General features: G+C 68.5%; 53 protein-coding genes and 2 pseudogenes (1 of these 55 running past the window's edge). 22 read left to right on the top strand and 33 right to left on the bottom strand.

Going from position 1 to position 56,120, the window contains the following annotated elements:
* From GVY39_RS24945 to GVY39_RS24930, 4 genes are all read right to left on the bottom strand, one after another.
* Positions 1-407, bottom strand: partial view of a hypothetical protein gene (locus GVY39_RS24945; RefSeq protein WP_159928684.1) — the 5' portion only. 352 nt of this gene lie to the left of the window's left edge; only the first 407 of its 759 coding nucleotides appear in the window; the start codon lies at positions 405-407; its stop codon lies off the left edge, out of view.
* 563 nt (positions 408-970) lie between these two features.
* A complete protein-coding gene (gene prcB, locus GVY39_RS24940) occupies positions 971-1,798 on the bottom strand; it encodes a proteasome subunit beta (RefSeq protein WP_159928682.1) in 828 nt (275 codons plus the stop codon).
* 107 nt (positions 1,799-1,905) lie between these two features.
* Entirely contained in the window at positions 1,906-3,225 is a 1,320-nt protein-coding gene (locus GVY39_RS24935) for a family 1 glycosylhydrolase (RefSeq protein WP_159928680.1), read from the bottom strand.
* A gap of 76 nt (positions 3,226-3,301) precedes the next feature.
* Complete coding sequence (locus tag GVY39_RS24930) at positions 3,302-4,099, bottom strand: HugZ family protein (RefSeq protein WP_159928678.1); 798 nt, start codon at positions 4,097-4,099, stop codon at positions 3,302-3,304.
* Between the two features lie 102 nt (positions 4,100-4,201).
* On the opposite strand from GVY39_RS24930, the gene GVY39_RS24925 reads away from it, so the two are divergent.
* On the top strand, positions 4,202-5,293 hold the full coding sequence (locus tag GVY39_RS24925; protein ID WP_159928676.1) for a hypothetical protein: 1,092 nt from the start codon (positions 4,202-4,204) through the stop codon (positions 5,291-5,293).
* A 43-nt stretch (positions 5,294-5,336) separates the two neighbouring features.
* Here GVY39_RS24925 and GVY39_RS24920 read toward each other — a convergent pair whose 3' ends face one another.
* The 4 genes from GVY39_RS24920 to GVY39_RS24905 all read right to left on the bottom strand — a co-directional run bounded on the left by GVY39_RS24920 (position 5,337) and on the right by GVY39_RS24905 (position 9,702).
* On the bottom strand, positions 5,337-6,587 hold the full coding sequence (locus GVY39_RS24920; RefSeq protein ID WP_159928674.1) for a triacylglycerol lipase: 1,251 nt from the start codon (positions 6,585-6,587) through the stop codon (positions 5,337-5,339).
* Positions 6,588-6,626: 39 nt separating this feature from the next.
* A complete protein-coding gene (locus GVY39_RS24915; RefSeq protein WP_236565650.1) occupies positions 6,627-7,625 on the bottom strand; it encodes an SMP-30/gluconolactonase/LRE family protein in 999 nt (332 codons plus the stop codon).
* Between the two features lie 330 nt (positions 7,626-7,955).
* The gene (locus GVY39_RS24910) at positions 7,956-8,672 is read right to left on the bottom strand and encodes a metal-dependent hydrolase (protein WP_159928672.1); all 717 of its coding nucleotides are present in this window, start codon (positions 8,670-8,672) and stop codon (positions 7,956-7,958) included.
* Between the two features lie 502 nt (positions 8,673-9,174).
* Positions 9,175-9,702: an AAA family ATPase gene (locus GVY39_RS24905; RefSeq protein WP_223522084.1), complete on the bottom strand. Its 528-nt coding sequence runs from the start codon at positions 9,700-9,702 to the stop codon at positions 9,175-9,177.
* Positions 9,703-10,238: 536 nt separating this feature from the next.
* Here GVY39_RS24905 and GVY39_RS24900 point away from each other — a divergent pair.
* Together GVY39_RS24900 and GVY39_RS24895 are read left to right on the top strand one after the other, a co-directional pair.
* Positions 10,239-11,189, top strand: coding sequence for a hypothetical protein (locus GVY39_RS24900; protein ID WP_201295335.1), 951 nt, complete (start codon positions 10,239-10,241; stop codon positions 11,187-11,189).
* A 137-nt stretch (positions 11,190-11,326) separates the two neighbouring features.
* Positions 11,327-11,935 (top strand): histidine phosphatase family protein, encoded by a 609-nt coding sequence (locus tag GVY39_RS24895; protein ID WP_223516168.1) that lies wholly within the window; start codon positions 11,327-11,329, stop codon positions 11,933-11,935.
* A gap of 71 nt (positions 11,936-12,006) precedes the next feature.
* Here GVY39_RS24895 and GVY39_RS24890 read toward each other — a convergent pair whose 3' ends face one another.
* Positions 12,007-12,456 (bottom strand): alpha/beta fold hydrolase, encoded by a 450-nt coding sequence (locus GVY39_RS24890; protein WP_159928666.1) that lies wholly within the window; start codon positions 12,454-12,456, stop codon positions 12,007-12,009.
* Positions 12,457-12,903: 447 nt separating this feature from the next.
* Between GVY39_RS24890 and GVY39_RS24885 the strand changes: the two genes are divergently transcribed.
* The 3 genes from GVY39_RS24885 (at position 12,904) to GVY39_RS24875 (ending at position 16,572) form a co-directional block, all read left to right on the top strand.
* Positions 12,904-13,485 carry a YitT family protein gene (locus tag GVY39_RS24885; protein WP_236565656.1) on the top strand — a complete coding sequence of 194 codons (582 nt, stop codon included), beginning with the start codon at positions 12,904-12,906 and terminating at the stop codon, positions 13,483-13,485.
* A gap of 238 nt (positions 13,486-13,723) precedes the next feature.
* The gene (locus tag GVY39_RS24880; RefSeq protein WP_236565648.1) at positions 13,724-14,293 is read left to right on the top strand and encodes a GNAT family N-acetyltransferase; all 570 of its coding nucleotides are present in this window, start codon (positions 13,724-13,726) and stop codon (positions 14,291-14,293) included.
* A gap of 65 nt (positions 14,294-14,358) precedes the next feature.
* Positions 14,359-16,572, top strand: a complete 2,214-nt coding sequence (locus GVY39_RS24875) for a molybdopterin oxidoreductase family protein (protein WP_159928660.1) — start codon at positions 14,359-14,361, stop codon at positions 16,570-16,572.
* Positions 16,573-16,827: 255 nt separating this feature from the next.
* Here the strand turns inward: GVY39_RS24875 and GVY39_RS24870 are convergent, their stop codons facing one another.
* Both GVY39_RS24870 and GVY39_RS24865 read right to left on the bottom strand, forming a co-directional pair.
* On the bottom strand, positions 16,828-17,226 hold the full coding sequence (locus GVY39_RS24870; RefSeq protein WP_159928658.1) for a PPOX class F420-dependent oxidoreductase: 399 nt from the start codon (positions 17,224-17,226) through the stop codon (positions 16,828-16,830).
* Between the two features lie 30 nt (positions 17,227-17,256).
* The gene (locus GVY39_RS24865; protein ID WP_159928656.1) at positions 17,257-17,733 is read right to left on the bottom strand and encodes a DUF1772 domain-containing protein; all 477 of its coding nucleotides are present in this window, start codon (positions 17,731-17,733) and stop codon (positions 17,257-17,259) included.
* A gap of 237 nt (positions 17,734-17,970) precedes the next feature.
* Between GVY39_RS24865 and GVY39_RS35035 the strand changes: the two genes are divergently transcribed.
* Positions 17,971-18,099: a hypothetical protein gene (locus GVY39_RS35035; RefSeq protein ID WP_255466260.1), complete on the top strand. Its 129-nt coding sequence runs from the start codon at positions 17,971-17,973 to the stop codon at positions 18,097-18,099.
* 55 nt (positions 18,100-18,154) lie between these two features.
* On the opposite strand, the gene GVY39_RS24860 is transcribed toward GVY39_RS35035, so the two are convergent.
* The 3 genes from GVY39_RS24860 to GVY39_RS24850 all read right to left on the bottom strand — a co-directional run bounded on the left by GVY39_RS24860 (position 18,155) and on the right by GVY39_RS24850 (position 20,766).
* On the bottom strand, positions 18,155-18,727 hold the full coding sequence (locus GVY39_RS24860) for a TetR/AcrR family transcriptional regulator (protein ID WP_159928654.1): 573 nt from the start codon (positions 18,725-18,727) through the stop codon (positions 18,155-18,157).
* Positions 18,728-18,807: 80 nt separating this feature from the next.
* Positions 18,808-19,779 carry an enoyl-CoA hydratase/isomerase family protein gene (locus GVY39_RS24855; protein ID WP_159928652.1) on the bottom strand — a complete coding sequence of 324 codons (972 nt, stop codon included), beginning with the start codon at positions 19,777-19,779 and terminating at the stop codon, positions 18,808-18,810.
* An 84-nt stretch (positions 19,780-19,863) separates the two neighbouring features.
* Complete coding sequence (locus GVY39_RS24850) at positions 19,864-20,766, bottom strand: alpha/beta fold hydrolase (protein WP_159928650.1); 903 nt, start codon at positions 20,764-20,766, stop codon at positions 19,864-19,866.
* Positions 20,767-20,893: 127 nt separating this feature from the next.
* Between GVY39_RS24850 and GVY39_RS24845 the strand changes: the two genes are divergently transcribed.
* Complete coding sequence (locus GVY39_RS24845; RefSeq protein WP_159928648.1) at positions 20,894-22,750, top strand: Na+/H+ antiporter; 1,857 nt, start codon at positions 20,894-20,896, stop codon at positions 22,748-22,750.
* Between the two features lie 9 nt (positions 22,751-22,759).
* Here the strand turns inward: GVY39_RS24845 and GVY39_RS24840 are convergent, their stop codons facing one another.
* Positions 22,760-23,308 (bottom strand): TetR/AcrR family transcriptional regulator, encoded by a 549-nt coding sequence (locus tag GVY39_RS24840; RefSeq protein ID WP_159928646.1) that lies wholly within the window; start codon positions 23,306-23,308, stop codon positions 22,760-22,762.
* Between the two features lie 202 nt (positions 23,309-23,510).
* Between GVY39_RS24840 and GVY39_RS34595 the strand changes: the two are divergent.
* Both GVY39_RS34595 and GVY39_RS24830 read left to right on the top strand, forming a co-directional pair.
* Positions 23,511-23,897: pseudogene (locus GVY39_RS34595) on the top strand (TetR family transcriptional regulator); the annotation flags it as partial.
* A 10-nt stretch (positions 23,898-23,907) separates the two neighbouring features.
* Positions 23,908-25,023 (top strand): annotated as a pseudogene (locus GVY39_RS24830) (AMP-binding protein); the annotation flags it as partial.
* On the opposite strand, the gene GVY39_RS24825 reads toward GVY39_RS24830, so the two are convergent.
* The 7 genes from GVY39_RS24825 to GVY39_RS24795 form a co-directional block, all read right to left on the bottom strand.
* Complete coding sequence (locus tag GVY39_RS24825) at positions 25,007-26,086, bottom strand: MBL fold metallo-hydrolase (protein WP_159928640.1); 1,080 nt, start codon at positions 26,084-26,086, stop codon at positions 25,007-25,009. The pseudogene GVY39_RS24830 and the gene GVY39_RS24825 overlap by 17 nt on opposite strands.
* Before the next feature lie 43 nt (positions 26,087-26,129).
* A complete protein-coding gene (mshC, locus tag GVY39_RS24820) occupies positions 26,130-27,368 on the bottom strand; it encodes a cysteine--1-D-myo-inosityl 2-amino-2-deoxy-alpha-D-glucopyranoside ligase (RefSeq protein ID WP_159928638.1) in 1,239 nt (412 codons plus the stop codon).
* A gap of 137 nt (positions 27,369-27,505) precedes the next feature.
* A complete protein-coding gene (locus tag GVY39_RS24815; protein WP_159928636.1) occupies positions 27,506-27,928 on the bottom strand; it encodes a hypothetical protein in 423 nt (140 codons plus the stop codon).
* Positions 27,929-28,012: 84 nt separating this feature from the next.
* On the bottom strand, positions 28,013-28,819 hold the full coding sequence (locus tag GVY39_RS24810) for an SCO1664 family protein (RefSeq protein WP_159928634.1): 807 nt from the start codon (positions 28,817-28,819) through the stop codon (positions 28,013-28,015).
* 4 nt (positions 28,820-28,823) lie between these two features.
* Positions 28,824-29,408 (bottom strand): DUF3090 domain-containing protein, encoded by a 585-nt coding sequence (locus tag GVY39_RS24805; protein WP_039798216.1) that lies wholly within the window; start codon positions 29,406-29,408, stop codon positions 28,824-28,826.
* Positions 29,409-29,481: 73 nt separating this feature from the next.
* Entirely contained in the window at positions 29,482-30,240 is a 759-nt protein-coding gene (locus GVY39_RS24800; protein WP_159928632.1) for a histidine phosphatase family protein, read from the bottom strand.
* Between the two features lie 16 nt (positions 30,241-30,256).
* Positions 30,257-31,186, bottom strand: a complete 930-nt coding sequence (locus tag GVY39_RS24795; protein WP_159928779.1) for an undecaprenyl-diphosphate phosphatase — start codon at positions 31,184-31,186, stop codon at positions 30,257-30,259.
* A 291-nt stretch (positions 31,187-31,477) separates the two neighbouring features.
* On the opposite strand from GVY39_RS24795, the gene GVY39_RS24790 reads away from it, so the two are divergent.
* The 4 genes from GVY39_RS24790 to GVY39_RS24775 all read left to right on the top strand — a co-directional run bounded on the left by GVY39_RS24790 (position 31,478) and on the right by GVY39_RS24775 (position 35,526).
* On the top strand, positions 31,478-32,443 hold the full coding sequence (locus GVY39_RS24790) for an aldo/keto reductase (protein ID WP_159928630.1): 966 nt from the start codon (positions 31,478-31,480) through the stop codon (positions 32,441-32,443).
* A 20-nt stretch (positions 32,444-32,463) separates the two neighbouring features.
* Entirely contained in the window at positions 32,464-33,519 is a 1,056-nt protein-coding gene (locus tag GVY39_RS24785; protein WP_159928628.1) for a hemin ABC transporter substrate-binding protein, read from the top strand.
* Entirely contained in the window at positions 33,516-34,610 is a 1,095-nt protein-coding gene (locus GVY39_RS24780; protein WP_159928626.1) for an iron ABC transporter permease, read from the top strand. Before GVY39_RS24785 ends, GVY39_RS24780 begins: the two co-directional genes overlap by 4 nt.
* An 82-nt stretch (positions 34,611-34,692) precedes the next feature.
* Positions 34,693-35,526 (top strand): heme ABC transporter ATP-binding protein, encoded by an 834-nt coding sequence (locus GVY39_RS24775; RefSeq protein ID WP_159928624.1) that lies wholly within the window; start codon positions 34,693-34,695, stop codon positions 35,524-35,526.
* A 202-nt stretch (positions 35,527-35,728) separates the two neighbouring features.
* Here the strand turns inward: GVY39_RS24775 and GVY39_RS24770 are convergent, their stop codons facing one another.
* Genes GVY39_RS24770 through GVY39_RS24760 form a run of 3 tightly spaced genes read right to left on the bottom strand, consistent with a single transcriptional unit; the run spans position 35,729 to position 38,725 of the window.
* Positions 35,729-37,822, bottom strand: a complete 2,094-nt coding sequence (locus GVY39_RS24770) for an MMPL family transporter (protein WP_159928622.1) — start codon at positions 37,820-37,822, stop codon at positions 35,729-35,731.
* Positions 37,823-37,837: 15 nt separating this feature from the next.
* Positions 37,838-38,365 (bottom strand): hypothetical protein, encoded by a 528-nt coding sequence (locus tag GVY39_RS24765; protein ID WP_159928620.1) that lies wholly within the window; start codon positions 38,363-38,365, stop codon positions 37,838-37,840.
* A 6-nt stretch (positions 38,366-38,371) separates the two neighbouring features.
* Positions 38,372-38,725 (bottom strand): hypothetical protein, encoded by a 354-nt coding sequence (locus tag GVY39_RS24760; protein ID WP_159928618.1) that lies wholly within the window; start codon positions 38,723-38,725, stop codon positions 38,372-38,374.
* A 153-nt stretch (positions 38,726-38,878) separates the two neighbouring features.
* Here GVY39_RS24760 and GVY39_RS24755 point away from each other — a divergent pair, with 153 nt between their 5' ends.
* The 3 genes from GVY39_RS24755 to GVY39_RS24745 are packed head-to-tail and all read left to right on the top strand — an operon-like array spanning position 38,879 to position 41,269.
* The gene (locus tag GVY39_RS24755; protein ID WP_159928616.1) at positions 38,879-39,889 is read left to right on the top strand and encodes a YncE family protein; all 1,011 of its coding nucleotides are present in this window, start codon (positions 38,879-38,881) and stop codon (positions 39,887-39,889) included.
* Positions 39,889-40,188, top strand: a complete 300-nt coding sequence (locus GVY39_RS24750; RefSeq protein WP_236565646.1) for a DUF5703 family protein — start codon at positions 39,889-39,891, stop codon at positions 40,186-40,188. The genes GVY39_RS24755 and GVY39_RS24750 overlap by 1 nt, the downstream gene beginning before the upstream one ends.
* A gap of 4 nt (positions 40,189-40,192) precedes the next feature.
* A complete protein-coding gene (locus GVY39_RS24745) occupies positions 40,193-41,269 on the top strand; it encodes a quinone-dependent dihydroorotate dehydrogenase (protein ID WP_159928614.1) in 1,077 nt (358 codons plus the stop codon).
* Between the two features lie 15 nt (positions 41,270-41,284).
* Here the strand turns inward: GVY39_RS24745 and GVY39_RS24740 are convergent, their stop codons facing one another.
* On the bottom strand, positions 41,285-41,668 hold the full coding sequence (locus GVY39_RS24740) for a hypothetical protein (protein WP_195071053.1): 384 nt from the start codon (positions 41,666-41,668) through the stop codon (positions 41,285-41,287).
* Between the two features lie 770 nt (positions 41,669-42,438).
* Between GVY39_RS24740 and GVY39_RS24735 the strand changes: the two genes are divergently transcribed.
* The gene (locus GVY39_RS24735) at positions 42,439-43,941 is read left to right on the top strand and encodes a PfkB family carbohydrate kinase (protein WP_159928612.1); all 1,503 of its coding nucleotides are present in this window, start codon (positions 42,439-42,441) and stop codon (positions 43,939-43,941) included.
* A 279-nt stretch (positions 43,942-44,220) separates the two neighbouring features.
* A complete protein-coding gene (locus tag GVY39_RS24730) occupies positions 44,221-46,053 on the top strand; it encodes a long-chain fatty acid--CoA ligase (RefSeq protein ID WP_159928610.1) in 1,833 nt (610 codons plus the stop codon).
* A 56-nt stretch (positions 46,054-46,109) separates the two neighbouring features.
* On the opposite strand, the gene GVY39_RS24725 is transcribed toward GVY39_RS24730, so the two are convergent.
* Positions 46,110-46,256, bottom strand: a complete 147-nt coding sequence (locus GVY39_RS24725) for a hypothetical protein (RefSeq protein ID WP_159928608.1) — start codon at positions 46,254-46,256, stop codon at positions 46,110-46,112.
* 430 nt (positions 46,257-46,686) lie between these two features.
* Here GVY39_RS24725 and GVY39_RS24720 point away from each other — a divergent pair, with 430 nt between their 5' ends.
* Positions 46,687-46,839, top strand: a complete 153-nt coding sequence (locus tag GVY39_RS24720; protein WP_159928606.1) for a hypothetical protein — start codon at positions 46,687-46,689, stop codon at positions 46,837-46,839.
* Between the two features lie 172 nt (positions 46,840-47,011).
* Here the strand turns inward: GVY39_RS24720 and GVY39_RS24715 are convergent, their stop codons facing one another.
* The 3 genes from GVY39_RS24715 to GVY39_RS24705 form a co-directional block, all read right to left on the bottom strand.
* Positions 47,012-48,205, bottom strand: coding sequence for a glycosyltransferase (locus GVY39_RS24715; protein ID WP_159928604.1), 1,194 nt, complete (start codon positions 48,203-48,205; stop codon positions 47,012-47,014).
* 158 nt (positions 48,206-48,363) lie between these two features.
* Positions 48,364-48,783, bottom strand: a complete 420-nt coding sequence (locus GVY39_RS24710) for a hypothetical protein (RefSeq protein ID WP_201295337.1) — start codon at positions 48,781-48,783, stop codon at positions 48,364-48,366.
* Positions 48,784-48,900: 117 nt separating this feature from the next.
* Positions 48,901-49,851 carry a MerR family transcriptional regulator gene (locus GVY39_RS24705; protein WP_159928602.1) on the bottom strand — a complete coding sequence of 317 codons (951 nt, stop codon included), beginning with the start codon at positions 49,849-49,851 and terminating at the stop codon, positions 48,901-48,903.
* A 72-nt stretch (positions 49,852-49,923) separates the two neighbouring features.
* Here GVY39_RS24705 and GVY39_RS24700 point away from each other — a divergent pair, with 72 nt between their 5' ends.
* Positions 49,924-50,580 (top strand): maleylpyruvate isomerase family mycothiol-dependent enzyme, encoded by a 657-nt coding sequence (locus tag GVY39_RS24700; RefSeq protein ID WP_159928600.1) that lies wholly within the window; start codon positions 49,924-49,926, stop codon positions 50,578-50,580.
* A gap of 60 nt (positions 50,581-50,640) precedes the next feature.
* On the opposite strand, the gene GVY39_RS24695 is transcribed toward GVY39_RS24700, so the two are convergent.
* The 3 genes from GVY39_RS24695 to GVY39_RS24685 form a co-directional block, all read right to left on the bottom strand.
* Positions 50,641-51,174: a YbhB/YbcL family Raf kinase inhibitor-like protein gene (locus GVY39_RS24695; RefSeq protein ID WP_159928598.1), complete on the bottom strand. Its 534-nt coding sequence runs from the start codon at positions 51,172-51,174 to the stop codon at positions 50,641-50,643.
* Between the two features lie 22 nt (positions 51,175-51,196).
* The gene (locus tag GVY39_RS24690; protein WP_195071057.1) at positions 51,197-52,558 is read right to left on the bottom strand and encodes a M20/M25/M40 family metallo-hydrolase; all 1,362 of its coding nucleotides are present in this window, start codon (positions 52,556-52,558) and stop codon (positions 51,197-51,199) included.
* 128 nt (positions 52,559-52,686) lie between these two features.
* The gene (locus GVY39_RS24685; protein ID WP_223516114.1) at positions 52,687-53,190 is read right to left on the bottom strand and encodes a GtrA family protein; all 504 of its coding nucleotides are present in this window, start codon (positions 53,188-53,190) and stop codon (positions 52,687-52,689) included.
* Positions 53,191-53,288: 98 nt separating this feature from the next.
* Here GVY39_RS24685 and GVY39_RS24680 point away from each other — a divergent pair, with 98 nt between their 5' ends.
* A complete protein-coding gene (locus GVY39_RS24680; RefSeq protein ID WP_159989348.1) occupies positions 53,289-55,703 on the top strand; it encodes a beta-ketoacyl synthase N-terminal-like domain-containing protein in 2,415 nt (804 codons plus the stop codon).
* The last annotated feature ends 417 nt before the right edge of the window (positions 55,704-56,120 follow it).

Below are 56,120 nucleotides of genomic sequence, written 5' to 3'. Positions count from 1 at the left end.
ATGCGCCGCGCACCGGTCCCCGAAGCGCCCGTGGAACCTTCGTCGAAAACCCGCAGAATCGCCGCGCCGAAACCTTCCCCTTGATCGACCAGGGTCCGCAATTCCGGCCCGCGAGCATCCAGATACAGCAGCATGGCGAGCACCAGAACGGCCGCGGCCACACTGGAACCCATCACCAGGTGAGCGAACATGCGGGTGCGCGAGCGCAGGTGCGCCACCACCGCGAACACGGTGACGACCATCGCGGCGGCGGCCAGCAGACCCCAGCCGCCACTGATGTTCACATCACGGAATTTCGACACCGACCACTCGTCGACGCCGTCGGTGAAACCGGAAACCCGGCCGAACGCGTTGGAGCGAGCCTCGCCACCGGAGCCGGACGCCGAAAGCCACGGCTGGAACAGCAAAGCGAACGTGGCGAGACTCGTGACCGCGGCGAAGAGAAAACCCCAATCAAGCCTCCGTGGTGGCGTCGCGCCCTGTGCCGGGCGGCCGGAGCCGCGGCTCCGACGGTGTCGCGCTTCGGTTACTTGCCAAGGGGTTGGTTGTACCATTGCTCCAGTTTCGCCGGTACCGCGTGAATTATGCCGCCACCCAGCGCAATAACAGTGGAATTGCCCGGGAGGGTCAGAATTCGCGGCACATCAATGAGATGTAATTCGATCGGGCGTCATCGGCCATCGACGGAAATAACCGTAAGCAGCTCGGTCGCAGCAGGCAAGCGTGATCCATCTCCCAAGCATCGTCCCAGCTCCGCACGTATCGAGCCGAGAGTGACCCAACCGGTGAGTAACATTTCCGGCCATGGCGTTGAACTCGATATTCGCGTTTCCGCCGCAACGCGTCCGCGCGTCCGCGCGCGAATTGCTGTGACACGCTTAACACGTGCGAAATGGGACTTCGGTCACAAACTCGCACACCAGGTGTCCGCAACGACCGACCGGCCCGACGACCGAGCGAACGCCGCCGCTCAGTGAGCCTCCGCCGCCGCACGCGCGTCGACGACCGCACGAGCGATCTCCGCCAGACGCTCATCCGGCACCTCCACCGCGCCGTCGGCATCGACCAGCACCGCCGTCGGATAGATGTCACGCAGCAGATCCGGCCCGCCCGTCGCGGTATCGTCGTCGGCCGCGTCGAACAACGCCTCCACCGCCAGGCGCAGCGCCCCCTCTTCATCGATATCGCGGCGGTAGGTCTTCTTCAACGACGACTTGGCGAACACCGACCCCGAACCGACCGCCGCGTAACCGAAACGCTCCTCATGCCTGCCGCCCACCGCGTCATAGGACACGATCCGCCCCGCCCGCTCCGGCTCGGCGGCATCCAGGTCATAGCCGACCAACAGCGGAATCACGGCCATATCCTGCAGTGCCGCAGGCAAATTGGCGCGCACCATCGCCGACAACTTCGAGGCCTTGCCATCGAAGGTCAGCGAAGCCCCCTCGATCTTCTCGTAATGCTCCAACTCCACCGCGAACAAGCGAATCATCTCCAACGCCATCCCCACCGTGCCCGCGAAACCCGCCGCCGAATAGGTGTCGGTGACGAAAACCTTCTGCATATCGCGCGTCGCCACCAGATGCGCCATCGTGCCCCGCCGGTCACCGGCCACCAGCACACCACCGCGATAAACGACCGCCACGATCGTCGTCCCATGCGGCGCGGCACCATCTCCGCCGCCGCTGATGGCGAACCCTCCCTCCGGCAACAACTGCGGCGCGTACCTGCGCAAGAACTCCGAGAACGACGCCTCCGGGTACCGCAAACCGAGAGGCAGGTAGCTGTCGGTCGTCATGAATCACCTTTCCGGGCCGAGCCTGCACCACCCGCGAACGCGATACGTGCTCTCCCGCCGACGTTACCGGAACGAAAACGCCCCGGCTGACAACCAGCAGCGCCCCGCTACGCCGCGTCGCCCCCGACGCAGGTCTGCGGCGCGTCGATCCGCACGCACGGCACCGGAGCGCGGGTCGGCTGATAACCCGCAGCCACACCACCCGCCCGGATCAGCCGGACATAGGCATCGACCGCATCGGTCGCGCGACGCGCCAACGCCGGATCGGTCAGCACATCCACCGTGTAGAGCCCGAACCGCGGCGCGTACGAACCCCACTCATAGTTGTCGGTGAGACTCCAGTAGTTGTAACCGATGACGTTCATCCCATCAGCCTTCGCCCGCTGCAGCCAATACACCGTGTCCCGCAGATGATCGGCACGCGTATAGCCATCCGGGCGAACCTGCCCGTTCTCGGTCGGAAGACCGTTCTCCACGACATACAGCGGACGATCCGGAAACTGACGCGCGTAATGCCGCAACGCGTAGTAGATGCCCTCCGGATGCACCGGCAACTCCCACATCGCAGGACCCTCCGCCGCACCCCCCTGCGCCGCCTCCCCGGTCTCCGGCAGCGGCGCGAAGTAGTAGTCGACCCCGATGAAATCCAGCTTCGCCGAGATCTGATCCACGATCGGCTGATTGACCTCCGTCTCCGCACCCGCCACATAACCCAGATTGCTGGTCACCAGCGCATCCGGCCGATAACCGTGTATCACGTCGTAGATCTCGTTGTGCGCCCGCGCGATCCGATCCACCATCACCGGCGCCTCGTCGACACCGATCCCACCCGTGCGCAACTCGGTGCCGACATAAGCGGCAGGCTCGTTGAACGTCACCCACAACGGATCACGCGAGGAATACCGGTGCACCACCTTGCGCATATTCGCCAGCCAATCCTCGACCATCCCCGGAGCGCGCCACCCGCCACGATCGGCGGCCCACCCCGGATACACCCAGTGATCCAACGTCAGCATCGGCCGCATCCCCGCCGCGATGATCCGCGCGATCACATTGTCGTAGAAACCGAACGCCGCCTCATCCCAAGCATGCGGCGCGGGCTGCAACCGCGCCCACTCGATACCCACCCGGTAGACCCGCACACCCAGACGCGCCGCCAGATCGATATCGGCGATGTAGCGGCGGGCGAAGTCCACCGAATCCCGGTAGGGATCGGCCGTCTCACCCGCCGAGATGTAACGCGACCAGTTGCTGTCCGGCGCATGACCTTCGGACTGAAACCCCGACGACGACACACCCCACAAAAAGTCCACATCGAACGGAAGCAGCTGGCCGCTCGGCTGAGCGGCGGAAACACCCGAAGACATCAGCACCGCCGCAGCGGCGGACAGCGCGGCGAACCCGCGCCGACGAGTGCGTGTACCCATCGCCGTAGCGTAACTGTCAGATTGCTGGCACAGTTGTAATGACGCCGTGTCGCCCCTCCGGCAACCTCACGACCCCTCAATCCCCCCGCGACCGCCGCGCCAACTCCACCGTCGCCGCCCGCAACTGCTCGACCGCGTCGATCCGAGCCGCATACCCCACCCTCGTGCGCGCGACACCCCGCGGCGTCACCACCCGCAAATCCAAGCCATACCGGTCCGCACGCTCACAACTGGCCGCGCTCGCGTCGGGATACCCGCCCAACCGCCGCGCCATGGCAAGCAACGCATCGGCATGGTCGTCGTTCAGATGCGCCACCGCACGAGCCGCCGACGGCAGCACCGGATCCGGCTCCGCCGCCACGTACTCCTCGGCACTCACCGAATCCATTCGCCCGTACCCACCGACCCAGCGCACCCGGCGCACGCGCAGAACCCACAGCGAGAAATCGCTGTAATCGATGTACATCCGCCCCGCGGCCACCGCAGCCAGATACGCCTCCCGCGCCGCGACCGCCTCCGCACCCACCGGGCGCTCCACCACACCCGCCAGCGTGATCCGCGCACCCGCCAACGGGTCCGTCGGCGGGTCCGGCGCCACCACCGCCACACTCGCCCGCGCGTCCGCCGCCAGATTCCGCCCGTGCTCGGCCAGCCGCGACACACACAACACCGGCTGCCCTTCCAGCAACCCGTAGGCCACCAACGACGCCCACGGCGAACCATCCTCCGCCAGACTGGCCAGCGTCGCGGTATTCGACGACACCGCAACAGTCTTCGCCTCCTCCGCCGCCGAGGGACGAGCCGGACTCGGCACCGGCGCCAGCGGCGGCGGCACCGAAGGCGCGTCGCCGGGATCACCATGATCGACAGTCATGCCCCCATCTTCCCAGCGCGTCCCCGCGAAACGCCGCACATCCTCACAAGCGCGAATCAATTGGCCGCGCGCAGACGCCGCCGATCGGCCAGACTTGCCCAGGTGACCAGATACGCATTCGACGCCGACCGCGCCGCCCTCGTCGCCATCTGGGCGACCGGACGAGGCGACCTCGCCCAGACGGTGGCCACACTGCCCCCGCAGGTGACCACGGACCAGGCAACCGATCTGGCGTCGAACCTCACCACCCTCTCGCGATTCCAATGGCGCACCTACACCCATCCGGCCAGCGCCGCAGGCGACCCCGACGTCCCCAACAGCGAAGCATGGCGGCGCGCCGAAGAACGCAGGAACTTCAAAGAAGTGGAAGCTGGACTCCGCAGCCCCAACCTGCCCACCGACGAAGGACTGCTCGTCTCCTACAGCGGCGTGGTCGAATCCGCCCACCGCATCGGACGCACCCTGCACGACATCGACGACGACGCCCTGCGCGACACCGTCGCCGCCGAGGTACGCACCGAACAGGAAGCGATCGAATCCGCCGAACGCGGCGACCTCTCCGGCCGCGCCCGCCAAGCCGTCGAACTGTCCCGCCCCGACGTATCCCCGGCACAAGTCCACGCCGCCGACGCCCTCCTGCGCACCGACCCGCTCGGCAGCATCGAACTGTTCACCGAACTCGACCCCGCCTCCGCCTCCGTCGCCGCGGCCCACTGGCTCTACGCCGCCGCCGAAGTCGCCGGAGAGGCCGCGGGCGTCCACACCACCGATGTCGTCGCCGAAGCCGACGACATCGAAGCGCTCCAAGTCGAGACACCCACCCTCGTACTCGAACGCCTCGCCGCGGGCGACACCCCCACCGAAGTCGTCCTCGACCTCATCGCCGAAGCAATGGCCGTGCACGAAGGCCGCGTCCCCGCACCGTGGAGCCTCGTGGCTCGCGTCGCGGAAATCGAAGCGCAAGCCCACCGATTCGGCGTCGACGCCGACACCCGCGAGGCAATGCTCACCAGCTTCCGCATCAGCCGCCTCGACCCCGCCCGTCCCGCGCTCGACCTATTGGAGGACCTCCTCGACGGTATCCGCGGCTGCCTGCTCCTCTACGCCGCCCACAACGACCACGACGACCCCGAAACCCGCTTCGCCGAAGAAGTGCGCCTCGAAGCCGACGCGGACCCCGAAGACCTCCTCTGAGCCCACCGGCGGGGCAGAGTCGCCCTGTCCCGCCTACGGCAACTCAGCCGCCGACTCGGTCGCGGACCACGGCCGGTTCCGGTGTCAACCAGCCGCGCAGCGCGCGGTAGACCCCCTCGTGATTGAGCAACGCGAAGTGGTGCGCCGACGCGAGATGCAGGCCGTTCTCGACGTCGAAACCGATGCGGCGGGCGCGGTTACGCCCCGAGCCGCTCGACGTGAGCACCAGCCCGTCACCGATCACACGGCCCAGCGGATGCCGCGGACTGCGCGTGACGGTAGCGGTGACGAAATAGTGATCCGCACCCACCAGCAGCGGAACCTCCCGGATCGCCCGGCGACGCAGCGCGTCGGCATCCAGGTCACGCCAATCGTCGTCCACCAGAGAGCCATCTCGCAGATCCCGGATGCCCGCGCTGCGACGACGCAACAGACGCCCGAACGGACGGGTCTCGGGCAACCGCACCAGCGCCGCGGACGCATAGTGCACGAACTGCTCCAGCGGTGCACCGAGATGAGGTGAACCAAGGCACACCACCTGTCGTACCAGCCGCACCCACGCCAACCCGGCCTCACCCGCCTCGAAGCACGCGCCCCGGGCGACCAACCCGCCCATCGAATGACCCACCAGCGAGATCCGCTCGATCGGCACCGGCCAGTGCTCGACCAGACACAGCATCAATGCGCTGAACTGCCCAGCGTTGTCCGAGATGTGCAGACCGGAGTTGTACCGGACATACAGCGCCGTACAACCCGCGTCCGCCTCCAGTCGCTCGGCATAGGTCGGTCCGCCGCCCAAGCGCCATGCGTGCTCGGTCTCCACCAACCCGTGCAGGAAGACCACGACATGCGCACCGGGCCGCCGGACCCGCGCGCCGACCAGCTCGGCGCGCACGGGAGCGCCGTCGACACGGAACGTCATCGGCCCCGCCAGAATCGGGCGGGCCTGCTCGAGTTCGTCACCGATCAAACCCTGCAGCGCGGCGAGAAACCCCGCCCCGTACACCGTGCGCGACGGCGCGACGGCGGGCAGATCCGCGGTTCTTTCCGCGACCCTGCCCGCCGCCACCGCCGATCCGCTGACGACGCGGTAGACGCCCTCGGCGATCACATCGTGCATCAGCTGGACCGGAGCAGCCGCCGGCCCAACGCCCCAGCGCACCGCGGTGAACACCCGCTGCGCGATCGCTCGGTGCACGGCCGCGATACCGTCGACCGCGCCGCTGAGTTCGTCACCAGCGAGGCGAGCCAGCGCCCGGACCTCCGCTTGCCGTTGGCGTGCATCCTCCGTCATGCGCTTAGTGTACAAGTGTGCACTGAAATTTGTGGGACCCTATGGCACCCGCGACACGGCCACCGCCGATTCGGTGAGGCTGCCCAGATACAGCACGCCGTCCTGCTCGACCACGCCGGTCACCATCGAATAGTCGGTGCCTTCGACCTGAAGGTCGTGCACTACTTCACCGTCGAAATCGACCGCCATCACCCACACCGTCCGCGCCGGCTCCGGCTGTGCCCACTCCGGCAGCGTCCACACGACGCGCCGCAGAATCCCCGGCAGCGGGAGAAGGCGATCCAGTAGCGGATTGCGGGGCGAAGGAAGGGTGATCCAGATCAGGCCGTCGCTACCGAGGCCCAGGTTGTCAGGGAACCCGGGCAGGTTCTCGATCAGCCGTTCCCGCGTGCCCGCCTTCGGGCCGGTCAGCCGATAACGCGTCAGCCGGTAACCGCCGGTCTCCGCGACGACCACACTGGAGCGATCGGGTGCCAGCACGACGCCGTTCGCGAACTGGAGATCGTCGATCAGCGTCTCCACCTTGCCCGCGGGATCCCGGCGGAACAGTCGGCCGGTGCCGGAGTGCTCGAGAATGTCACCCATGTACTCATCGAGCGTGTACCGGCGCGAGGACGCCGAGAAATAGATCGTCCCGTCGGTGTCGCGAACGACGTTGCTGGCGAATCGCAGCCGCTCTCCATCGATCTCGTCGACCAGCACGGTCAGCCGGCCCTCGGTATCCAGCTCGAGCAGTCCACGCTCGACATCGCAGATCAGCACGCGCCCATCGGCGTCGGCGTGCAGGCCGAGCGGGCGGCCGCCGGTGTTCGCGAGTTCACGTACCTCGCCGGTCGCCGGATCGATGCTGAGAACGGCGCCACCTTGGATGCCCGCGATGATCCTGCCGTCGGGGGAGAGTACGACGTCCTCCGGGCCTTTGCCGGGCAACTCGAGGCGCCGGAGCTGGGGAAGCGGTGGCGTGCTGCGGGTTTGGCGTGCCCGAGCAGGGGAGGGCGGCGGCGTCCAGCGCTGCGGCCGCATTGTCGAGGCGAGCATGGCAGCAGGCTATCCGGGGGAGTGTGGAGTTCCAGCGAGAAAGGCATCGGGTAGGCGACCGCCACTCCATGTCGGCAGGGAATGAAGAGGAAGGACGTCCCGGCCTCCGAGCGTCACGCAACTATATATTGCCTTACGTAGATATACGCATCTAACAATATAAGTTCGTCTGTCATCGCTCCACCCCAGACACGCACACTAAAAACAGCAAAGACGTCAGGGGGCCGGTAGTGCGATCGGTGGTGTTCTGTGCGAAGCAGTTGGTTCCGCGTTTGATCGGCCGCGGGCGTGTCATCACGGCCGGTAGGAGCCGGTCGGCAGGGTGTGGTGTCAGGGTTGGTGAGTGATGGTGTACCAGAGAATGGCCAGTGTGCCGAGCGTGAACAGCGGTGCGACGACGAAGGTTTCGAATTTGTTGCCGGTGCGATCGATGATCGGGAAGCTGACTCGGAGATCGAAGGGCCAGAACAGGCGGCAGCCGCGATCGGTGAGGCAGTCGCCGATCAGGTGGGCAAGCGCGCCCAGTCCGACCGCGAACGGAAGCCAGACCGGCTTGTCGGCGATCCAATGCTCCATGACGAATGTGCCCGCGCTGGCGAGCACGATGATCGGCCCCCATGCCTTGAAGTTGTTGCCGGACGGGCACAGATGCAGCGCGCGCACTGCCAGGGCCAGCAGGAAGAAGACCAAGCCGAGGGTGAACCACCGTCCGAGCCAATGCTCGCCCGCCCACGTGCCGTACGCGACAGCGGCGACGAATGCGAACGAGTGTGTGGCGCCGCGGTGCCCGCCTGCGACCCAGGAGATGAGCCGGCAAGCGGTGTGCGTGATCGGGCCCAGTGTGTGCGAGATCGTCCCTTGGGGGTGGTCCGCATCGGGCAGCAGCGCGGCCCCGGCAGTGAGAAAGACCCCCAGCAACAGATCGACCGTGCCGAGACGTCCCGTCGCATCCTGCAGAGCCGGAAAGGTCAAGATCGTCACCGGCAGCGTCGCTGCCGCCGCCGACCAGGCCAGCGCGCCACTGGTCGCATGTGAATGTCCAAGCACCACTCGAACGTTAGTTCAGCTTGCTATCGGCACGCGAATGCCGTTGCGTAGGGGAGGCTCGAGTCGAGATGATCTTGATCGCTCGATGTCGGGCCTGGCCTGTGACGGGGTAGGGGAGTGCTGTCTATGGGCACGGTCGCTCGAAAGGTGTTGCGCGGACGGTCGGAATAGTGGCGGCGAGGGGCTCGCTGATCGTTCGATGCCGCCGGATTCTGTTTCGCTTGAAGCGCACCATCCTAATGATTGCGATACGTTCATGTGCGTATATATACATATATCTTCCCAAAGCAACGTCACCTTCCAATCCTCTACAGCTCGAAAAGCACAGAGGCCAAGAAGTAGCGCGCAGTTGCGGCACCTGGAGCAGACGAGGGGACAGATCCCGAATCGCTGATCGGATGCGGACCACGGTGGGCGGCCATTTGCGGGCCGTCCATTGGCGCCGGGGACCTATTCTTCTCCGCGCAAGGGCTCGCACCAGTGCCCGTCGAGTAATTCGGTGCTAGAGGACGTCGCCGATGGCAACTGTCGCCGCAGCCATCACCTGCCGCGCCAGCTCGAGGCAGTCGACCGGCGCGGTGGTGTCGACGGTCACGACCGGGGTGAGCGCGAGAGGTTCGGCCAGCCGCGCCCAGCGGTCCCAGTCGTGCGCGAGGTGGGCGTCGTCGTGGTACAGCGCAGCGCGGGTACGGCCACGGTAGCGGGCGCGTGCGAGTTCCGGCGGAACCGAGCACCAGACCTCGACGGCTCGTGTCGCCCCGGAAGTCGCGATGCCGTCCGCGGCGTACCGCGTGTCACGGGGTTTGAACCACCAAGAGTCGACCAGGACCACGCCGGGGAGGGCGGCGGCGAGCGTCCACGCGGCCTCCATCGCTATCGCGCCGATGTTCGGTAGAACGGCAGCGCCGTCGAGCCCGGAGCCGAGTGCCTCTTTGATGACGTCCTTGGTGAGCAGGTGCGCGCCGAGTTCTCGCGCCAGTGTCGGGGCCAACGTGCTCTTCCCTGAGCCGGGCAGTCCGTTGACGAGAATGAGTAGTTCGCAGATGTGACGAAACCTCCAGAGTGGCCCGCGGGCACCGGGTCAGCGGATGGCGTGGAGTAGCTGGTCGAGACTCCGCACCGATCCGGTCGAGTGCGTCCGCGATGGCGTCGGCGGAAGCGCCGGCATCCCGTCTGCGGGGCTTGTCCTCGACCGTCATGGCGTGATTCTTGTAGTCGACCGGCGGGAACGGCAAGTGTGTTCGATCGTGCGGCCGAGGAGCGGATGTTTTCGGGCCCGGTGCGCGAGACCTGCCAGTGAACTGGTCGCTAGGTATTTCCCAATTGTGGGGATTCCAGTTCGTAGTGCGCGCCTACGCTGCATCGCGTAGCGCGAACCGATCGATTGCCGAGTGCGAAGGCGAATGTCGTTGAGACGCCTGGCAACTCTCTGGTTTCGACCAGATCGGCTGGAACAGCGGTAGGGATATGTGGGAGGTTGCGGTGGGTAAGGGTCGCGGAGTCCATCTGTGCGGCAGCGTTCCTCTGGCGGATGCGCGCACGGTCTTCTCAGAGGCAGCACGGCGCATGGGGTCGCACGTGAAGCGCATTCCGGACGGTGAGACCGGAGTGCGGGACAACTGGGTGGTGTGGCAACTGCCCAAGATGCAAGCGAATCCGGACCTGGAAACCGTGCCACCGCCGAGCCCGGAATACGGGCCCAGCGAACGAGTGCAACCCAAGCCCGGCGTGGACGCGGCGTCGGTCGACTTCGGCCCGTTGGGTTACGCGGAGGCCGCCCTCGAGTCCTGGCAGGTGTTCCGGCAGCTGCGTGCGGAGGGCACGATTCCGGCGCGGGTCCGGTTCCAGGTCAGTCTGCCGACGCCGATCGCGGTGATCGGGGCCTTCGTCGCGGGTCCGCAGGGGGAGTTGGAGCGCCGATACGAGGCGCGTCTGCTCGACGAGCTGGACACCATCTGTGCCGCGATCCCGGCGGAGGACCTTGCGGTGCAGTGGGATTGCGCCGTCGAGTTCGCCATCTTCGAGGGCATCTTTCCGTCTTGGTTCGGGGACGACTATCCGACGCAGCTCGAGGCAGTGGGGGAGCGCCTCATCCGGCTGGGCACCGCGGTGCCCGAGTCGGTCGAGCTCGGCTACCACCTCTGCTACGGCGATTTCGGTCACCGTCACTTCGCCGAACCCGCCGACACCGGCCGGCTCGCCGCCGTCGCCGGTCGCGTCCTGGCCGGGCTGGAGCGTCCGGTGAACTGGATCCATCTGCCGGTCCCGCGTTCGCGCACCGACGCCGCCTATTTCGAACCCCTCGCAGATCTGGTCCTTCCGCCTGAGACGGACCTGTACCTCGGCCTGGTCCACGCCACCGACGGCCGGGCGGGCGCACTCCAGCGCATCGAAGCTGCCCGCCACTCGGTCCCCGAGTTCGGCATCGCCACCGAGTGCGGCATGGGCCGCCGCCCAGCCGACCAGATCCCGGACTTGTTCGACCTGCACGCGGAACTGGCGGACACCCTGGCGTGAGCCGACTGCCTCGGCGCCAGGCCATGTTTCCGGGGTTGGGCCCGGCGCCGAGCGGTTCGTTCTCACGCCGATAGGGTGGAGCGCTGGAAATCGTCGGGCGTGCGAATAGGGGGAGAGGCTTGCAGGACCTCTACATAGTGAGTCACCCGCACGCGGAGCACACCGAGAGTGATCTCGTCGGCGGGTGGTACGACTCGAAGCTGACGGCGCGCGGTCGGCGTGACGCCGGCCTTGTCGCCGAGGAGTTGGCGCGCCGGTGTGCGGGTGCGTTGCGGCCGGTGCGGATCACGACGTCCGACCTCGCTCGTTGTACCGAGACGGCGGGGATTCTCGCCACGGCACTCTCTGTTCCGGTTGCGGCGGATCGGCGGTTGCGGGAGATCAGCTTCGGGCATGCGAACGGCCGACCGAATGCGTGGCTCGCGCAACGGCAGGTGCCCGCACCCGACCACGATCGGCTCGACCACCGTGGTCCCATCCGTGAGGCGGAGACGCGGCGTGAGGTCGCGACCCGAGTGGATGAGTGTGTGCGTGAGTTGATGGCCGACACCGATCATGACCACATCGTCGTCACGCACGGTTACGCGCTGACATTCGTCATCACCACATGGATGATGATCCCGGTCGAGGCGGCCGGTTTCGCCTCCTTCGCGACCGTGCCCGGCGCGATCACCCACCTGCGGCATGACGATTACTGGCGCAACCGTGCGGTGCTCGGTCTCGCCGATACGTCTCACTTGAGGTAGGACGGGGTAGGGTTCGAGGTCGCCGGAAGACCCTGCCGCCGGGAGGGATGCTGGTCCTCGCACCACTCGATTCACTCATCGAGAAAGGTGGTGAGGGCGTCGAGCAACTGGCCACGTCCGTGTTCGGCGCGGTCGAGATGTGCGAAATGCGTTGCCCCGGTGAGTTCGACCGCGCGCACCTTCTCTGCCCTTACCAGATGCCGCGTCAACGATTCGATATCTTCGGGTCGGCTCCAGAAGTCGTATTCGCCGCGCAAGATCAAGGTGGCGGCGGTGATGTTTCCGGCGTGCCAGGGCAGGCGTCCGGTGGCGAGTTCATAGCTGTCGGCGAGCGCACCGGACGGGGCCCGGAAGCTGGGCGGGGTGCGGTCGCGGCTCGTCGGGTCGGAGGCCATGGCAGCGCGCGTGTAGGCCTCGACCACAACCGGATCGCGCCAGATCGCTTTGTCATCGACCGGAATGGCTTCGTCCCAGGCCGGAAGCAGGCTCGGGGCGGTGAGCCGAGAACCTCTAGTTGACATAATGTTGATTATCGGCGCAAATTCGGCGCAGGTTGCGAGAGTGGATGTCTGCGGTATGTCCTTGCTGTGTCACGCCTTTGGCTCCTACGCCCCAGCTGGGATCCGCCCTCGGAGTCTCGAGCGGCCGGATGTTCGCGCTCGACGATTGGTCCCACTTGGCCCCTTTGTCCGCTTGGTGGAAATTTTCCGGTGATTATCGGCTTGCTTGGTGAATCTTGCGTTTTCCCTAGAGTGACCTCTCTGGCGTTAGTTGTCGGTCGCATGTAAACGTCACAGTGACGATGCTCGTGGCGTTCTCGCTCGCTGCAGCGTGCGGTGGCTGTCGGTGGTAGGTCCAGTGATCGGTGATTGGCCCTGGATGTGGTGTCCAGTTCGCGGCACCCTGAGTCGGTGCTGGTTCGTCGGTTGGTCGCGTTGTGCGTCGGATTGTGGTTGTACGGGTTCTCGATGGCGGTGATGGTGCGGGCCGGGCTCGGGTTGGATCCGTGGGATGTGTTCCATCAAGGGGTGGCGCGACACGTGTCGATCGGTTTCGGTGCCGTGACGGCGGTTACCGGTGTCGTGGTGCTGGTGGCCTGGATTCCACTGCGGCAGATGCCGGGTTTGGGCACGGTGACCAATGTCGTGGTGATCGCCTTGTCGGTCGATGCCGGGCTCGCGTGGTTGCCGTCGTGGGATCTGCTCGCGGTGCGGGCCGGCGCCATGGTTGCGGCTGTGGTGCTGAATGCGGTGGCGAGCGTGTTGTACATCGGCGCAGGTATGGGGCCGGGACCGCGGGATGGACTGATGACTGGACTGGTCCGGCGAACGGGTCGATCGGTGTGGGTGGTACGCACGGCGATCGAGGTGACAGTGTTGGCGACGGGCTTGATCCTCGGCGGCAGCGTCGGCATCGGAACGCTGGTGTACGCCTTCGGGATCGGCCCGCTGATTCACCTGATGATTCCCGCCGTGAACGGCTTCCTGCCGGGCTTCGCGCCGTCGGAGCCGGAGCTGGAACCTGTTGTCGGTGTGGCCCCTGCGGTGTGATCGGTTGCTGACTCCCCTATCGGTTCGGTCCCGCGCTGGTGGATTCGCTATCGTCACAGTGACGAAGTTGGTCGCTCGGAGAAGTCTCAGTCCGGTCGGATCAGTGCTGCATTTCGTTCCAGGTGACATCGAATCGCTTGCGAAGGAGCGCAATCGGTCACCGCCTTCGATCGGCATGCCTGTCCCCTGGCGCTGATAATTCGTGGCGATCGGCGGCATGTCCGGGGACAATTCGGGTGTGTCCGCTCTGCTGCCCGACGTGGTGCCCGCCGAAGTGTTCGCCGCGAGAATCCAACCCACGTTGAGGAGTGAGACGCTGCTGTTGCGGCCGTGGGTTGATGCCGACGCGGCCGTGGTGCATGCGGTTTACCGAGATCCGGACATTCAACGCTGGCATGGTCGCGATGTGGTCTCCGAAGCCGAGGCTCGGGAGCTGATCGCGCGCTGGCGGGCGGGGTGGACGAACGGGGACGGTCCGCAGTGGGCGGTCGTCGTCGATGATGTGGTCGTGGCCCGGATCGGGTTGCGGAAGATGTCGCCGCCGGAGGGCTTGGCTGAACTGGCGTATTGGACCGCGCCGGCGTGGCGTGGGCGCGGGGTGACGCCCGCGGCGGTCGAGACGGTCTCTCGCTGGGCATTCGAGGTCGGTTTCCATCGGCTGGAGGTGCTGCACTCGGTGCGCAACCTGCCGTCGTGTCGTGCGGCGGTGAAGGCGGGGTTCGCGGCGGAAAGTGTCAGGCGCAGCGCCGGATTGCACGCTGACGGGTGGCACGACATGCATGTGCATGCGCGCGTCCGCGCGACGTAGATCCCTGTACGGAACGTACTGTCCCAGATAGTCTGTGGGCAGCGATCCGGCAGAAGGTGAAATTCATGAGTGCTACCACCATCGCCCGGCAGTGCACCTTGTGTGAAGCGCACTGCGGAATCCTCGTGACGGTCTCCGGCGACCAGGTGACGCGGATCGAGGGTAATCCGCAGGACGTGTTGTCGAAGGGGTATATCTGCCCCAAGGCGACGGCGATGGGCGGGTTGCACCATGATCCGGATCGGCTGCGTACGCCGGTGCGGCGAGTGGGCTCGTCGTTCGAGCCGATCGGATGGGACGAGGCCTTCCTGGAGATCGGGCAGCGGCTGCGGAAGGTGCGTCGTGAGCACGGGAACAGCGCGATCGGCATGTATCTCGGTAATCCGGCCGCGCACAGCTCGTCGGTGCTGTACGCGGGGCTGCTGCGTGCGGTGTTGCTGACCCGGAATTTCTTCTCGGCGTCCTCGATCGACCAGTTCCCGCAGGAGTTCGTCGCCTGGCGGATGTTCGGCTCGAATGTGCTGATGCCGGTGACCGATATCGATCGGACCGAGCGGCTGGTGATCCTGGGGGCGAATCCCGCGGTGTCCAACGGGTCGGTGACCACTATGCCCAACGCGAAGCAGCGGATTCGGGATGTGCGGCAGCGCGGCGGGAAGGTCGTGGTGATCGACCCGCGGCGCACGGAGACGGCGCGGCTGGCCGATCAGCACGTCGCGGTGGCTCCGGGTGGTGATGTGTATCTGCTGCTGGCGATGCTGCATGTGCTGGTCGCCGAGAATTTGTGTGACGAGAAGGCGATTCGTGGGTCGAGCACCGGCTGGGAGCAGGTGCGTGCGCTGGTGGCCGAGGCGTCCCCGGAGAAGATGGCGGTGTACGCGGGGGTGGACGCGGAGACGATTCGTGGGCTGGCCCGGGAGCACGCGGCGGCGACCTCGGCGGTGCTGTATGCGCGAATCGGGGTGTGTCAGCAGGTGACCGGTACGTTGACGCATTGGTTGGTGAACACGATCAACGCGGTGACGGGGAATCTGGATCGGGCGGGTGGTCAGATGTTCGCCACGCCGCCGATCGATGCGCCACGGTACGGGAAGTATCTGCCGATGGGGTACGGGGCGTGGACGGATCGTTCGGGGACCTACAAGTCGTTCCGTTCGGAGTTGCCGGTGGCGGCGTTGGCGGAGGAGATGCTGACCGAGGGGCCGGGCCGGATCCGCGCGATGATCACGTATGCGGGCAATCCGGTGTTGTCGACGCCGCAGCGCGGGCGGTTGGGGGCGGCGCTGGACTCGCTGGATTTCTATGTGGCCGTGGACATGTACGTCACGGAGACGACGCGGCACGCGGATATCATCCTGCCTCCTATTTCGCCGTTGGAGCGGGAGGACGTCAATATCCTGTTCCCGATGTTCAGTGTGCGCAACAATCTGCGTTTCGACGCGCGGGTGTTCGAGCCGCCCGCAGGCGGGTTGGAGGATTGGCAGATCATGGCGCGGTTGATCACCGAGGTGGCGCCGCTGCCTGCGCGCCGGTTCGCCGCGCGGGTGCTCAATGGGTTGTTCGATCGGGTCAGTCCGGTTCGGATCGCCTCGCTCGGGGTGGCTGCGGGGCCGTATGGGGTGTTGCGGCGGGGTCACAAGGGCTTGACCGTGGGTAAGGCGCGGGCGGCGGGCGGCGGTATCGATCTGGGGCCGTTGCGGCCGCGGTTGCGTGAGCTGCTGGGCACCAAGGATCGGAAGGTTCATTTGGCGCCGGACGATTTCGTGTCGGCCGCGCGTGATGTGCTCGCCGACGCGCAGCGAGGAAAGGCGTTGACCGCGCCGGTCGATGGTTATGACTTGAAGTTGATCGGTCGCCGTCATCTGCGCAGCAACAATTCGTGGCTGCACAATGTGCCGTCGATGGTGAAGGGGCGGGATCGTTGCACGGCGCTGATGCACCCGGAGGACGCCGCGGTGCGGGGGTTGCGCGATGGTGAGCCGGTGACGGTGCGTTCGCGGACCGGATCGATCGTGGTGCCGTTGGAGGTCAGTGACGATATCCGGGCGGGGACGGTGGCGATTCCGCACGGGTGGGGGCATCAGGAGCCGGGTGTCGGGTGGACGGTGGCGGCGTCGTTGCCGGGGGCGAATGTGAATTTGCTGCACGATCCGGCGTTGACGGATACGTTTTCGGGGACTGCGGCGGTAAACAACACCTGGGTGACGGTGACCAGGGCGGCTGTCGATTCCGATGAGCGGCTCGAGGTTGGTGAGCGCGAGCCCGCGCCGACTGCTTGACGGTTGCAGCGTGTGCCGTCTTGCCTGGGTTGCCGCTTTTCACTGTGCGCTGTGATTCGATGGCCGAAGCCGGATTTCCCGCCTACGGGGGCGGCTGACGTGTGGTCAGCGTGTGCGGCCGTGCTGGTCGGGAAGGGTACCTGCGACCGGGTACCGATGTCGTGGTGCCCGGTCGCGTTCGCTGCGGCGGTCCATTCCGCTCATCACCGGACGGTCGGTGACGGCCTTTCTCGTGGAACTGCCTGCGAGGCCTGACTACTCGGCGCGGCGACTGGTGAAGTCGAAGGATCCGCCGTCGATGCCCCAGGAGATGACCCGTTCGGGGTGAATGCGGATGACCGCGCGTTCCTGCGGTGGGAACGGTGGCTCCTCGTCATCGAGCGCCTCGGCCGTGCCGCGTATCTCGATGCCGCGGATCACGTATGGCTCCAATGACACCTGTTGGTCGACCACGAACGACACCCGGCTGCCCGCCTCGACGTTGCGGTACTTTCGACTGGCACGCATTCGCATGCCTCCGATGTCGATCGTGCCGTCGGCGTTCACCCGATAGCTGGTCGGGTTGTTCTGCACGACGCCGTCGGGCGATACCGTGGCCAGGCGGCCGATCCCGGCCTCGGCGAGAAACTGCTGTTCGTTGCTGGTGAAGGTCATGTCGGTTACTCCTCGGTGATTTCGATGAGATCAGAACAGAATCAGCGCGGCGCACAGTCCAGCGATGGCGATGAACTGCAGGGTGACCCGGTACTTCAGAATGCTGTCCCACTTGTCCTGCAGTGCGCGGGCATCGGGCGGGATGATGCCGCTCTGCGCAGCGGCGGTCTGCTGGGAATTGATCGGTTTGGCGATGCGGACGTAGAAGGTGAGCCAGGTGAGCAGTGCCGCCACGGTGATCCCCGCCGCGACAGCGGCGCCGAGCTGTCCGGCCAACAGCGCGATCAGCAGCGTGAGCACGGCGGTGACCACACCGACCACACCGACAACCGGCATGCGCTTGTCGCCGTAATAGTGCCCCCAGCCCGCACTCATGGTCACGGCCGCATCATCGAGCTTGCGGTACACGGACCGGGTGATCACGGCCCCGCAGACGTCGGTTCCATAGACGATGGCATTGGAGAGAACGGCGGCGGCGGCAATGGCCTGGCCGGTGAGAATGAGCATTTACGGCGGCTTCCTTCCAAATTCTAGCAGCGTTAGAAACTGAAGCAACGGTAACATTCGGCCGCTAATTTGTCTAGCCTTGCTAGATTTCCGATCGTTCTCGCGGGATCGCGCTGTCAGCAAGCTGCACATGCCCGTTCCGGCCGAAGCGGACGCTGTCGCAGGCATGCTGGTCACCGAACGTCGGCGGATCTTTTCGGTCTGCTGTTGCTCAGGTGGTGCTACGTCATCGCTGCTATGGACGACATGACCGCCGACCTCATCGGCGAGGGCGCCCCGGAAGGGCTCGAATCCGTTCGCGTTCGCGGCCGCGGGCGGTCGGCGGCGTCGACCGAGTTGCGGGCGCTCGAAGCGCGCCGGATGTAGGACGAGACCGACGAACGTGGCAAGCGCCGCTAGATCCGTCGGTCTCGGCGCAGGTCTACCTGGTCCACTGGTCGACCAGAACCGCCAGGCGGGCGTCTCGCTGAGCCGGCCGCAGACGTCCACCGCGGTCCAAGGTCGCCAGGCCGTGCAGGGCGCTCCAGCCGACCTCGGTGAAGGTCTCCGGATCGTGCTCCCCCGCGAACGGTGAGAAGGCGGCGAACATGACGGCGAACGCGTCCCGCAGCGGCTGGGAGGCATTCTCGCCGAACGCGAGGTTCACCTTCATCAGGAACATCGCGTCGTAGAGCGCGGGCCGCGCGGTCGCGAAGTCGAGGTAGGACCGCGCCACCGCCGCCAACGCCGCGCGCGGCTCTCCGCCCGCGGACTCCAACGCCGCGCGGCTCCACGCGGCCATCTCCGCGATGCCTTCCTCGGCGACCGCCGTGACGATCTCGTCCTTGCCGGCGAAGTGCGAATACAGCACGGGCTGGCTGTATTCGATCCGTTCCGCCAGCCTGCGCACAGTCACCGCGTCCCAGCCCTGCGACTCGGCCAGCTCCCGAGCGGTGTCGATGATCAGCCGGTGCCGTTCGGCGCGTTCCCGTTCTCGTCGCGTCTGGGGCGTCATAGGCTGATAATAGCATCGCTCGGCAATCTAGTATTACTAGATCTACCGCGCCGCAGTGGTGGCGGGTACGGCGGGGGTGGTCATTTGCTCACCTGGTCGACTCGGGTGCCGTCCAGCCACGGTTGTGGGTCGGCGAGGAAGGGGGTGTCGTCGAGGCGGTCGAGGTCTTCGAAGAAGGCTTTGGTGGTGCGGGCGGCCGCGGCAGTGGTGCCGACGGAGACGAATCCGGCTTGTTCGGCGTCCAGGCCGCGGGAGAGGGATTTGTCGCCGCCGAAGTAGACGGCGCGTTTGAGTTCGGCGACGACGATCGGGTTGCGGGCGGCCAGTCGCGTGGCGGTCGCGTGCGTTTCGGCGAGCAGGTCTTCGGCGGGCAGCACGCGGTGGAGCAGGCCGAGGCGCAATGCTTGCTGCGCGGTGTAGGGCGTTCCTTCGAGGGTGATCTCGATGGCTTTGGCCGCGCCGAGCAGGCGGGTAAGGCGTTGGGTGGCGCCGCCGCCGGGGATGAGGTTGGCCAGTGTCTCGATCTGGCCGAGGCGTACGTGGTCGGCGTCGGCGGCGTAGCGCAGGTCGCAGGCCAGGGCGATCTCGTGACCGCCGCCGAGTGCGGGTCCGTTGACGGCGGCGAGGTAGGCGACGCCGGAGCGGTTCATCCGCAAGGTGGTGCGCTTCCAGCGGTAGCCCCAGACAAGGCCCGCGCCGAGGCCTCCGCCGTGGCGTTCGAGGACGCCGGTGGCGCCGGGTACGCGCAGCGCGGCCGCGACGGCGCGCAGGAACGGGGCGGCGGCGCGGGAGGGGACGAAGGGGTGTGGGAGTTCGATCATGCCGCCGAGGGCGGCGGGGTCGGCGTGGGTGAGGAAGCGGCCGGGCAGTCCCCCGGTGAGCACGACCGCGCCGATCGTGTCGTCGGTGTCGACGGCGGCGGTGAGGGTGTCGAGGTCGCGGACGACGGCGGGGGTCACGAAATTCCACGGTGGGGCGACGACCCGTGCGGTGAGGACTCGGCCGGTTTGCTCGAGTTCGATGGTTTCCAGGGGAAGTTCGGCGGCGGACATCGGCGGCTCCTTCGGTGCGCTACATGGTGCTCCCGGTGTCCGGACCGGCCGTGAGCCGGTCCGGACGACGTCTCGGGCGGCCGGTCAGGCCGTGGGCTTGTGCACTCGGTCGGTGTGGAATTCCAGCAGCGCCGCGAGCGTCTGCTCGGGTGCTTCCACCTGCGGGTAGTGGCCGATTCTCGGCAGTTCCACCACGTCGGGGTCGGGGATCAGTTCGCGGTAGCGGCGTGCCATGTGGCCGCCGGAGACGGGGTCGGCCGCTCCGTCGACGAACCGGACCGGAACGTGCGCCTGTTGCAGTGCGCCCACCCAGCGCTGCCGTTGCTTGCGGCGCTCGGCCATGTAGCCGACGAGCTTGTGGCCGTTGCGTTTGCCGTGCTTGCTGCACCACAGCAGCCAGAATTGGTGGAGTTCGACGTCGGTGGGTTTGGTGTCGGGCCCGAACACCGCTGCCAGGCTGCGGTGGAAGGTGTGTTCGGTGCCGAGCACGCCGACCAGCGGGCCCAGCGGGCTCGCCAGCAGACGTTGCACCGGGCGTGGGCGGTGCGCCTCGGGGAACAGGCCGCCGTTGAGCAGGAACACCGATTCGACCGTCAGTGAGTCGTCGCCGGCGGCGCGGCGTTCGCTGTCGCGCGCCAGCAGTTCCTGGGCGACGGTGTCGCCGTAGTCGTGGGCGAGGATGTGGAATCGGCTGATTCCATGTTCGCGCAGCAGGTTCTCGTGGATGTCGGCTTGGTCGGCGATGCGGTAGTCGTAGTGGCGTGGTTTCGCCGACCAGCCGAAACCGATCATGTCCGGGGCGATGACCCGGGCGAAACGCTCGCATAGGCCGGGCCAGATCCGATGCCAGTCCCAGGACGCGGTGGGAAATCCGTGGATGCATACCAGCGTCCCGTCGGCGCCTCGGCCTCCGTCGCGCCAGAAGATCTGGTGGCCGCGGTGCGTGTGGCGTCGTCCGTTCGCCCGCCAGGACGCGAATTCCTCCATGTCTACCTCCTGTTCGTGGACAAGCATGGCGCGTGGGTGCGCCCGGGCACAGCCATTCGGTGGGTCGCGCACGTGTCATCTACCGCGCGGTCCGTTTGCCGATCGTGCGCTCTGCGAGAATTCCACCGTGGATGTCGCGATCGGCCTGGTTGTTCTCGTCGCGTCGGCGGCCGCGTTGGCGGCGCTGGCGCGCCGGTTCGGGGTCTCCGAACCGTTGGTGCTGACGGTGGGCGGGGTGGCGGCGTCGTATCTGCCGTTCGTGCCGGAGATCCACCTGGAACCGGAGATCATTCTGCTCGGTTTCCTGCCTCCTTTGCTGTATACCGCCGCGATTCGCACGTCGCTGGTGGATTTCCGGGCGAATATGCGCACGATCGCGTTGTTGTCGGTGGGGTTGGTGTTGTTCACGACGTTCGTCGTGGCGGTGGTGGTGTGGTGGTTGCTGCCGGTGCCGTTCGCGGTGGCGGTCGCGGTGGGGGCGGTGGTCGCTCCGCCGGACGCGGTGGCCGCGACGGCGGTGGCGCGCCGGATCGGGATGCCGCGGCGGATCGTGACGATCCTGGAGGACGAGTCGCTGTTCAACGACGCGACCGCGCTGGTGGCGTTGCGGACGGCGCTGGCCGCGACGGCGGGCACGGTGTCGGTGTGGGAGGCCGGGGGCGATTTCCTGCTGGCGGCCGGTGGCGGCGCGGCGGTCGGGGTCGTCGTGGCCTACGTGCTGGCGATGCTGCGGCGGCGGATCACCGATCCGGTGATGGACACCTCGCTGTCGTTTCTCGCGCCGTTCGCGGCGTATCTGCCCGCCGAGCGGATTCATGCTTCGGGGGTGATCGCGGTGGTCGTGTGCGGCATGATTCTCGGGCACAACGCGCAGCTGTGGCAGAGCGCCGCGTCGCGGATCGCCGAACGCACCAATTGGCGGACCATCCAGTTCCTGCTGGAGAGCGCGGTGTTCGCCCTGATCGGGTTGCAGGTGCGCGGGATCGTGGAGGGCGCCTGGCACAGCGGGCTCGACCATCGCACCCTGGTGTTGGCGGTGCTGGCGGTGCTGGCGGCGGCGGTGCTGTCCCGTCCGGTGTGGGTGTTCGGCTCCTCGCTGCTGTCGCGAGGTCTCGGGCTCGGTGGTGCGGCGCCGACGCGGCATCTGGTCGTGGTGTCGTGGGCGGGGATGCGTGGGGTGGTGACGCTGGCGGCGGTGCTGCTGCTGCCGCAGGACACTCCGCAGTTGCCGGTGCTGAAGCTGCTGGCGCTGGTGGTGGTGGCGGGGACGCTGCTGGTGCAGGGGACGTCGCTGCCGTGGCTGGTGCGGTGGTTGCGGTTGCGCGGTCCCAGCCGCGCCGAGGACGCGTTGCAGAAGGCCAACTTGATGCAGCAGGCCACCGCGGCGGGCTTGGCGGTGCTTGAGCGGCAGGCCGGGCCCGATACGCCGCCGGGGGTGGTTGAGACGTTGCGCGATCGGGTGATGTGGAAGACCAACGCGGCATGGGAGCGGCTCGGGCGGGCGGAGTCGGAGATGGTGACGCCTACCGGAGAGTATCGGCGGCTGCGGTTGGAGATGTTGCACGCCGAACGCGAAACCGTGTTGCGGGTGCGGGATTCGGGCACGGTCGACTACGAGGTGCTGCAATACGTGCTGGCGCAGTTGGATCTCGAGGAGTCGATCATCGATCGTTACGACGAGGCCGAGGAGGACCGCGCCGAACCGCTGGCGGCGCCGGTGGCCGAGCACTCGTGCGCGCATCTGCGTGCCGCGCCGCTGGTGCGGGCGCACGGCGGACCCGACGAATGCGCCGAATGCGTCGAGGAGGGACTGGCGTGGGTGCATCTGCGGATGTGCTTGGCGTGCGGGCACATCGCCTGCTGCGACTCCTCCCCGGGCAATCACGCCACCAAGCATTACGCCGGCAGCGGCCATGCGGTGATGCGCAGTGTGGAGCCGGGCGAGGCGTGGCGGTGGTGCTACGTGGACGAGCTGCTGGGGTAGCCGCGCGGGTCAGCGTTGGGCGTGAGAGTAGATCAGTCGAGCGTATTCGGCCAGCAGCTGATCCAGGGACAGGTCCTCGCCGCCCGCGGCGATCTGCTGGTAGCCGACGAGCATCGCCATACCCAGTGCGGTGACGACGGCGGCGGTCTCGTTGTCGCCGACGACGCCTTTGACGGCCTTGTGTACGGTGCGCCTGCGGGATTCGTCGACGCGTTTGAGGGCGAGGTTGACCGATTCGTCGTTGGCCGCCCAGGCGCGGATCGCGGCTTCTGCGGCGTGGTGCAGCCCGGCGGCCAGGGCGGACATCGCGCGGATGTCGTCGTCGGGGTTGCCCTGGTTGAACGGCATGGTGCCCAGGATGCGCACCTGGCGGTTCTCCCAGTGCTCGAGCAGGGCGTCGACGAATCCCTGCCAGCTGCCGAAGTGGTGGTAGAACGACCCGCTGGTGACGCCGAGCTGCCGGCACAGCACGCCGATGTTGAGACCCTTGAAGCCGAGTTCGGCGAGCACTTCCAAGCCGGTGTCGAAGTACTGCTCCTTGGTGACCACTCGTGACATACGCGCGCCGTTCTCTTCGTTCGGTCAGGGGGGAGGGACCGAACAGTACCCCATCGTAGCGTCGCTGGGACCGAGCTCGGGAAGTACCGATGCGTACCCCCAGCACACCCTTCGATAGCTGTCACCTGCGTGGATAGCCGGCCCTCTCGGGTCATCCGATGCCGGGCACATAACAGAGCAATTGCTCTATTATGGTGTCGTCATGCCCCGGCCCCGCATCCACGATCCTGATCTCGTGCTCGACGCCGCGGAGTCACTGGCCGTTCGCTCCGACCCCGCCGCGGTCACCACCCGCGCGGTCGCGGCCGCCACCGGCATCTCCAACGGCGCGATCTACCACACCTTCGGATCCCACACGGAGCTGCTCGGCCGCACCTGGCTGCGCGCCGCGCGCCGGTTCCTCGACCTGCAAACCGCGCTGGTCGCCGACGTACTCGCCAGTCGCGACGCCGGCGAGGCGGTGGTCGCGGCCGCCGAGGCGCCCGCGCTCTTCGCCGAACGCCACCCCGACTCCTCCCGGCTGTTGCTCGCCGTGCGGCGCGAGGAGTTGCTGGGCGATGTACCCGAGGGTGTCGCCGCCGACCTGGCGGCGACCGCCCGCCGCGCTGGTCGACGTGCACCCGACGATCTGGGGTGCGGTGCCGCGGGTCTGGGAGAAGATGAAGGCGGCCATCGAGTTCTCCGTCGCCGACGAGCGCGACGACACCAAGCGCGGCGCGCTGGAATGGGCGCTGGGCGTGGCGGCGCGCAAGGCCGGCGCGCAACTGCGCGGGGAGCCGATCGATGCGGCGCTGGCCGAGGAATGGGCGGAGGCCGACGAACTGGTCTTGTCGGGTTTGCGCGCGAAGATCGGTCTGGACCAGCTGAAGTGGGCGATGTCGGGCGCCGCGCCGATTCCCCCGCAGACCCTCGCGTTCTTCTTCGGGCTCGGCATCCCGATCTCCGAGATCTGGGGCATGTCCGAGCTGACCTGCGTGGCCAGCGCGTGTTCGCCACAGCAGGCGCGGCTGGGCTCGGTGGGCCGGATGCTGCCGGGGATGCAGTGGCGCATCGCCGAGGACGGGGAATTCCTGGTGCGGGGACCGCTGGTGATGAAGGGATACCGCAAACAGCCGCAGCAGACCGCCGAGGCGCTCGATGCCGAGGGTTGGCTGCACACCGGCGACATCCTGTCCGTCGACGCCGATGGCTACCTGCGGGTGGTCGACCGCAAGAAAGAGCTGATCATCAACTCGGCGGGAAAGAACATGTCGCCGGCCAACATCGAGAACGCGATCAAGGCCGCCACCCCGCTCGTCGGCGCCATCGCCACCATCGGGGACGCGCGCCCCTACAACACGGCGTTGATCGTGCTCGATGCCGAAACCGCGGCACTGTATGCCGCCCGGCATGCGCTGCCGGACGCGTCGGCGGCTGCGCTGGCCGCCGACGCGGGTGTCATCGCGCAGATCGCGCACGGGGTGGCCGCGGGCAACGCGACCTTGTCGCGGGTCGAGCAGATCAAACGGTTCAGCGTGCTGCCGGTCTTCTGGGAACCCGGCGGTGACGAGGTGACCTTGACGATGAAGTTGCGGCGCAGACCGATCGAGGCCAAATACGCCGACCGGATCGCTCTGCTCTACGCCGAGGCCCTCGCCGAGACCGTGCACGAACCCCGAGCGCGGCCGCGAGGATCCCGGGTCGGTGATGCGGGCGCGCTCACAGCGGGAACGTGAGGCGCTGCGGGCGGATGTAGTCGGCGGGATCGTGCAGGGCGCGCAGTTCCGGTCGCCGCGCCGCGGGAATCTTGTCCAGTTCCGTGCGCAGCGGCGCGTCGTAGTGTGCCGCGCTCGCGGTGAGGCCGGGCAGCCAGTTGTCGTGATGGGCCGGGACGAACAGCGCCGGGGTGAGAGCCTGGATGTAGGTGCGGGGATCGCGCAGGCCGTTGCTGATCTGGTTGTAGCCCTGCACCGCGCCGATCTGCACGTCGGTGGCCGGTAGCGCGGCGAGGACGTCGAACACCTGAGGTGCGCGCTCGGTGAGCGGCCCGGTCGAGTCGTGCCAGACCAGCGCGAAGCCGGGCACCCGGAACTGATACAGCAGCACCCCGCCCTCGGGGTCGCGCAAGCGCGGCAGCCCTTGCAGCAGGCCGGCGAGCGTCGGCGGGTGTGTGCGCATCACGCCCGGTTCGGGACGGGGGAAGAAACGTGGCGAGCCGTCCACGGGATCGGGTCGGGTGCGTGCGGAGTGCAGGTGCCGGACAACGGTCACCTCGACCGCGCCGACGGTGTAGTCGTCTCGGGTGCCGACCGTGGTGTCGGCGTCACCGTGGCGGACGGTCGGGAACGCCGGGTCGGTGACCTGTGCGGCGATCGCCGCGCAGTGCTCGGCGGTGCCGTGCACGCCTGCGCCGCAGGCCTGGGCGATCCGGCCTGCGTCGGCGGCGTGGTCGAAGTGGCCGTGACCGATGAAGATCGCCGCGGGCGCCAGATCCACCAACTGCTGTGGGGTGGCCGGAACGTATCCGGTGCTGGTCAGCCGCGGCACCCACGCGTCGAGCAGGAACACCGCCCCGCCGATGGCCATGGCGTAGGTGGTGCAGCCCACCCAGGACAGCACGACCCGGTCCGTGCGCAGCGCGCCGTTGCCGGGATCGACGGTGTCGGCGCCGAAGAAGCGGGTGCGTGCCGCGATCGTGCGTGGATCGGCGGGATCGGCCGCGGGCCGCAATCGTCCGGCCGCGAGAGTCGCCAGTTTGCCGCCGGGACCGAACAGGCCCGAGCCGGAAAGCGTGCACACACCGGTACCCCACCACGCGCGAGAGGATGGGGCAAGCGTTCGACTACAGCCGGATGCCGAGCAGGGCGTCGACGGCGGTGGTGATCAGAGTGGGCGCGTCGGTGTCGCGGCCACCGTAGTCGAGGGCCCGGCGGGCCCAGTTGTCGATCGCGTCGAGCGCTTTGGGGGTGTCCAGGTCGTCGGCCAGGTGCTGGCGCAGGCGGGCGACGGTGTCGGCGGCCGAAGGGCCCGCCGGGCGGGCGGCGGCCTCGCGCCAGAGGGTCAGGCGCCGCTGCGCCTGTTCGAGCACGGCATCGGTCCACATCCGGTCCTGGCGGTAGTGGCCGGCCAGCAGGCCGAGGCGGATGGCGGCCGGGTCGACGCCGCCGCGGCGCAGCGCCGACACCAGCACGAGGTTGCCGCGGGACTTCGACATCTTCTCCCCGTCCAGCCCGATCAGTCCGGCGTGCACGTAGTGGCGGGCGAAGCGACGGCCGGCGATGAGCGACTCGGCGTGAGCGGCGGAGTACTCGTGGTGGGGGTAGATCAGGTCACTGCCGCCGCCCTGGATGTCGAACTCCGGGCCGATGCGGTTCAACGCGATCGCCGAACACTCGATGTGCCAGCCGGGACGCCCCGGGCCGAAGGGGGCGGGCCAGGACGGCTCGCCCGGACGCGCGGAGCGCCACAGCAGCGCGTCGATGGCGTCGCGTTTGCCGGGACGGTCGGGGTCGCCGCCGCGTTCGGCGAACAGCCGCTCCATGGTGGCGCGGTCGTAGCCGGACTCGTAGCCGAACTGTTCGGTGGCGTCGGCGCGGAAGTAGACATCGGGGTACTCGGCGTCCTCGACGATGTAGGCGGCGCCGGAAGCCAGCAGTTTCTGCACGAATTCCACGACCTCGTCGACGGATTCGACGGCGCCGACGTAGTCGCGCGGCGGGATGATCCGCAGCGCGGACATGTCCTCGCGGAACAGATCGGTTTCAGAGGCGCCGAGCTCGCGCCAGTCCAGGCCGTCGCGGGCGGCGCGTTCGAACAGCGGATCATCGACGTCGGTGACGTTCTGCACGTAGTGCACCTCGTGGCCTGCGTCGCGCCACAGCCGGTTGACCAGGTCGAAGGTCAGGTAGGTCGCGGCGTGCCCCAGGTGGGTGGCGTCGTAGGGGGTGATGCCGCAGACGTACATGGTTGCGGTGGCACCGGGGGCGACCGGGCGCACCTGACGGTCGGCGGTGTCGTACAACCGCAGCGGCGGTCCTGCTCCGGGGACGGTCGGGAGGGCGGTATCGGACCAGGACTGCATGCTTACGAGGGTAAAGGTGTGGTGGAGGTCATCCGCTCCCGCCCCGGTGTCCCCGCTCGTCCCCCGGTAGTCCTCGTCCGCCGCGACCTGCGTCTTCCAGCAAATCGTGGGATGTCAATGATTTCGGTTTCGCTGAATCACCCGTCGGCGCGGCGGGTGGGATCGGCGATCGGATTGCGGGTGATCGCGAACGTTCCGTCCAGTTCGGGGATGTCGGGGTCGGTGTCGGCGAGCGCGAGCTGGGTGAATCGGCCGCGGGCGACGTCGAACTCGAGTTCGTGATAGGCGACGGTATCGCCCCAGTCCGGAGAAGGCAACGAGATGAACCGCATGGTGAACCGCCCGGAGTCCACCGAGCCCTCGGTGAGGACATAGACCCCGAAGTGGTTCTCCCCTTCCGAGCTCAGCCAGTAGACGCCGTTGTCGTAGAGATGCAGGTCGGTGTCGGGATACGGCTTCTTGTCATACAGGCGCAGGTAGTGCAGCGCGATGCGGTAGGTCGGGGCGCCGATGACGATCCGCACCGCCGGCGCGGCGCGGTCTCCGCTCGAGTGGGTCATCGCGTTCTCCTGCTCGTCGCGCCGGGCATTGGAAGCTTCAACTGTGCCAGGAATCTTCCCGCGCGGCATCGGCGGCGGTCACGCTCAGAAGGCGGGCCAGGGAATGGGGCGTGCGGTGCGTGGCAGCGGCATCACCGGCTCGTCGAGCACCTGCTGGGTGCGCTCGATCAACGCGTCGATCTCGGCGTCGCTGATGTGCCGGCTGAGGGTGTCGGCGAACTCGCCCGGCAGTTGTTTGGCGAACGCGGTGACGTCCGCGATCAGACCCTCGCCGATGGGTTGACCGGCCCAGCCCCACAACACGGTGCGCAGTTTGTGGTCGGTGTGCAGGCAGATGCCGTGGTCGACGCCGTAGACCTGCCCGTCCACTCCTTCCAGGGCGTGCCCGCCTTTGCGGTCGGCGTTGTTGAGCAGCACGTCCAACAAGGCCACGCGCTGCAACCGCGGATCGTCGGCGTGGATCAGCGAGACTTCGTTGCCCGCGTCGTCCTGTGCGCGCAGCACCTCGCGGAATCCGTCGGGGACCGCGCCCGCGGGGCACAGATCGATCAGGTCCAGCCGGTCGCCGCGGTCGGTGTGGTTGTCCACGCCGACGACCCAGCGTTGCACCATGCCGGGGCCGAAAGGCCCTTCGCGCAGAATGGTTTCCGGGATCACGCCCCACCCGATCGCCTCGGAGATCAGGTAGGAGGCCACCTCACGCCCGGCCAGGGTGCCATCGGGGAAGTCCCACAGTGGTCGTTCGCCGCGGATCGGCTTGTAGACCACCCGAAGCGGCGCGTCGCCGGCGGTGTCGGTCACCTCGCAGACCAGGGTGACGTTGCTGGCGGTGTTCACCCGCCCGATCACCGTCAGTTCGCCGCTGTGGAATCCGTCCCCGGCCTGCGCCACCGAATCACTCCTCTAGTTCGGCCGCGCCGAAGATGTCGCCGCGCTTGTAGCCGTTGGTGCGTACGCACATGTGCCCGCGCGCCGACAGCGGTTCGCCGCACAGCGGGCACGGTGGGCGGCCCGCCGCGATCACCCGGGTGGAGCGCAGCGCGAATTCGCGTGCCTGGATCGGGGTGAGGAACACCCGCACCGCGTCGGGGCCCTCTTCGGTGTCGTCGAGCACTACCGACTCGTCGACCTCGGTCTCGGTGATCGCCAGCAGCTCCACCACCACCGCGCCTGCGTCGGCGTCCCAGCCCAGGCCCATGGTGCCGACCCGGAATTCGGCGTCGATCGGGGTGACCAGCGGCGCGTTGTCGCTGACGTCCTCTGCCTGCGGGGGCACTTCCGCGCCGAAGCGGCGCGCGACCTCGTCCAGCAGCAGGCCCATCCGGTCGGCGAGCACCTTCACCTGCTGCTTTTCCAGCAGCACGCTGACCACGCGCGGTTCCTGCACCGCCTGCAGATAGAACGCGCGATCGCCCGGCTCACCGACGGTCCCGGCGACGAAACGATCGGGGGTGCGGAATACATGGATTGCGCGTGACACATGCACCTCCTGATACGTGACCCTGATCGACTACCCGCGGCGCGGGGATTCCATACAACGACCGCTCGGTTGTTTACAAGGAATCGCGGCGCTCCGCATTCCCATTATCCGCACTCCCCGCGGCGCCGAGCTCGCCACCGGGAACAGGGCCGGAGACCTCCGGTCCCGGGGCCGCCGACGCCGCCGCCGGGCGTTGCCCGCCGGACGCTGCGAGGGCGGACAGATCGGCGCCGGTGTCGTTGAGCCGCCACACGTAGGGCGCGGTCGGGGTGTAGCGCACGACGCTGAGCGAGGCGGGCTCGACGACGATCCGCTGGAAGCCGTCGAGATGGATGCCCAGCGCGTCGGCGAGCACCGACTTGATCACGTCGCCGTGCGTGCACGCCACCCACAGTGCGTCGCCGCCGTGCTGCTCGGCCAGCGCGCGGTCGTGGTCGCGGATCGCGGCCACCGCACGGGCCTGTACTTGAGCCAAGCCCTCACCGCCGGGGAACACCGCGCCGGAGGCATGTCGCTGCACGACTTTCCACAGCGGCTCCTCCAGTAGTTCGGCGAGGGGGCGGCCGGTCCACTCGCCGTAGTCCACCTCGAGCAGCCGATCGTCGAAAACCGGTTCCAGGCCGAACTTTTCCGCCAGCGGTGCGACCGTGCGCTGACAGCGCAGCAGCGGAGAGTGCACGATGCGTTCGATCGGCAGCCCGGCCAATCGTTCGGCCACGGTCCTCGCCTGCTCCTCGCCGCGCTCGGTGAGCTCGACGCCGGTACTGCGACCGGCCAGGGTGCGGGCGGTGTTCGAGGTCGACACACCGTGCCGCAACAGGATCACCGTCATGCGGCAAGCCTAGCGATCATGTCGCCGAGACCACGCCGCCCGCCAGCAGCCCCATGATGATCGCGCCGAGCACGATGCGGTAGCCGACGAACCAGTACAGCGAATGCCGTGCCACGAAACGCAGCAGCCACGCCACCGACGCGTAGCCGACCACGAACGCCAGCACGGTGGCCACCAGCAGTTGCGGCCCACTGGCGTTGAGTCCCTCACCAGCGGGTTCGAACGCGTCCGGCAGGCTGAACAGTCCCGAGGCGGTCACCGCCGGAATGGCCAGCAGGAACGAAAACCGCACGGCCGCTTCGCGCTCCAATCCCAGGAACAGGCCCGCGGTCGAGGTCGCTCCGGAACGCGAGACCCCGGGGATCAGCGCCAGGCATTGCGCGAAACCCATGGCCAGGCCGTCGCGGGTGGTCAGCTGCTCGATCGAGCGCTCCTTGCGGCCGAAGTACTCACCGGCGGCGATGACCAGGGCGAAGAAAATCAGCATGAACGCCACCAGCCACAGGTTGCGGGCGCCGGTGCGGATCTGGTCCTTGAACACGAAACCCAGCACACCGATCGGGATGGTGGCGATGATCACATACCAGCCGATGCGGTAGTCGAGTTCGCGCTGGGCCTGTTCGTCCAGGACGCGTGTGTGGTCGGCGGTGAGGACCGGAAGTTTCGTGGTGGGCTGATCGTGCAGCGGCAGTTCCTGGCGACCGCGCGCGGTCACGTGCGTGCGCAGGCCCGCGAACCAGGCCAGCACGATCCGCCAGATGTCCTTGGCGAAGAACACCAGCACCGCGGCCTCGGTGCCCAGTTGGGTGACCGCGGTGAACGAGGCGCCGGCGTCTTCGCCGTAGAAGACCGCCGACACGATGCGCAGATGCGCCGAGGAGGAGATCGGCAGAAACTCCGTGAGTCCCTGTACCAGCCCCAGCACCAAGGCCTGCACCCAGGTCATCGACTCGCCAACCACAAACCATCCTCCACTTCCGCGCGAAACACGCGTTCCTGCCTGGGCGTTGGCGCGGCGCTCGGTCGCGTCACCGTCGTTACCGCCCCAATCACGCAGCGACAGTACAGTGTCGAGGCCGGTGCGGCGTGCCCGGCCGCTGCGCTGCGGTCACCGCGCGGGTTTGCGAGGGTGGGGCGGTTTGCCCGCGCACCGATGTGCGACCCACTGTGCTGGTGGGCGCCGTGTCGCGTATCCACACTCTAGGCTTGGCGCCGTGACGAATGCGCGGACACGGTGATGGAACAGCGGACGGTGGGCCGTAGCGGCCTGCGGGTATCGCGGATGGGCCTGGCGACCCATACCTGGGGTTCGCACACCGACGCCGAGGACGCCGCGGGGCAGCTGGTGGCGTTCGTCGAGGCCGGCGGCACGCTGGTGGACACCTCCCCCGCCTACGCCGGTGGCGCCGCGCAGCGGATCCTGGCCGAACTGCTGGGCGATCTGGTCTCCCGCGACGATCTGGTGCTCAGCGGGTGCGCGGGGACCGCGCCGTGGGGGTTCTCCGCCGCCGGGGTGCCGGTGCCGGGAGCGGCGCAGGTCACGGTGGACACCTCGCGGCGGACGCTGCTGCGGCAGCTGGATCGCACGCTGCTGGAGTTCGGCACCGATCACCTCGACATCTGGAACGTCGCGGTGTGGGATCCGCGCACGCCGCTGGAGGAGGTCGCATCGACGGTGGAGCAGGCGGTGCGGTCGGGCCGGGTCCGTTACGCGGGGGTGCGCGGGTTCGGGGCCTGGCAGCTGGCGAGCTTGGCGGCGGTCGCGCCGGTCACCGCGGCGCAGACACCGTATTCGCTGCTGGCGCGGGGTGCCGAGGACGATGTCGTACCGGCCGCGCGGTATCACGGGGTCGGGGTGATCGCCTCGGCGCCGCTGGCGGGTGGCATCTTGACCGGGAAGTACCGCGACGGTGTCCCGGCGGATTCGCGGGGCGCCGACGAGGCGACCGCCGCGGAGATCCGCGATGGTCTCGACGACCGTGCCACCCGGGTGGTGGATGCGCTGGTGACCGCGGCCGACGGGCTGGGTACCTCGCCGCTGGCGGTGGCGCTGGCCTGGATCCGTGACCGGCCGGGCATCGCGAGCATGATCGTGGGCGCCCGCGACATCGGGCAGCTCACCGGCGTGCTGGCCGCCGAGACCTTGGAACTGCCGCGGGCGATCGCGGCCGCTCTGGACGACGTCAGTGCACGCGCCGAGTGACACAGATTAGCCTTGCCTGCATGAGCACAGCAGTGGCCCGGGGTGGGCGTGGGAACCGAGTCCGAGCCGTGTGGTGGCGTGCGGCGGCGGCTCTGCTCGCGGCGTGCCTGCTGGCGGGGTCGGTGGCGTGCGGCGGCGACGCGGGTTCCTCGCACGGCGGGCACGGGCCCACCACGGCGACGCTGACCGATCTGGATCCGGTGCCGATCGGGCCGGAGCCCACGCCCGCGTTGCCGGTGACGGTGCGTTCGTTCGACGGCGCGGAGGTCACCGTCACCGACGCCTCCCGCATCATCGCCGTGGACCGCTACGGCACGCTCGCGCAGATCGTGTACGCGCTGGGGCTGGGTCCAAAGCTGGTCGGGCGCAGCACCTCGGCGGCGTTTCCGGCGGTGCGCGAGGTGCCCAACGTGGCGGGTGGCAACGGGTCGCTGAACATCGAATCGGTGCTGGCGTTGCGGCCGTCGGTGTTCTTGACCGACACCACCAGCGCCGCTCCCGCGGTGCGCGAGCAGTTGCGCGCGGCAGGTGTCACGGTCGTCTATTTCGACCCGGAGCGCACGATGAACGGGGTGACGCCGCAGATCGAGGCGGTGGCGGGCGCGCTGGGGGTGCCGGAGCGGGGGCAGGCGCTGGCGCAGCGCACCCGCGACGAGATCGCCGCGGCGAGCGCCGCGGTACCCGATCAAGACCCGCAGTTGACCATCGCGTTCCTGTATCTGCGTTCCACCGCGATCACGATGCTGGCGGGCCCGGGGTCGGGCGCGGACGCGTTGATCGCGGCGCTGGGTGCGCGCGACGCGGGCACCGTGGCCGGGTTGACCGAGCCGTTCACCGCGATCACCAGTGAGGCGATGATCGGTGCTGCGCCGGATGTGCTGCTGGTGATGTCGGATGGTCTGAAGTCCGTCGGCGGTGTGGAGGGGTTGCAGAAGGTGCCCGGTATCGCGCAGACCCCGGCCGGGCGGGACCGGCGGGTGGTGGACATGTCGGATGCGGTGCTGCTGAGTTTCGGGCCCAACACCGGCCGGGTGATCGCGGCGCTGAGCGCGGCGGTGTACGGCACCGGGGCATGAGCTTTTCGGGGACTCGGGCGGCGCGGCCGCCGGTGACGTCCGTGCCGAAGTCGCGGGGCCGTTCCCGGGTGCTGCTGACGTTCACGATCGCCGTGGCGGGTCTGGTGGCGTTGGCGGTGGTGTCGGCGGCGATCGGGCAGGTGCCGACGACGCCCGCCGAAGTGGCCGGCAGCGTGCTGCACCGGATCGGGCTGGACATCGGGCCGATGCCCGCGCATCCGGCGGGTGAGGTGACGCTGTGGGAGGTGCGGTTCCCGCGGGTGGTGCTGGCGATGCTGGTCGGTGCGGCGCTGGCGACAGCGGGTGCGTTGTTGCAGGGTGTGTTCGCCAATCCGCTCGCCGAGCCCGGGGTGATCGGGGTGTCGGCGGGGGCGGCGGTCGGTGCGGGCACGGTCATCGTGGTGGGCGGGGCGTTCGTGGCGGCGTGGTCGGTGGCCGCGGCGGCGTTCGTCGCGGGGTTGGCGACCACGTTGCTGGTGTATCTGCTGGCCCGCTCCGGCGGCCGCACCGAGGTCGTCACGCTCGTGCTCACCGGGGTCGCGATCAATGCTTTCGCGGGTGGTTTGATCGCGTTGCTGCTGTTCGTGGCCTCCCCCGCGGCGCGCGACCAGATCGTGTTCTGGCAGTTGGGCTCGCTCAACGGCGCCACGTGGGAGTCGGTCGGTGTGGTGGCGCCGCTGGCCGCGGTCGGAGTCGCCGCGGCGGTGCTGCTGGCGCCGCGGCTGGATCTGCTGGCGCTCGGGGAGTCCGCGGCTCGTCATCTCGGGGTCGATGTGGAGCGGCTGCGCCGCAACGTGATCGTGGTGGTGGCGGTCCTGGCGACCGCCGGTGTCGCGTTCACCGGCATCATCCTGTTCGTCGGGCTCATCGTCCCGCACCTGGTGCGGATGCTCGTCGGTCCCGCCCACCGGGTGCTGATCCCCCTCAGCGCCGTGGTCGGCGCGGTGGTGCTGCTGGCCGCCGACGTCAGTGCCCGCTCCCTGGTCGACAACGCCGACCTCCCGCTCGGCATGCTCACCTCCCTCATCGGCGGGCCTGTCTTCTTCTGGCTGCTGCGCCGCACCCGAGCCCGCTCCGGAGGCTGGGCATGACCCCTCCTTCAGCGGCACATGGCTGCCGCGAACACCGAGAAGACCTCACGATGGTGTGCCCCTCAGGGCAGGGGGGTGTGCAGTGAGCGTGTTGCGGACGGTGCACCAGTTGCCGGAGTGGCCGCGGAAGGGGGATGCGACGGTGCGGGCGGACGGGGTGAGCGTCCAGCGCAGGAGTGGCGGGCAGTCACGGCTGGTGCTCGACGGTATCGACTTCGAGGCGGTGGCGGGGCAGATCGTGGCCCTCGTCGGACCTAACGGCGCTGGCAAGTCGACGCTGCTGGCCGCGTTGGCCGGGGAATTGGCGCTCAGCGCGGGGACGGTGGAACTGGACGGGCAGCCGTTGTCGCACTGGACGACGCTGGACATGGCCCGGCGGCGAGCGGTGTTGCCGCAGACCCATACCGTGGGCTTCCCCTTCACCGCACGCGAAGTGGTGGCGATGGGCCGCGCGCCCTGGGTGCGCACCGAGCGCCGCGAATTCGACGAGAAACAGATCGCCGCGGCGATGGCCGCCACCGACGTCGAACACCTCGCCGCCCGGTCGTTTCCGACCCTGTCCGGCGGTGAACGCGCTCGTGTCGCGCTGGCGCGGGTATTGGCGCAGGACACCGCCACGTTGCTGCTGGACGAGCCCACCGCGGCTCTGGATCTCGGGCATCAGGAATCCGTGCTGGGCTTGGCCGCCGCCCGCGCCGCCGAAGGCGCCGCCGTGGTGGTGGTCCTGCACGATCTCGGTATCGCGGCCGCCTATGCCGACCGCGTCGCGGTACTCGATTCCGGTCGCCTCGCCGCGGACGGACCGCCCCGCGACGTGCTCACCACCGAACTGCTCACGCGCGTCTATCAGCACCCGGTCGAAGTGCTCGACCACCCGGTCACCGGCGCCCAACTGGTCCTGCCCGTGCGCCGCTGAGCTCGAGCCACTGCGATGGGCGTCGTCGCCGTGGCCGGGCGCCGCCGATCCGCCCCGCTTCGGGCGCGTTCTCGATGCCACAGCGAGATGCCACACCGAGGTGTGCATCGCGCCGATACTCCGGGGCGCGCACGCGGTGCCGCCGCCCACCGCAACCGCAGGCTTGCCAGCCGGAGCCGTGGTGGGCTGGGGCCGGACGGCGTTATCGCCAGATCAGTTTCAGCACCGCGGGCGTCAGCAGCATGCGGATCACGGTGGCGTCCAGGATCAGCGCCGCGATCATGCCGTAGGCGATGTATTTCATCAGCACCAGATCCGAGAACCCGAACGCGCCGGTGACCACGATGAGGATCGCGGCCGCGGAGGTGATCACGCCGCCGGTGTGGGCGATGCCGTAGCGGATCGCCTCGGGCGGGTCCGCGCCGGCGGTGCGGGCCTCCGACACCCGCGACAGCAAAAACACCTCGTAGTCGGTGGACAACCCGAACACCACCGTCACGATCAGCGCCAGCACTGCGAACATCAACGGTCCCGGGGTGAAGTGGAAAACCCCCGCGCCGTGCCCCTCGACGAACACCCAGGTCAGCACCCCCAGGGTGGACACGAGACTGAGCGCGCTCATCGCCACGGCCTTCAGCGCCAGCACCAGCGAGCCGAACGCCGCGTACATCAGCGCCAGCGCCGCCGCCACCAGGATGGCCAGCAGCGTCGGCAGGCCGTCGAGCAATCCGTTGATGCTGTCGCGTTCCAGTGCGGGCACACCGGCGACCATCACCCGCACCCCGGGTGGGTCGGGGATCGCGCGCAACGCGTCGATGACCCGGTCGGCGTCGCGTTTGTCGGCCAGCCCGGCGGCGAGCACGTTGATGCCGTCCTTGGTAGCCGCCGCGGGCTCGAAGCGTCCGGTGAGACCGGGGACCTGGTTGGCGGCGTAGCGGATGTCGCTCAGTTGCCGCGGGTCGGCGCCGACGACCACCAGTTTCAGAGGTTCGGTGCGGAAGCTGGGAAACAATTCGTCGAACCGTTCCTGCGCCACCCGGGCCGGGCTGTCGTCGGCCAGATATCGTTCGCTGAGCCCGCCGAATTCGATGTGGCGCATCGGGATGCTCAGCGCGAGCAGCGCCAGCACGATGGGCACGGCCACCGCAAGCGGGCGGCGCATCGCCCACAGCGCCAGACGGGAGAAGAATCCGGCGTCGATCTGCGCTTCGGTTTTGCTGCGGGAGAACCGTTTCCAGCCCAGGGAGTCGATACGGCGTCCGACGATGCTCAACGCCGCCGGGAGCGCGGTCACCGACAGCAGCGCCGCCAGCAGGACCGAGCTGATGCCGCCCAGCGGCACCGAGCGCAGTACCCCGTTGGGGAAGATGAACAGCGCGCCCAGGCTGACGGCGATGATCGCCGCCGAGAACAGCACCGTGCGCCCGGCGGTGGCGACCGTGCGGGCGGTGGCGTCTCCGACGGTGTGGCCTGCGGCCAGCTCCTCCCGGAACCGGGTGACGGTGAACAGGCCGTAGTCGATCGCCAGCCCCAGGCTGACCAGGGTCATCACCGCGCTGGCGAAGACGTTGACGTCGATGTGGTCGGTCAGCAGCCGCAGCCCGCCCTGGGTGCCCAGGATCGTCATGCCGCCGATGAGCACCGGCAGCAGCGCCCCGATCACGCCGCCGAACACGAAGTACAGCAGGATCGCCACCAGCGGCAGGGCGATCATCTCCGCGCGCCGGATGTCGCGTTGCATGCCGGTGTTGATGCCTTCGACGATCGGCTGCAACCCGGCCAGTTGCACCGTCGTGCCGCCGGGGCCGCCGCCTGCGCGTCCGGCGCCGAGATGGTCCTTGATCGCGGTGTAGTTCTCCACCGTCGCGGTGCCCGAGCCGCGCAATCCGACGCTGGCGAACGCGTGGGTGCGGGTGGCGTCGGTGGCTTGGGCGGAGAACGGGCTGTCCCAGTAGCTGTCGATCTTCTGGATGCGGTCGGGGTAGGTGGCCAGCAGTCCGGCCAGCTGCCGGGTGACCGGGCCGCGGACGGCCGGGTCGTCGACGGTGGCGCCTTCGGGCGCGGTGTAGAGCAGGATGAGGTCGCTGTCGGTGTCGCGGCCGAAGGTGCCGTCGGCCAGTTCGGCGGCGGCGACCGATTCGCTGCTCTCGTCGAACCAGCCTTCTTGCGTCAGCCGCCCGGCCAAGTCGCGGCCGTACCAGCCGGAGACCAGCACGAACAGCACGAAGAAGCCGAGGACGAGGAAGCGGTGGCGGTGCACGAACCGTCCCCACCGCAGTGATCCGGAACGGCGCATCGCGTCGCGGCCCGGTCAGCCGCAGGCCGGGGTGCGGTAGTCGGCCGAGCGCAGGATGCCGCACAGGTCGGTGCGCGAGATCTTCCACTTGCCGTCTACGAGCACGAAATGCACGACCGTGGTGCGGACCGCGGTGCCGGTGCCGTCCTTGTCCAGCCGCATGGTGGCCGTGAGCGTGCCGTCGTGGTTGTCGAACACCGGGTCGGTCACGCCGTAGACGGCGCGCGGGTTGTCCTGCAGCGCCTTGTACATGTCGGGGATGGCTTGGCGGAAGGATTCCCCGTCCTCGATGAGGGCGGTGCGCTCGCTGTCGGGCAGTGCCGGGTCCAGCGCCCGCTTGATCTGGGCGTCGAGGTCGGCGGCGGTGGGCAGCGGCGGGTGCGCGGCGCTGGAGGAGGCGGCGATCGAGGACGACAGCGACGCGTTGGCCGACGAGCGGGCGGCGTCGACGGCGGCGTCGTCGGCGGTGTCGCTGCCGCACGCGGCGGCCAGCAGCAGGCCCGCGGCGGTGAGCGCGGCGCGGGCGAGTCGTGTGTGGGTCATCACTTCCTACATACCTTCGATGACGGAGCTGATCCGTCCCAGCAGGGCACGCACGGTCGTGACGTCCCGTGCCGCGGCGTCGACCGGCGCGGCGTCGGGGATCATATCCCGCACCAGGGCGGCGACACTGCGTTCGTCGTCGAGGTCGATGTCGGTGACCCTGGCTTCGGCGACCGCGAGCACGTCGTCGGGGCCGGGGACGACCTCGCCGAGGTCGCGGCGGTAGATCTCCAGTGTCAGGGTGGCGCGGACCGTGCGGAACGCGAAGGGGTGGCCATCGGCGGTGGACCCGAATCCGTGCGCGTACGGGCCGACGGTGATGTCGTCGATGGCAAATTCCGACGGATGGTCGGTTTCCAACCCGGATCTCCCTGTATCGGACGGTGTGAGACTCCACCGTAACCCTGAGCACCGACATTCCGCTCGAGCCGATACCCGGTCGGTCGGTTCGTTACGTCATCATGGTCAGATGGAAAGGTTGCGGATGATTCGTCGGTAGAAGGAGTTCGGTGGATGCGCCCTCGCGGCTCGGTCGTCTCGGCATTCGCGGGTGTGGCGGTGCTGGCGTTGCTGGCGGGATGCTCCTCCGGCGGCGGTCCCGATCTGCCGACCAGGGAACCGGCCACCGCCGCGGACGCGCCCGCGGTGACGACACCGCCGGCCGGGCGGGTACTGCCCGCGGGCCCGATCACCGCGCTGGAAGCCGATCCCTCCAGCGGGCTGCTGGTGGGCCTGGACGGCGCCGTTCTCACCGTCATCGACCCTGACGCCGCCCCGCACGTGGTCCGCACGGTGCGGCTGCCGGAGCGTGCCGGCGGTCTCGCGCCGGGCAGGCCGGGTGAGATGCTGGCGGCCGCGCCGGGCCGGGTGCTGCGGGTGGATCTGACCTCGGGCGCGGTCGGTGAGGTGGCCGTCGACGGCGACGTGCGGTCGGTACGCGCCCGCCGGGACGGCGGGTTGCTCGTCGGCACCGCCGACGGCCGGGTACTGGAGCTTGCCCCCGGCGGCGAGGTGACCCACACCGTGTCCGGGCTCGTCTCCGCCGACGCACTCGCCGAAGCCGACGGCAAGCTCACCGTGCTCGACCGGCGTCAGACCGCGATCTTCGAGTTCGACCCGGCCCAGCAGCGCCCCGGATTGGCGCTGCGGGCCGGTGACGGGGCCACGCAGCTGATCGGCGACACACGCGGCCGGTTCGTGGTCACCGATACCGCCGGGGGCGAACTGCTGGTCTACACCGCCGGACCGCTCGTGTTGCGCCAGCGTTTCCCGGTAGGATCTTCGCCTTACGCACTTGCCTACGATCAGCGGTCCGACACCGTGTGGGTGACGTGCACGCAGCGCAACGAGGTCGTCGGATTCGACCTGTCGACTGGTATACCGAAGGAAGTGGGCCGCTACGCCACCGTCCGGCAACCGAACTCGGTGGCCATCGAGCAACGCACCGGCGATCTGTTCGTAGGGTCCGCGACCGGCGAGGGTCTGCAACGGATCGGTGCGGACGATCGGAAGAGAGGGCACTGATGGCTCGGACATCACGCGCGGGCGACGATTCCGCGGCATCTGCTGATCCGACAGCTCATCGGGGGCGCGGGCGCGCGCTGCCCGCGGGCTGGGAAACCACGAGCGACGACTACGAGTACGTGCCGCTGCGGCTGCCGCCGGATGTCACGCGGATGACCGCGTCCATGCGGCTGGCGATCCAGGCCGAGTTCGGTGGCTGGGAACTCTCCCGCGTGCGGGCCTACACCGACGGCAGCAGGCGGGTGCTGCTGCGGCGGCGAAAATCCGCACTACTACCCCAGCCCGAACCCGGAATGTGAGCCGATGTACGCCCTGCTACTCCGACTGATGTTCCTGGTCGCGCCGGAACGCATCCACCACCTCGTGTTCGCGGCCATGCGGTTCGCCGCCTGGTTACCGCCCCTGCGCTGGGCGATGAGTCAGATCCTGCGCACCCGCGATCCGATCCTGCGCACCGAGGCCTTCGGGGTCGAGTTCCCCGCGCCGCTGGGCCTGGCCGCCGGTTTCGACAAGAACGCCGACGGCGTCGATGCCTGGGCGCCGTTGGGGTTCGGTTTCGCCGAGATCGGCACCGTCACCGCGCAGGCGCAACCGGGCAATCCGGCGCCGCGGCTGTTCCGGCTTCCCGCCGATCGGGCGCTGATCAACCGGATGGGTTTCAACAACCACGGCGCCGCCGCGGCCGCCGAACGTCTGCGCAGGCGGCGTGGCGGGGTGCCGATCGGCGCGAACATCGGCAAGACGAAGATCGTCGAGCCGGATGCCGCGGCCGCGGACTACGCCGCCGGCGCGGCGCTGCTGGGGCCGCTGGCCGATTTCATCGTCGTCAACGTCAGCTCCCCCAACACCCCCGGCCTGCGGGATCTGCAGGCGGTCGAATCGCTGCGCCCGCTGCTGCGGGCGGTGCTGGACAGCGTGCGGGTGCCGGTGCTGGTGAAGATCGCACCGGATCTGTCCGACGAGGACATCGACGCGGTCGCCGATCTGGCCGTCGAACTCGGCCTGGCAGGCATCGTGGCCACCAACACCACCATCCGCCGCGACGGCCTGCGCACCCCGGTCGGTGAGGTCGAGGCCATGGGGGCGGGCGGTCTGTCCGGTCCGCCGGTCGCCGACCGTTCGCTCGAAGTGCTGCGGCGGCTGTACCGGCGCGTCGGCGATCGTCTGGTGCTGATCTCGGTCGGCGGTATCGAAACAGTCGACCAGGCGTGGGAACGCATCCTCGCCGGTGCGACGCTGTTGCAGGGCTACACCGGTTTCATCTACGGCGGTCCGTTCTGGATGCGCAGGATCCATCGCGGCCTGGCGCAGCGGTTGCGCGCCGAGGGGTACGGCAGCATCGGCGAGGCAGTCGGCGCGGAGCACAAAGCGCACGCCTGACCCGCGCGATGACGTTCAGCCGTGCACGAACGGTGTTTCCGGGCTGTGCGATCGCCGGTCGCGGGTATCGTGCCCCGGCGGCGCCGGATCCTCCTTCGCTGCCAATTGCCGGCCCAGCCGCGCCGCCATGCGCTTGGCGAGCAGGATCACCGCGTGGTCGCGCAAGATGCCCAGTTGGTCGGCGTAGACGTCGACGCGGGCTTGTGCCATGCGGTCGTGCACGAGGTGCGGGTCGCTGAGCAGTTCGTCCAGGTGCATGCCGGCCAGCGCCTGACTGCGGGTGAGCCGTCGGTCCGGCAGCCAGCTCAGCCGCCAGTCGTCGGTGGCGTCGGTGTCGCGGCAGGCCGATTCCGGGGTCAGGTCACTGGTCATCGTCCACTCGGTGGTGTGGATGGTCATCGCGGTCTCCGGTGCGACAGGTGGAGTGAGGCAGGCTCCAGGGCGCTTCGAGTTCGATGATCACGAATGCCTCCGGTCGTGCATCTGTTGGTGCGGCGCGGTGGATGTGCCGCACCTGCCGTGTGCTGTGTCGGTGGGCGCGGGCAGCCCGTGCCCGGGCCGAGTGGCCCGCGGCCGGCCCAAGCCGTCGAGCGCGTCGCTCGGCAGCGGTGCGGTCCGGTGATGTACGGGTGTGTCGGCGAGATGGGTCGGCGGTGAGTTCGCCGCAGCTGTGCGGTCCACGCCTGCGGCGTGGTGCGGTGCGGCCGATGAGGGACGTTGCCGGGGCCGACGTCGCCCGTGACAGGTGAATACCGGGCGTCGGCGACGTCTGGAACGAATCCGTCCTCGTCGGAGGCGTGGTCGGCGGGGAAACGCCGTGAAGAGCACGCAGGCCGGTCGTTGTCCGGTGCTCGGTGCCGCGAGCGTAGCTCACGGGCCGTTCAGTCCATCACCGACTTCGGCGCCGGGTCGATCTCCGGTGCGGCGGGGCGGTGCCGCCGTCGCCGTCGGAGCCGCTTGATCTGAAGTAGCATTCTCGTCACCAGCCCTCCCGATGCGCCTGGTGGAGCGATGGGAATCGCCACAACCATTGTGGCATTTGCCGTTCCCCGAGTGCAATTGCCGTTGTAATTTGGTAATTGACATTTCGCCTGCTGGATAAACCCGATTTGCGCGGCGTAGGCGCGTACACGCGTCGGTCTCGCGCCGATCGAGGAGGTGGCATCGCCGTGGTCGCGCCCGATCCGGGAATGGTTGCCATTCGCGATATCCTCACCCGGCTGTGCACGCGCTCGGGTCTGAGCTCGGATCGGTTGCGCAGCACCGAGATCGACGTGCTGCCGCTACTGGATCTGCTGGCAGTGCGCCAGTTCGCGCGACGGGCGGGCGTCCCGCGGGAAGAGGCGGTGCTGCCGGTGGTACGTGAGCTGGCGCGACGATTGTCGCCCAGTGATCGTTTCATCACCGACGCGGAATTGTCGCTGGGGCTGTTGCGCGAAAATCCGCCCCCGGATGTGGATCCCGCCCGGCTCTACGCCCATGATCTGGGCGAGCGCCGCGAATACCTCACCGAAAAATGGTCGGTTCTGCACGAAACGTCCGGGGCGCAACCGATTCCCCGCACGCTGACGGTGCGGTCCCTGCGCGGGACTCCCGCGCGTCGCGCGTTCGCCGAACTGGCCGTGCGGTTGGCCACGGCCTCGGTATTCGCCGGAGCACATGCCGTGGACGCTGATTCCTCATCGAAAGGTTCTTCTCCGCAACGGAATTCGTCAGATCGCCGCGGCATGGTGACCGTGATCGGCGACGCGGTCATCGACCACATGTACGTGGTCGACGAGATCCCCGGTCCCGGTGCCGCCGCGCGCGGCAGTTATCAGGAGCATCCCGGTGGCAAGGGACTCACCCGCGCCGTCGCGGCCGCCCGGCTCGGCCTGCGGGTGCGGCTGATCTCGGTGGTGGGCGACGACGGCGCAGGCGACCGCATCCTGGAGTATCTGCGCAGCGAAGGTGTCGACACCGAACTGGTGAAAGTGGTGCCCCATGCGCCGACACCGGTCACGGCCGTGATCGTCGCGAGTACAGGTGTGGCCAGCCGAGTCGGCTGCAAAGACGAGCGAATCCGGTTGAGCGCCCCGGATTTACGCGGCCACGCCATCGCATCGGCGATCGCGGGTTCCGAGGCGCTGCTGCTGACCTTCGAGCAACCCGCCGGGGTGCTCGAGCTGATCTTGGCCCAGCTGCGCAAGCTCCCGGCCCGCCCGCTGGTGGTCGCGCATCCGGCCCCGCGCCTGGATCGCCCGCAATACCTGTATCGGCATCTCGGCGTGGTGGACTACCTCGTCGGCGGCGACAAGGACCTGGAGGCGCTGGCGATGGTCGCCGACGGCGCGACCGCATGCGGTGCACAGACCGCGACGCGGTTGCGGGCGCTCGGCGTGGGCACGGTGTGCGCGCTGCGAGATTTCCGGTGCGCGGTGTGGTCGGATGAGGTCGACGACCGATTCCAGCCCTATCCGACCGCGCTCGAGCGCTCTGTCGGCGCTCATGCCGCCTTCTGCGCCGCTCTGGTCTACCGTCTGCTCACATCGCGGCGCCCTGCCGCACGCGAGGACTACCTCTGGGCGACCGCCGCCATGGTGGCGACCCAATCGGTGGGCGACGTTCCCGGAGCCATGCCGCTACCCAGTGAGATCGACAGGATTTCCCGGCTGGCCGTACATGAGCCTTGACCGGCCTGGCGACGCCGGGCACCGGTTCGTCGTAAGGGCAGTGATCCGGCAGTCCTCAGTGCGGCGACGAGCCCGACCATTGCCTGAAGGATTGTTGAAGTTCGGCCCACCCGGATTGCCGCGTCTGGCTACGATGAGTGAGCCGCGCCACACGTGGCGCACCGACTCGTGAGAGACTGACGGAGTATTCACCGCATCACGTCAAGGTTTCGAGTCTCGGATCGGACATCGGCGCACACCGGCGTCCGGTTCACCCCCAGCGATATCGGGAACAGGGATATGACGACAACAGAAATCGGATACGCGCACCAATCGGGCAAGACGGTGTACACCGTGCCCGCCGCATTCCAGGAGACCGCGCGGCTGCGCCCGGAGCAGATCGCCTTGCGCAAGGTCGGCGGCACGCAGGAATACACCTGGCGCGAGTACGCCGAACGGGTGCGCTCGATCGCCGCGGGCCTGGCCGGTCTCGGCATCGGCCACGGCGACACCGTCGGCATCATGCTGACCAACCGCCCCGAATTCAACCTCGTCGACACCGCCGCACTGCACCTGGGCGCCACCCCGTTCTCGATCTACAACACCAGCTCCCCCGACCAGATCACCCACCTGTTCACCAACGCGGGCAACAAAGTCGTCGTGACCGAACAGGTCTTCCTCGACCGCATCACCGCCTCCGGTGTGCCGATCGAGCACATCATCATGGTCGACGGTCCCGCCGAGGGCGCCATCACCCTGGAGCAGGTCGAGGCCGCCCCCGCCGCCGACTTCGATTTCGACGCCGCATGGCAGGCCGTCGGCGCCGACGATCTGGCCACCCTGATCTACACCTCCGGCACCACGGGGCCGTCCAAGGGTGTGGAGATCACCCACCGCAACGTGCTCGCCCAGATCATCGCCCTGGTCAACGGTCCACTACAGGTCGGCCTGGACGACCGCGCAGTCTCCTACCTGCCCGCCGCCCACGTCGCCGACCGGATCTCCGCCCACGCGATCAACCTGCTCACCGGCATCCAGATCACCACCGTGCCCGACCCGCGCGAAGTCGCCGCGGCGCTGCCCGACGCGCGCCCGACCGCCTTCTTCGGCGTGCCCCGCGTGTGGCAGAAGATCAAGGCCGGTGTGGAGGGCAAGCTCGCCGAAGAGTCGAGCCCGGTCAAGAAAGCGCTGGCCAACTGGGCGATCGCCACCGGAGTCGCCGCCGCGCGCGCCGATCTGGCAGGCAAGGGTCGCGGTCCTCTGCTGAGCGCGCAGCACAAGATCGCCGAGACGCTGGTGTTGTCCAAGTTGCGCCACGCACTCGGCTTGGATCAGCTGACCGTCGCCTCCTCAGGCGCCGCCCCGATCCCGCCGGAGACGTTGGAATACTTCTTGGGTCTCGGCTTCACTGTGAGCGAGGTGTGGGGCATGTCGGAGACCACCGGCGTGGGCACCTTCACCGAGCTGGACAAGCCCCGCCCCGGCTCGGTGGGGCGCCCGGTCGACGGCATGGAACTGCGGCTGGACGCCGACGGCGAGGTGCTGGTGCGCGGACCGATCGTCACCCGCGGCTACCGCAACATGCCCGACAAGACCGCCGAGGCCATCGACGCCGACGGCTGGCTGCACACCGGTGATGTCGGCACTCTCGACGCGGACGGTTACCTGCGGATCGTGGACCGCAAAAAGGAATTGATCATCAACGAGGCGGGCAAGAACATCGCCCCCAGCAACATCGAGAACGCGGTGAAGGCCGCTTCCTCGCTGATCGGCCAGGCCGTCGCGATCGGCGACGCCAAGCCCTACATCGCCGCGCTGATCGTGCTCGACCCCGACGTCGCCGCGATCCGCGCCAAGGAACTCGACGCCACCGGCGAGGACATCGCCGCCCTGGCCACCCGCCCCCAGATCGTCGACGAGGTGCTGGCGGCAGTGCAGGCGGGCAACGCCAAACTGTCGCGGGTCGAGCAGATCAAGCGGTTCACCATCCTCGGTGCCGTGTGGGAGCCCGGCGGTGAGGAGCTGACTCCGAAGATGTCGCTCAAGCGCGCTCCCATCGCGGCCGAGTACCAGGCCGAGATCGAGGCGCTGTACGCCAAGGAACCCTCCGATCGGGTGATCAACGTCAAGTAGGCGGCGCGCCGAAAGCATTGTGGCCCTGAGCATTACGCTCAGGGCCACAGCCGCTCTCACGGTTCCAGATACAGCCGCTCACAGGGCAAGCGCGGATACCCGTCGGTGTCGTCGGCCGACACCTCGACCGCCTCGTGCCAGTGCCGGGCACGCCACTCCTGCACGAACAAGCACGCGGCGGTGACGCACGCGACGAAGTCCATCCGGGCACCGTGCCAGAACACCGACAGGTGGACATCCGGCTCGCAAGGCCTCGGAGATTCCCGCCGCTCATCACGGTTCACGACTGTCGCTCCCTACACTGTTGTAGCGCGCCAGCAAACAAGTATCGCATGTGCCGAACCCGCAGTGCACCAACATGATCCAGGACCCCTTCTCACCCCTGCGCATACACGCGGCCCGTCCTCCGGCGAGCGGCGCGCTCGGCTGCACAGCCACGAATCGCGGCGACCACAACACTCCCGGAAGGCCGGAAACCACTGCGCGGGCACACGACCCACGCACGGAACCCGGTCCCCCGAGCGGCAGGACTCGGCAACGCCACCGTGCCACCCGCCCGCACCACCGAGACGTCGAGCCGGAACAGTTCCGCGAACAACGTCATGTCCTCCGGCAAATCGGGCTGTGTCAGAAATGTCCACCGTTGCGACCGGGGATGCGATATCGGTATTCGACTCCGATTCGTTCGAACAGGGCGTGTCCCGCGGCTACCTGTTGATGGGCAAACTGATGTCACTGGTTCCGGCCGTGCGGATGATCGCCCAGTACCACCGCTATGCGTTCTGAATGGTCTATCCAGCACCGGGTTCCGACGCGACAACGGATAGGGCGCAATCGGCGGGAGACATAGGTGTTCGCGTTCGGGGCGCCGGGGTGCGGGGCCGGTGGCAGAGCCACACACCATCGCAGACCGGCGGCTCGCGATCGTGTCCGCATCTGGCCGAGTGCGGGCGGAGTCTCAGCTGATCGCGTCGATCAGCAGTTTGGCCGCCACCGCCGCCCCGTCCGCGCGGATCATGCCGGCCACCGCGCTCGCGCGCGCTCGGGTGGTGGACGCCGAGGCGATGTCTAAAGCGGCGGACAACGACGCTGTGCTGGGGTCAGCGTCTTCGCATGCCGCGCCGATGCCGAGATCGGCTACTCGGCGCGCCCAGTACGGCTGGTCCATCATCTGGGGTACCACCACTTGAGGCGCGCCCGCCCGTGCGGCGGCCGTCGTCGTGCCGGCGCCGCCGTGGTGGATGACGGCGGCGACCCGAGCGAACAGCGCCTGATGGTCGACCTCGCCGACGGCCATGCAATCGGGCAGGTCATCGGTCAAAGCCAACTCGGCCCAGCCACGAGAAAGGAGCACACGGCGGCTGTGGGCGCGGATCGCTTCGATCGCCGCCCGGGCGATGCCGGCGCGCATCGGCATACTGCCGAACCCGACGTACACCGGTGGTGTGCCAGCGTCCAAGAACGCCGACAACTCGGGGGGCAATGCGCGTTCGTCGGGCACGATCCAGGCACCGGTCTGCACAACGTTCAGATCCGGCGATGGCGACCATGGACCCAGGACCGGGTCCGCGGCCAGCCATGGGCTCTCGGTGATGACGTGGTCGCGTACCGCGGTTACCGGCGGTAGCCCGAGCGCCGCCCGGCCGGTGTTGAGCGGGTAACCGAACTGCGCGTTCCAACCGTGGGTGTCGATTTCCCACAGCAGCTGGTTGCCGATGGCGGCCGGTGCGGGTCGATCGCCCGGCAGCGGCATCGGCGGGTGATGTGGCGAGGGCAGGGTGGTCGGCTGATAGCTGACGTACTGGTAGTGGATGCCCAGCTTCTCGGCGACGGACCGGGCCGCGATCTGTGTCACGCCGGATGCGACGACCACGTCGCATCCGGCGGCCGCTGGAAGGATCGTGTCGAACTGAATTGCGGGCCAATCGGTCACGTACTGCGACAGTTCGACCCGCGACAGCCTCCCGCCTCCCGAACCGGCCTTCAGCGGCCCCAGCGGCACCAGCGACAACCCGAGCTCAGCGCAACGCGGCGCGATGTCCGGCGGCGCGCACACACGCGCTTGGGCGCCGAGCTCCCGCAACCACAGCGCGAGCCCCAACAGCGGCTCGACGTCCCCACGCGACCCGCTGGCCACCAATAACGCCCGCACGTGTCACCGACGATCCGCAGCCGGATCCGCAGTGAGCCATTCAGTCAGAACGAGGTCATCGATGCCGCCCATGCCAACCATCATCGAGCCGAAGCGCCATGCCACGACCCCCGAATCGTTCCCACCCTTGAAAATCACCTGTGTGTGACGTCGAACCCCTAGCCCAACTGCTCTACGGCGAAGCCGGTGAGCAGTACGGCGAAGCCTCCGATCTCGCCGATGATCAGGGCGACGAGGACGAAACGCATCGAGGGAGGTGGGTTGCGCATCTGGTTGTCGGTTTCGCGCTGCAATCCCAGGCGGATGTAGTTGGAAATGGTGACTGCGAACAGCAGGACTATCGCACCGGCGGCTGTGGCGTTCACCGCGGTCGGCCAGCCGGACAGTTCGACGAACAGTGCGATCAGTCCGGTCGCGAACGAATACAGCAAAGCGGCTCGGTGGGCGATGTCGACGTAAGGATGTGCCAGACCATCCGGGGAGGTGGTCATCGCCTGCCACTTCCATACGCCGAGAATCAGTGCCCACAGAAAGATGAGCCCAGCGAAGAACAGTACCCAAGCCGTTTCCGTGCGAATGATCAAATCCGTGCCCTCATCACTCCATCGCGCACCCACTTGGGCGGCCGTCCAGCGGCAGAGTACCGCCTTCGGCCGACCGTGGCGCGACAACGACAACCACTGCTGGGCATACCCTCAGCAATCGAGTCGGCCACCATCCAGCGATGCCTGATCGGCCCATCGTGCCAATGCTCGGTAGAGCCAATACTGAGCCGCCCCGGTGGTCCTGGCGCCGGTGATCCGAGTGGTGAGCGTCCAGTAGCGGTGGATGCGAGGGTCGGTGTCGGTGGCGTCGGCGAGCAGTTGGCGCCGCAGGCGCGGGGTGTCGCGGTCGCGTCGAGCGGCTGCGTGGGCGTGGACGAATCGGTCGAGTTCGGGACCGGGGTGCGGTTCGCGGTATGTGGTGATGAGCGAGTCCACGCTCTCGCAGACTTCGGCCACCGCGGTCAGCAGGGCGCGTTTGTCGCCGATTCCGGCGGGATCTGTGCGCCAGAGCTGGTGTGAGAGTGCGGCGCTCAGGGCTGGGTCGGCGATGCCGATGGCGAGTTCGGCGTAGGCGAGGACGTGCCGAGGATCCGGGTCGGCCGGCGGGTCGGGGATGTTCATCGCGACGAACCCGTCGAACATCGCCGGCGGTAGAGGTGCGAGCAGTCGTCGCCAGAACCGCACGAGCGCGTCGTGCGCGTGGCTGCGGTCCTGCACGGCGGCAAGCATCTCCAAGCGTGCGGCGCGGTCGGCGGGGGCAGCGTTCTCGACCGCGACCAGCGAGGCCCGTCGCCAGGCCAGTGCACCGAGTTCGGTGTCGAGCGCGGCGCGCTCGGCGGCGACCGCCTCGGCGATCGAGATCCCGCCGGTGAGAACGTCGGTGATCGCGCACAGGCTCAGACCGAGTGCGCGCAGCCGACGCACCAGCAGCACCCGATCGGCCGCGGTCACCGGATCGAACAACCGGTGACCGCCTCCGCTGCGCCGCGACTCCAGAATCCCTTCGTCGCAGTAGAAGCGCAGCGTGCGCACCGCGACGCCGGTCGATCGCGACAGCTCCCCGATACTCACCAGGCCGTCGCGGCGTGTGTTCTCCGTCACGATCGCTGGAACCTCCACCCGAGTGGAGTTCCTACCGTACCGGAACACCCACTGCGACAAGGAGCTACACCGATGACCGAGGACACCACGATGAGCGCCGAGCAGATCTGGCGGGCTGTCGCCGCCGAACGAGCCGGTCTGGCCGCGCTGCTGGCACAGCTGCCCGAAACCGGCTGGGACCACCCTTCGCTGTGCGAGGGCTGGCGGGTGCGTGAGGTCGTCGCGCACCTGGTCCTGTCGGCCCGCGCCGATATCGGCTGGATTCTGGTCAATCTGATCCGCGCCCGAGGCAGCCTGGACCGAGCGATCCGCGATACCGCCATTCGCCACGCGGACCGCGTCACGACCGGCCAGTTGCTCGATGAACTGCGTGGCAGCATCGACGCGCGGGTCACGGCGCTCGGCACGACACCGGCGGACCGGCTGATGGACCTGCTGGTGCACGGCCAGGACATCGCGATCCCGCTCGGCATCGCCCGGGAGATGCCGAGCGCCGCCGCGCGAGTGGCGATGGAGCGAATCTGGACGACGGGCGCCCCTTTCCACGCGCGGAGGAAATTCGCCGGCTACCGTCTCGTCGCTACCGACGCCGACTGGGCCGCGGGCGACGGGGCGATCATCACGGGCCCGCTCGCTGCCCTCCTGCTGACCGTGACCGGTCGCAGCCAAGCGTGGGACCAGCTCTCCGGAGACGGGGCGGCACGGTTCGCGGCAGATGACCGCCCGTAGGCGGCGGAACGCATTGTGGCCCCGAGCGTCCGCTCGAGGCCACATTCCGGCGAGGGTGCCCTACTTCTGCTCGTAGGTGCCGACCAGGGTGGCGCGCGCCAGCGTGTGGGAGAACAGGTTGAAGCCGAGGTAGGCGGGCGTGGCGCTCTCGTCGATACCCAGGCTGTCGACGTCGACGGCGTGAACGACGACGAAGTAGCGGTGGGGGCCGTGGCCGGGCGGCGGGGCGGCGCCGACGAAGCCGTGGAAGCCGCCGTCGTTGCGCAGGGTGATCGAGCCGGTCGGCATGGCGCCGCCTTCCTCACCGCTGCCCGCGCCCGCGGGCAGGGAGGTCACGCTCGCGGGGATGTCGGCGACGGCCCAGTGCCAGAAACCGGAGGCGGTGGGTGCGTCGGGGTCGTACACCGTCACCGCGAAGCTCTTGGTCTCCGCCGGGAAGCCCGACCAGGACAGCTGCGGGGAGATGTCCTTGCCTCCCGCGCCGAAGATGCCGCTGACCTGATCGTTGCCCAACGGCTGCCCGTCGGTGACGTCGGTGGAGGTGAGGGTGAACGACGGCACCTGGGGAAGCGCGTCGTAGGGGTTGTAGGTCATGGAACCTCTTTTCGAGTCGGGTTCAGCTGTGCAGTAGGAAGTGTTCCAGCACGCGAGTGCCGAATTCGAGAGCCTCCACCGGCACCCGCTCATCGACGCCGTGGAACAGGGCGGTGAAGTCCAGCTCCGGCGGCAACTGCAGCGGCGCGAAACCGAAGCAGCGAATACCCAAGCGGGCGAACGCTTTCGCGTCCGTGCCGCCGGAGAGCATGTAGGGCACGGTGCGGCCCCGCGGATCATGGGCCAGCACGGCGTTGTTCATCGCGTCGACCAGATCGCCGTCGAAGGTCGTCTCATAGGAATCGAGCTTGGTGATCCACTCGCGTTCGACGTCGGGGCCGATCAACTCGTCGACCTCACGTTCGAACGCCGCCTGCCGCCCGGGCACCACGCGGCAGTCGACCACCGCCTCGGCGGTCTGCGGGATCACGTTGGCCTTGTAGCCGGCTTGCAGCATGGTCGGATTCGCCGTGTCACGCAGTGTGGCGCCGATGATCCGGGAAATGGTGCCCAACTTCGCCAGCTGTCCCTCGATGTCGGGGCTGGTCGGATCGAACTGCAGGCCCGTCTCCTCGGCGACGGCGGCGAGGAAGGCGGCCACCGAATCCGACAGCACCACCGGGAAGGTGTGTTTGCCCAGCCGGGCCACCGCGTCGGCGAGGATGGTGACGGCGTTGTCCTCGTGCAGGAACGAGCCGTGGCCCGCGCGGGCCTTGGCGCGCAACCGCATCCAGCCCAGCCCCTTCTCCGCGGTCTCCACCAGGTAGAGCCTGCGTTCGGTGCCGTCGGGCCGCGGCACGGTCAGCGAGAACCCGCCGACCTCCCCCACCGCCTCGGTGACGCCGTCGAACAGGTCGGGGCGGTTGTCCACCAGCCACTGCGAACCCCATTTGCCGCCGTTCTCCTCATCGGCGAGGAAGGCGAAGACCAGATCCCGCGGCGGCACCGTGCCCTCGAGCTTGAACTGGCGGGCCACCGCCAGCGTCATCCCGACCATGTCCTTCATGTCGATCGCGCCGCGACCCCACACGTAGCCGTCGCGCACCGCGCCGGAGAACGGATGCACGCTCCAGTCCGCGGCCTCGGCGGGCACCACATCCAGATGCCCGTGGATCATCAGGGCGCCGCGCCCCGGGTCCGCGCCTTCCAGCCGCGCGAAGACATTGCCGCGACCTTCCGCTCCGGACTCGACGTACTCGGTGACATATCCGGCCTGGTGCAGTTGGTCGGCCACCCACTGCGCACATTCGCGCTCTCCCTTGGTGGTGGCCAGGTCACCGGTATTGGAGGTGTCGAAGCGGATCAGCGTGCTGACCAGCTCCACCACTTCCGACACCGCGCGCGAGCTTCTGTTCGGGTCGATTCCTTCGCCAGTTGCGGACACGTCCCCCTTCCTACCACCCGCGCGGTGGCGCAAACGTGTGACCGGGGTATCGCGACGTGGCGCCGCTACCCGCACGGTGGGCGATCACGCGCGACAGGGTTGCGGTCAGGGTGATCGCAACCGCGCGTTCACACCGTGCCGGGGCGGTCCACCTCGTGCGGGAACACCACCCGCACGAACGCCCAGAATCGGAACACCATGCCCAGCGCCGTGCCGATCAGCTGGGCGGCGACGAAGTCGGCCACGTTCTGGGTGAAGCGGGAGACCTCGGGCACCTCCAGATGCAGCACATACCGCGACACCCACAGCGGTGCGGTGTTGATCGCGACGGCCAGGAAACTGACCAGATAGAACAGCGCGGCCTCGTGATGCCCGCGCCGCCCGCCGCGCGCATCGAAGGACCACTGCTTGTTGAGCACGTACGACAGCGTGATCGCCGCCAGCACCGCGACCACCTTCGCCGTGACCGGGTGCGACTCGAGCACAGTGCTCTTCAATGTCAGGAAGACCGCGGTGTCCAGCGTGAACGCCGCGAGGCCGACGGAGGCGAAACGAAATAGTTCTCGACGCCGTGCCTCGCCCCCCAGCACGGACGTCACCCGAGCGAAAACGGGGCGTTCGGAAAACAGCACAGGTAAAGTCTCCGGCACATGTCCCGACCCCACAACAAGATCGGCGGATTCACCGCACCGCATGTTCCGCGGGTGCACGGTCGGTGGATCGCGGGCAGGTGAGTAGCGTGAAAAAGGCCAAGCGGCGCAACCGTCTTCGGCAGGCAGAGTCCGACGTCCCCGCCTACGCCGTGGAGCCGATCGCCGTGATCGGCATGAGCTGCCGCTTCGCGGGCGGCGCGGATTCCCCGGAAGCGTTGTGGCGGTTGCTGATCGAGGAGACCGACGCGGTCGCCGACCAACCGCCGCCCGGTCGCTGGTCGGGCGACTACCGTGACCGTGACCGCGCCGCCGCGGGCAAAACGGTATCGGTCGCCGGTGGATATCTGCCGGACGTCGCCGGTTTCGATGCCGAGTTCTTCGAAATCACCCCGCGCGAGGCGACCGATATGGATCCGCAGCAACGCTTGGCGCTGGAATTGGCGTGGGAGGCGTTCGAGGACGCGGCGATCCGGCCCGATCGAACTCCGCGGAGCGGCGTGTATTTCGCCAACAAGTTCAACGACTACCGCGCCGTCAAACTCGCCAGGGGCGCCACCGCGATCACGCCGTTCACCAGTACCGGAGACGTCGAGGGCGTGATCGCCAACCGGGTGTCGTACTTCCTGGGTCTCGACGGCCCCAGCATGACCGTGAACGCCTCCTGCGCCGGGTCCCTGGTCGCGGTGCACCTGGCCTGTCAGGCGCTGCGCGCGGGTGAGAGCATGCTGGCCGTCGCCGGTGGTGTGCAGCTGAATCTGATCCCGGAGACCGCGATCGGGCTGTCCGCTCTGGGGGTGCTGTCCGAGCGTGGCCGCTCGCGCACCTTCGACGCCTCCGCCGACGGCTACGTTCGTGGCGAAGGCGGCGCGGTCGTGATTCTCAAGCCACTGCGGCAGGCGCTGTGCGACGGCGACCGCGTCTACTGCACGCTATTGGGCAGCGCCACCAACAACAACGGCAGGCATCGCTCCATGCCCGCCAGCAGCGCCGATGGGCAGCGGCAGTTGTTGCGGCGCGCCTGCGCGCATGCCGGGGTCGATCCCGCCACCGTCGACTACGTAGAGGCGCACGGCACCGGCACCGCTGTCGGTGACCGCGCCGAGTTGTCCACGCTGGCCGAGGTCTACGGCACCGGCCGCGCTCCCGAAGCGCCGCTCATCGTCGGCTCGATCAAGACCAATATCGGGCACACCGAAGCGGCGGCGGGCCTGGCGGGGCTGGTGAAGGTCGCGCTCGCCCTGTCCCGTGGTCGCATTCCGCGCAGTCTCCACTTCGACTGCCTCCCAGCGGAATTCGATTCGAAGACCACGGGACTGCGGATCGCCGACGCCGCGTTGCCGTGGCCACGGCACGACGGCCCGGCGCGCGCGGCGGTGAGCGCGTTCGGTTTCGGCGGCTCCAATGCTCACGTCGTGGTCGAAGCAGCGCCCCTACCCGGCCCGCTGACCGCGCCCGCATTCTCGGAGCGGCTGGTGGTGCTGTCCGCGCGCACCGAGACCGCGTTGCGCGCGCACGCGCAGCGGCTACGTGAGCATCTCGTGCGCCATCCCGGCATCCGCCTCGGCGACCTCGCGCACACTCTCGCGACGAGAACACCGTTCCAGCATCGGCTTTCGGTGGTGGCCGACGAGGTGGACCAAGTCGTCGAGTTCCTCGACGGCTACCTCGGCGAGACCGCTCCGGAACGGGCAGGCGACGCGGAGCGCAAAGCGCTGAACCTGGTGCTGTCGGCGGCGCTACGCCCCGGCACGGTGGCCCGCCGGGACTTGCTCACCGCGGCGGGGACACTGTTCCAGCGTGGCATGGAACTCGACTGGGCGGCCGTGAACCCGCCCGGACGTCCGATCTCGCTACCCACCTATCCCTTCCAGAGGGAACGGCATTGGGCGGATCCGCAGACACCCGCCGGGGAACGCGGCGGCACTCCGGCGGCGCCGACCGCCGCTACCGACCCGGTCGAAATCGCTGTACGGGTCGATCATTCGGCCGCTGTCCGCGTGTGGTCGGAGAAGCCGACCGTGCCGTCGATGCCGACCGCCGCACCGGCCGTGCGAGATGCGGCAGCGCAGCCCGCGACCACCCAACAAGGACCGCCGCAAGCCGCTGACGATTCCGGCGTCGCGGCGCTGGCCGTGCTGGTCACGCGGGAACTGGCCGAAGTCGTCGGCATCGCCCCCGACCGGGTCGCCGCGCGCCAGAACTTCGATCAGCTCGGCATCGGCTCGGTGCACGCCGTGGAGCTGTCCGCCCGCCTCGCCGCCCGTCTCGGCATCGACGTTCCCGCCGCTATCATCTGGGGTTGCCCGACGGTGGAGTCGCTGGCCGCCGAACTGAGCGCCAGACTCGGGCCGGGTCACGCACCGGGGGAGCCGCTCGCCCGCACGACCAGTACACCTATAGCGGATCCGGTACGGCCGGTGGACCCGCTGATGCCGGAGGAGGTCCTTTCCACCGCCGAATTGGTGGCGTTGAGCCGAGAACTACTCGGCTGAACAGGCTTTCGGCAACAATTCGGCGACGCGGCAGATCCGGCGGTGGACGCACTGTCGCCCGCTTGCAACAGCGACGTGCGGCGCGGCCAGGCCTCGTGTGGACCAGGGAAGCGAGCACTTCTACCGCTCCCACGCCCGGCCACCGATTTCGACGCCTCGGCTGGCCGAAGCTTCACCGGGAAGCTGTCGGCGTCCGCGTGCATGCGGTAAGGAAGTGAGCGGCATTCGCCGACCCGGTTCGTCTCCGGTCCGGGGGTTATGCTGCCCTCGGTCCGGGTGGGTTTGGTCTAACAGTTCAGTTCAGAATGAGTCGGTGTGACGGTTTGCTCTGCGGCGCAACGTGTCCGACACTTTCGGGGTGGTTGATGAGGTGGTGACCGATGCGTTATGGGTGCGGCTGGAGCCGTTGATTCCGGT

This window comes from Nocardia sp. CY15 (genome assembly GCF_009829295.1).
Classification (GTDB): Bacteria; Actinomycetota; Actinomycetes; order Mycobacteriales; family Mycobacteriaceae; genus Nocardia; species Nocardia sputi.
This window is presented reverse-complemented; position numbering and strand designations above follow the sequence as displayed.

Coding starts and splice junctions, on each gene's coding strand:
- GVY39_RS24780 (WP_159928626.1), top strand. CDS start 33,516: ATGAGCTTTTCGGGGACTCGGGCGGCGCGGCCGCCGGTGACGTCCGTG.
- GVY39_RS24720 (WP_159928606.1), top strand. CDS start 46,687: ATGTCCACCGTTGCGACCGGGGATGCGATATCGGTATTCGACTCCGAT.
- GVY39_RS24765 (WP_159928620.1), bottom strand. CDS start 38,365: ATGACCCACACACGACTCGCCCGCGCCGCGCTCACCGCCGCGGGCCTG.
- GVY39_RS24865 (WP_159928656.1), bottom strand. CDS start 17,733: ATGCTCATTCTCACCGGCCAGGCCATTGCCGCCGCCGCCGTTCTCTCC.
- GVY39_RS24770 (WP_159928622.1), bottom strand. CDS start 37,822: ATGCGCCGTTCCGGATCACTGCGGTGGGGACGGTTCGTGCACCGCCAC.
- GVY39_RS24870 (WP_159928658.1), bottom strand. CDS start 17,226: ATGACCTTCACCAGCAACGAACAGCAGTTTCTCGCCGAGGCCGGGATC.
- GVY39_RS24875 (WP_159928660.1), top strand. CDS start 14,359: ATGAGTGCTACCACCATCGCCCGGCAGTGCACCTTGTGTGAAGCGCAC.
- GVY39_RS24730 (WP_159928610.1), top strand. CDS start 44,221: ATGACGACAACAGAAATCGGATACGCGCACCAATCGGGCAAGACGGTG.
- GVY39_RS24795 (WP_159928779.1), bottom strand. CDS start 31,186: ATGACCTGGGTGCAGGCCTTGGTGCTGGGGCTGGTACAGGGACTCACG.
- GVY39_RS24920 (WP_159928674.1), bottom strand. CDS start 6,587: ATGACGGAGGATGCACGCCAACGGCAAGCGGAGGTCCGGGCGCTGGCT.
- GVY39_RS24885 (WP_236565656.1), top strand. CDS start 12,904: ATGGCGGTGATGGTGCGGGCCGGGCTCGGGTTGGATCCGTGGGATGTG.
- GVY39_RS24725 (WP_159928608.1), bottom strand. CDS start 46,256: ATGGACTTCGTCGCGTGCGTCACCGCCGCGTGCTTGTTCGTGCAGGAG.
- GVY39_RS24695 (WP_159928598.1), bottom strand. CDS start 51,174: ATGACCTACAACCCCTACGACGCGCTTCCCCAGGTGCCGTCGTTCACC.
- GVY39_RS24840 (WP_159928646.1), bottom strand. CDS start 23,308: ATGTCACGAGTGGTCACCAAGGAGCAGTACTTCGACACCGGCTTGGAA.
- GVY39_RS24815 (WP_159928636.1), bottom strand. CDS start 27,928: ATGACCCACTCGAGCGGAGACCGCGCCGCGCCGGCGGTGCGGATCGTC.
- GVY39_RS24860 (WP_159928654.1), bottom strand. CDS start 18,727: ATGACGCCCCAGACGCGACGAGAACGGGAACGCGCCGAACGGCACCGG.
- GVY39_RS24800 (WP_159928632.1), bottom strand. CDS start 30,240: ATGACGGTGATCCTGTTGCGGCACGGTGTGTCGACCTCGAACACCGCC.
- GVY39_RS24855 (WP_159928652.1), bottom strand. CDS start 19,779: ATGTCCGCCGCCGAACTTCCCCTGGAAACCATCGAACTCGAGCAAACC.
- GVY39_RS24750 (WP_236565646.1), top strand. CDS start 39,889: ATGGCTCGGACATCACGCGCGGGCGACGATTCCGCGGCATCTGCTGAT.
- GVY39_RS24930 (WP_159928678.1), bottom strand. CDS start 4,099: ATGACTGTCGATCATGGTGATCCCGGCGACGCGCCTTCGGTGCCGCCG.
- GVY39_RS24755 (WP_159928616.1), top strand. CDS start 38,879: ATGCGCCCTCGCGGCTCGGTCGTCTCGGCATTCGCGGGTGTGGCGGTG.
- GVY39_RS24785 (WP_159928628.1), top strand. CDS start 32,464: ATGAGCACAGCAGTGGCCCGGGGTGGGCGTGGGAACCGAGTCCGAGCC.
- GVY39_RS24915 (WP_236565650.1), bottom strand. CDS start 7,625: ATGCTCGCCTCGACAATGCGGCCGCAGCGCTGGACGCCGCCGCCCTCC.
- GVY39_RS24900 (WP_201295335.1), top strand. CDS start 10,239: ATGGGGTCGCACGTGAAGCGCATTCCGGACGGTGAGACCGGAGTGCGG.
- mshC (WP_159928638.1), bottom strand. CDS start 27,368: ATGCAGTCCTGGTCCGATACCGCCCTCCCGACCGTCCCCGGAGCAGGA.
- GVY39_RS24740 (WP_195071053.1), bottom strand. CDS start 41,668: ATGACCATCCACACCACCGAGTGGACGATGACCAGTGACCTGACCCCG.
- prcB (WP_159928682.1), bottom strand. CDS start 1,798: ATGACGACCGACAGCTACCTGCCTCTCGGTTTGCGGTACCCGGAGGCG.
- GVY39_RS24700 (WP_159928600.1), top strand. CDS start 49,924: ATGACCGAGGACACCACGATGAGCGCCGAGCAGATCTGGCGGGCTGTC.
- GVY39_RS24850 (WP_159928650.1), bottom strand. CDS start 20,766: ATGGAGGAATTCGCGTCCTGGCGGGCGAACGGACGACGCCACACGCAC.
- GVY39_RS24890 (WP_159928666.1), bottom strand. CDS start 12,456: ATGTCAACTAGAGGTTCTCGGCTCACCGCCCCGAGCCTGCTTCCGGCC.
- GVY39_RS35035 (WP_255466260.1), top strand. CDS start 17,971: ATGGACGACATGACCGCCGACCTCATCGGCGAGGGCGCCCCGGAAGGG.
- GVY39_RS24790 (WP_159928630.1), top strand. CDS start 31,478: ATGGAACAGCGGACGGTGGGCCGTAGCGGCCTGCGGGTATCGCGGATG.
- GVY39_RS24935 (WP_159928680.1), bottom strand. CDS start 3,225: ATGGGTACACGCACTCGTCGGCGCGGGTTCGCCGCGCTGTCCGCCGCT.
- GVY39_RS24745 (WP_159928614.1), top strand. CDS start 40,193: ATGTACGCCCTGCTACTCCGACTGATGTTCCTGGTCGCGCCGGAACGC.